Source organism: Sporocytophaga myxococcoides DSM 11118, from assembly GCF_000426725.1.
Taxonomy (GTDB): Bacteria; Bacteroidota; Bacteroidia; order Cytophagales; family Cytophagaceae; genus Sporocytophaga; species Sporocytophaga myxococcoides.
The window spans coordinates 1-57,671 of record NZ_AUFX01000009.1; the positions used below are offsets into that span (position 1 = coordinate 1).

Sequence of the window (57,671 nt, forward strand, 5' to 3'; positions counted from 1 at the left end):
ATTTCTTCGCTGAACGGTTCCCTTCTCCTTCAGGAGAAGGGTTAGGGATGAGGTTTATTGGCTTTGATACGAGAACTAAATAACTAATCCTTTATTTCTTTAATAGCATACTCCTACTCCACAAGTGAAGCAAGGTATATCAATTAGGATAAAAACAAGGAGACTTCAATAGTAGCAATCAAAAGCTTCATCATCCGGCACAAAGTTTCTTAAGTATTTTGAGTTTTTGATAACCTGAGTATTGGCGGACCGCTGAAAGATAAGTCCATTACATTCGTGCACTTTTGTAATCGGACTTATCATCTCAGGTTTTATTAATCATATTCATTTTAACGATGCTTGAAATAACAGCATTACCAGATATTTGGTCATCCCTCTTTCCTGCCTGTGGTGAACCGGGCTGAAGCTTTCCATAACCTTTTAACCAAAATATTGTCTTTAATCTTTCTTTTACAGAAGAGTGATTAAAGCAAATAAATGCTGGTGATATATAATACAAACCTTCTGAATCATTGATGGAATGCATTTATAACATAGCTAATTTTTTATTATTCTCCACATATAAAAATAGCCCCGATATTGATCGGGGCTAATATTGAAAACTTCTTGATTTTAAATTTGTCTGCCGTTCACAAACCTTTGATTGCTGCCAGGCCTTCGAGACCTTGTTAATTCTATTGGACTAAAAAAATTTACTACCAGTCTGGTATAAACAGACTGGCAGTAATTTATCAGGTTAATTATTTTTGATTAGTTTTTCTGTAACAACCTGGTTATTGAGCATCATTTTTACAATATATGTTCCCGCAGGTATTCCATCTGTTTTGAAAGAAACTGTTTCTTGTCCTGAACCAACATATTGTTGAATATCCTTTAGCAGTGTTCCTTCAATAGAATAGAGTTGCACGTGTAAATTTCCAGCTTCATTAGCAGTAATATCTACATTAAGGTAAGAGTTAAATGGATTGGGAAATGCAATAGTTTTATATGTTATTGAGTTTCCTTCTGCTAAGTTTACCTTTGCTTCTCTTGCTGCACAATTTTCATTAGATTCTGATAATTTCACAAGCCAAGGACCTGGACCAGTCGACACATCTCCATCATTAGAACCGGTATATGCCCCCAGAAGGTAACTTCCATCATTGTTATTAAATATTACATTTATACCTTCATAGCTGCTTCCACCAAGAGTGGTATTCCAAATTATATTACCAGCTTCATCAATATTATATATCCATATATCATAATCTCCTTTATTGTTATTTGGAATGTCCCCATCGGAAGATCTTGTATGTCCTCCAGCTATATAACCTCCTCCATAAGCAGGTATGACAGTAACGGGATAGTCAAAATTACTCCCTCCATAGATTTTATTCCACAATACATTTCCAAAAGCATCTGTTTTTATAATCCAATGGTCTCCATCTTGATATTGGATTGCATAAAGGAGAAATCCACCTTCTGGTGTCAGGACAAGGCTTTGAATCTGGTCCATGTAAGATATATTATATTTTTTCTCCCAAAGTAAATCCCCAGAATTATCTACTCTTACAAGCCATGCACGCTGAGAAGTATCACCATAGACATAACCACCTAAAGCATAACCACCCTCTGGAACAGCAATTGCGGAAATCAAAATTTCTTCATATGCTCCACCGTAGGTTCTGGACCAAAGCGTATTTCCGTTGTTATCCAATTTCAAAATCCAGAAATCAAATTTCATTCCCTGAGTATTGGATGTATATCCGGCCAGAAGTAAAGTACCATCGCTATTTTCTATGACGGATGAAACACCATTTTGATTACCATCCGCAGGTATATCAAGAGACCAGGATATACTTCCTGTTGAATCTATTTTATATACAAGAAGATTCAGTGTAATATTATCAGATCCGGCAAAAATATAGCCATTATCTTTAGTATTCTGGGTTACACTGTTTATAATAAGGCCATTTTTAAGTAAAGTTTGACTTGTAGCTGTAGCGTTTCCGGATGCGTCTGTTTTTGTTTTTCCCAAATAGGAGTTTCCTGAAGCATAAGAAAATCCTGCAAGTACATATGTACTATCCTGAGAACGTACAATATTATTGATGCTATGAGAAGCTGTTCTGTCCCATACTTTGGATATTTGTTTTCCAATATTCACTTGTACCGGAACCCTTTCGGAAGTACAATTTTTCAATGAAGCTTCCACATAATAGGTTTTAGAAGCATAGAGAGGAGGAGTTGAAAATGACGAGCCGGTTGCGATTACATTTCCTCCTGTAGCCTGATCAAACCAATTAAGGATAGAAGGTTGATAAACAGAAGCAATAAGCGTTGTAGATTGTCCACTACAAATCAAACTATTACTTACCGTCGGATTTTCAGGTGAAGGCTTTATTTTAATAATAACAGGAGTCCTTTTAGCAGTTGTGCAACCATTCTGTATAGCTTCAACATAGTAGGTGGTTTCTGAAGTGATAGCAGGAGTTGTAAAGTCAGCTCCCGTATAGACAGACACACCTCCATTCTGTTGAGAATACCATCTAAAGATTGCCCCAGAAGGTTTGGTAGCATGTAATACTGCAGTCTGACCTTTGCAGACAGTCACTTGTTCTTTTTGAACTACAGGTGGAGCAAGAAGTACTGTTGCGTAATGCAGGTTAACTGTTCTGACCTTATTAGTATTCTCTGCTTTAAGGTAAATTTCAACACCATTAAAATTTTCATCAGGATTAAAAATAACGATGACATCCTGTAGAGAAGACCACAACAGCTTCACATCATTGTCATTGAAATTAACCCTCTCCGTGTTGATATTATTGCCCAGCACTGTAGAGATAAATATATTTGAAATTAATTTACGATCGTAAACCGGTTCTGAAAATGACAATTTGATTTTTATCTGATCATTCTTACTCCCTTGCGACGAGAACTTGATCCTTTGAGCAACATACCCATAATAGATTTCCGGCGCCAGCTTAATAGTCGAGAATGAGTTGGTATCATCATCCACCGCAAGCAACGGTTGTATTACTGAACAATTCTGGCAATTTGTTCCTGAGATAGTTGTCTGAGAGGTTCCACTTCCACATGGTACGTTTGAATCTGCTTTAGTTGAAACTGAGACAAATGAAATAAGGCCTGTCAATAACAATTGACTCCACCATCTTCTTTTTTTCATAGTGATTTAGGTTAAAAGATTTAAATAATGATTAATTAGTCCCTTTTTAGAAAAAATATATACTGTCTGAATTTAATATTGAGTAGATTAAAAGATTTAGAAATAAAAAACTTTTGCGACCTCAACCATTGAATATGAGCGTCATAACCTCTATTTATTCAGACCGGGAAGCATAACCAATCTGGATGAAAATTGTTTAGTTTTTTGAAAAAAAATTTCTTTTTTCTGATGCAATCCAATTGGGAGTGTTTACCCTGGCCAATGTGTGCGCCGGACAGAATCTGTGATAATGATTTGCCCTCAATCACCTCTGCCCTTAATATCAAGACCTTTCGCAAGTTTGATCAACAAACAATAATACATTTATTAATTCCCTAATTATTAAACCTTCCTCAAAAATGACGAAAATTGGCTATTGTCTTCAGTTGCATTCGGAGATACTTTTGGGGTGAAAATTTCAACACCTATCTTTTCAAGGTTTCCTAAACACTTTCTTATGAAAAAAAACAACTGCTTTTATTATTTAAAAGCATTATTTTCTTTTTCCCTACTTCTATGGAGTGTAGCTGCATTTGCCCAGCCTAAAACCATAAATCTGTTGGGGACTACCCCTACTTCTGTAAACCCTAATCAAGAATATACTTTTTTAGTCGATGAAACAGGAATGAATATCTGTTATGGTACAGGCTCCTGGACTGTTGATGCTATTTCAGATCCACAGGCTTATGGAGTAGTAACCTCAATGAATAATGACAGACGAGCCAAGGTTATTTTTTACAATACTACCAACAGCCCCAAAACAGTAAGATTAAAATATACAGGACAAGCTTACAATGGATATGGGCAGTGTGGAATCCAGCTATCGGGTAGCTGGACTATCACTATTGAAACATGTGCGTCAGAAATCAATCCGACTTCGGGTCTTCTGTGTCCTAATGGTGTACTGAGTGCGAATTATACAGGAACCGGCTATACTTATGAATGGCAGGATACACAAGGTACTCCGATAACTGGTGCAACCTCCAGTACTTTCCGTCCCGCGACACCTGGCTACTATCGTCTTAAAACAACGAATAGCCTAGGTTGCTCTTCCAATAATGTTATACAGGCTGCATTTCAGGATGCAACGATATCTTCTGTTACGCCGCAGGGCAATACCAGTATTTGTGAAGGAAAAAGTGTAGTCTTGAATGCTAATACCGGGGCAGGCTTGAGTTATCAATGGTTTAATTCAAGCGGAGCTATTGCAAATGAAACTAGGTCTTCATATACAGCAACAGCATCCGGAGACTACTATGTTCAAGTTAAAAAAAATGATGCGTGCCCAGCAAACTCAGCGTCGGTCCGCGTTGTTACCAATCCTGCACCAACTGCTTCTGTTCTCTCTCCTGCAAATATTTCATTTTGTAATGGACAAACCAGTATACTTACTAGTTCTCTCCAAAATTCCACCTTTCAATATAAATGGTTAAAAAATGGTTCACCTGTTTCTACTGCCATTAATCAAACAACTTATACAATATCTGAAAGTGGAATTTACTCTGTAGAGATTAGCAGTACGAAGGGCTGCGGGGCAATTATTTCATCTACTTCAACTGCAACTGTTTCAAATGAAGCTCCGCTTGCAGTAATTACACCTCCAGAGACGACAACAATTTGTGATGGCACATCACTAACGCTAACAGCTAACACTGGGCCTGGCTATACATACCAATGGTACAGAGATGATCACATAAGTTACAAGCTATTTGATGATAAAGGGCCCACTACTACAATAACAAAAGGAGGGAAGTATTATGTTCATGTTAAAAATGCTGCTGGCTGTGTTACCCGTTCGGAGTTCGTAGGTATTAGGATGAATCTAAATCTTACTGCAAGCGCCGGCTACGCTATTAATTGTTATGATCCAATAATCAGTTCGCATCTCTATATGGAAAGAGAACAATATGGTGATCTTAGTTTTCAATGGTATAAAAATGGGGCATTAATACCCGGAGCTACTAATATTAGTTATACCCCCAGTAGAGATTACGATACCATCTACTATACCGTCACGAATAATTCTGGATGCGGTGTACCTTCCGCAACTTCATATAAATTAATAGGGATAAAAGCAGAGCCGGAAAATCCCAAAATTGTTAAATCTTTAAACAATGATTATAACTATTACTTTTGCAAAGGAGACAGCGTGCAATTAACTATAGTAAATACACCACCTCCAGGTATCGATGTGCAATGGTTTGAAAATTTAAATAGTAGTCCAATAGCACATGGTCTTACCTATACGACTAAAAAAGCTGGAACTTATTACGTCCAATTTGTTAATTTTAGCTGCAAAAGTTTTTTTATGTATGGCTCAGCGCCAGATGCTCAAGCAAATGTTTTTGAATATGACCTACCAACCGCAACAATTACCAATACAACTCCTCTTACTTTTTGCAAAGGAGGAAGCGTAACTCTTACAGCAAACGCAGGTAATGGTTTTACTTATCAATGGAAAAAAGATGAAGTTAATATTCCTGGAGCAACAGCGAGAACTTATGTAGCAACAGAAAGCGGAACCTACAAAGAAATTGTAAGCAGTAACGGACATTGCAATCCCCCAGCTACCTCCTCACCTATTGCTGTACAAGCAAATGGTCCAGCCGCTGTCATATCAATCCCATCCGGAGCAAGCACTACTTTTTGTGCAGGAGGAAGTATCACACTCCAAGCTAATACAGGAACTGGTCTAACTTACCAATGGTACAAAAACGGTGCAGCTATTACCTCAGCTACTTCATCTTCGTATACTGCAATAACCTCAGGAATTTATTCTGTCAAGGTCACTCAAAATGGTTGTTCAGCTATGGCACTTGCTGTTAAGGTTACTGTAAATGCAAACAGTCCTTCTGTATTAACTGCAAACACGCCTACCAGCAATACTGCGATCTGTGATGGCAATTCATTAAAACTTACTTCCTCTGCAATCGGAGATGGTTTTATTTATCAATGGAACAATTCAGACGGTCCTATTCTAGGAGCAAATGAATCTGAATATTCTGTTACAAAAAATGGAAGCTACTCAGTTACGGTAAGCACAACCAACTGCGGTATTACAAAAACTTCAGCAGCAGTACCGATTACTGTATATGCCAAACCGAACAGCACTATACAGGTTACCGCCACAGATGCTGATCCGACAATCAGAGCAGCCAACACCATTGCCTACAATACAGCGGTTGCTCAGGATAAAACGATTGAACTATGTAAGGGTTCTGTCATACTAAATGTACCTGCAGTTACCGGAAACACATATAGCTGGAGTATAAACGGATTTATTCAATCTGGCTCAACCTCAACTTTCAATGTAACTGGGTCAGGCACTTACAATATTGAAGTAACCGATACACATGGTTGTGTATCGAAATCATTTATCAATAGTAAACCTGTAAAGATTACAATTAATGATGCTACTATAGGCGCACGAAACCTTGCATACTGTGTAGGTTCACAAACAGGAGCAGTATTGTCTGTTCCAAGCAATGTAATATCTGGCACTACATTTCAATGGTACCAGAATGAAATACCACTGGATGGAAAAGTAGGAAGAAGTATTTCTGTTCAAGATCCCGCGAGTTATACCGTGACGTTTTCAAATTCTTGCGGAACGTTTACATCACAACCTATGATCGTAAAAAAAGCAATATCATATCCAGGTCAATTTGTAGTATCGTGTCAACAAACATTCAAACCCGGTCAAACTGCATTGATTTATTATACGGCATGTGGTGTGACAATAACGAATCCAAATCAATGGATTGTCGAATTATCAGACCCTAATGGAAGTTTTGCATGTAACGCTACTACAATAGCAACTGTTACATCTGCACAGGATGCTGGCCAACTTACAAGTAGTATTATAGTGACTATTCCAACCAATGTATTACCTGGCAATAATTACCGGATACGTGTGCGTAGTACAGTTACACCAACAATATGGGCAGAAAATGGATTTGACATTTCCATACTGGACGATAAAGGAAATCAAGTACCGGAGTCCCCTTATTACAATGACTTTCTTGTTCAATGGACAAATCACGGATCAAATATGTGGGGGCCTCGCTCAATGACCGGCCCGGAACTTTATTATGCAGGTGATTTTGACGCAGATGGAGTGGAAGAATTATTGATCGGATCTCCTTTAACTGAATCTGCTTCACTTATTATGCTAAAATACGATCCGGTTCGAAAGGATTGGACAACTATCTGGTCAAATACTAGCACAACAGGCATTATTAATTTAAGAGATCAACTGGTAGTAGGTAATTTTGACGGACTTATCGGAGATGAAATTGTAGGCTATAAGAGTGGCTATGCAACTACCTTATTTAAATTCAACACTGCTACCAAATTATTTGAATCTAAATGGAGCGACAATCCAAGCCATCCGATGCGTCCTTATATCAGTAAGATGTATGCTATTAATTTGAATGGTGATACCAAAGATGAAATTCTCGGGTGTGATTTTGGCAATGGAGGATGGACTACAACCTTCGAATGGACCGGATCTAATTTTGAGTGGCGCTGGTCTGATTATGGAGTTGTATCATCAAATCCATTCAAAGACTACAGAGACAACTTAAGGATTGCAGACTTTGACGGAGATGGCGTTACAGAAATTATGATTTTTGGTTCATCTGCAATTATGTATCAACCTAATTACATTCCTTCTACTGGTAAATATACCTGGCAACAAAAATGGAGCAGTGGTACAACCAATAGAATCGGAAACTGGACTTACCCACTGGTCTCCACAGACAAAATCAGAATTTGCAATCTGGACGGAGATGCTAAACAGGAAATTTTATTCTATTCCATTAGTAGCTCCAAAATAATGACTATGGATTACGATAATGCATTACAAAACTGGACGACACATTATCAGGTAAATTCATATATAGGCAACTGGCCTACCAATCCTAATACTGGAACAGATTCTAAATACTTACTTGTAAAAGCACAAACACCAGGCATAGACAACTTAATAGCTCTTAGGAAAAATTGTGGAAAATTTGATGTAGCTATGTACAAACCAACAACCAGTACATTCAATTTTCGCACAGCATCTTCTGCAGATCCTATGAATGAGTCAATTTCTAAAATACAGGAACTAATGGTTTATCCTAACCCTACTGCCAATTCATTTAGCATAAATTTGAAAAATGGAAATTTAAAAACTGTATATATTTATAACTCCATTGGAGATCTGGTATATACAGAGAACAACATACCAGATGGAAATCCTGGCATCCATATCAGTACGTTGGAAAACGGAATATATTTAGTGAAAGTGATTTCACAGGATAATAATGAATACAATTCTAAAGTTGTAATTACTAAATGATACAACTCAATTCTTCCATAAAAAAACTCTGCTGAAACACGGCAGAGTTTTTTTTATACTTTAACTTTCTCTGATTCAACACAAATCTCAACTGCTTTATTTTTTTAATTTGACAATCTTGCAGAAATATATAAATTGAATGTACTGATTTCAACCTCAATTAAAACAGAACTCCCAAAATGATAAACGAAGCCCAACTAACCAAACTTAAATTCCCCATCGGTCCTTTTGTAGCCCCAGAGACCTTAAGCAATGCAGAATTTGAAGCATTAGTAAAAGCAATTGAAGAGGCGCCTGCTAAATACCGTGAATTATCCAAACGTCTATCTCCTTCTGATCTGACAAAAACTTACCGTGATGGTTCCATGACTGTACAACAATTATACAATCACGTGGCCGACATGCAACTCCTGCATTTTTTCAGAATGAAAAAAGTTCTTACTGAAAATGACTACAAGGAAATTACATTGGTGAATATTGATGCATGGGCCAATACATATGATGGAGTTCAGTCATCTATTGATGATTCACTGATGATGTTCGAAGGTATAGCGAAAAGATATGCGGGGTTGATAAGATCTTTAACTCCTGAGCAACTTGAGTTATCCTATTATCATCCTGTCCGCAAGATCACGCTCAATCAGAAACAAGCTATAGCTATGTCTGCATGGCACGTAAAGCATCATTATGCACATCTTCTGATAGCTACAGGATTGGAAGGATAATTAAACCTACTAAAAAATGTTACAATAAAAAGCCCTTAAATAAGGGCTTTTTATTGTAATAGGCTATCCTCCTGAAATTGCTTACAGCTTTATTTCTCAGAATTAAATGCTTGCGAAGTATGTCCAAGTATCTTTCTGTCTTTCTTATCGTTTTCAATCCTCTGATTGATTTGTGCTGTCAATGAAGCTACAACTGCTTTTAATGCAGGATTGCCAGCCACATTTTTGTTCTCATCAGGATCAGAAGTATGGTCATAGAGTTCCAGAACGGTCTCGTTTCCTTTTTTCCACTGCACTAAACGATATCTTCCATCTGTCACGGAATAACCATAATAACCACCTTTGAGATATTGACTAAAGGCATAGGTGTTCAGTTTCTTCTTAGGATTAGTTAGCAATGGTTTGAACGATTGACCATGACCCTGAGCTGGTTTGGGCAATCCTACAATATCTGAAAGCGTTGGATACAGATCAACGAATTGAACAATAGAAGCACTCTTCTGACCTTTAGCCTTCGTTTCCGGTGTTTTCACGATGAGTGTCACACGAGCAGAGGTTTCATAATTGGTGTGTTTGTTGCTCCACATACCATGCTGACCTAGTTGGTAACCATGGTCACCAAAAATAACAATGACAGTATTTTCATATACACCATTTTTCTTAAGCCCATCTATAAGCAAACCTATCTGTGCGTCCACATAGCTGGTTGCCGCCAGATACCCATGGATCAATTCACGTTTAAAATCATCTGTCAAAGGTTTTGGAACATTATGATATCCGTTCAATTCGTCAAGACTTTGGAGTGCCCAGGCAGGTGCACCTTCCGGAGCATACTGGTTGTCGGGCAATTTGATCTGACTGCGATCATACAAATCCCAATACTTTTTAGGACTGATATAAGGAATATGCGGATTCGAAAAACCCACTGCCAGGAAGAATGTAGAATCCTTGATCTTTGCCAAAGCTTTCAGCGCGTTTTCTGTATTACCACCGTCGAGAAAATAGTTATCTGCGGCATCATAGGATTCAACAGGAGGTCCAAACACCCTGTTTTCTCTTAGTGTCAAATCTAAACCTTGCTTGATCTTTTCTTGTCTTTTGGTTTCAATGATTGCTTGACCTTCTGGTGCATAACGAGGATTCTTACCTTGATCATGAGGAACAGACCAGCTTCTTGGATCGTCTAAGCCGCCATGAAAGATCTTGCCAAAGCCTTGGGTGAAATAGCCATTGTTTTTAAAATGCTGTGGAAGCGTCACTATATTCGGTAAGCTGTCTCTAAAGTGCGGACCAATGGTAATAATGCCCGTCACATCAGGATTCAGTCCTGTGAGCAAGGAAGTACGAGATGGACTGCACAATGCCTGTTGGCAATAAGCCTTTTCAAACACTACTCCTTCCGAGGCTACTTTGTCAATGTTAGGTGATTTGACATTAGAGAAACCATAGCACCCTAATTGAGGACGAAGGTTATCAATGGCAATAAAGAGAACATTGTACTTTTTCTTCTGGCTATAGGCCGAATGACAAAGTGCAACCATCAACAGCAGTATAGCATTTTGTATAAATCTGAATTTCATGGAGAATATTTTAAGTAGAGTAATAACAACGGGCTACTCTAAGAGTAGCCCGTTCAAAAAGACATTTGGAAATATTACTTTTGATTATTTTCTGAAGTAATCGCAGGATTTAAATTAAGAACAACGTTTTTCAATTTGCCAGTAAAGGCATAAGGCGATGCATAGGTTTCAGATACAGGCGTAATGATATCCTTGCCAATACTGATCCCTTCATAGTAGGTTCCTTTGGCTTGCCTAGTTACCTTACCCTCTCCTACTTTGGTTCCGTTTACATACAAACTTCCGGTACCAGTAGGATTTTGGGCCGTGCCATCCAGTTGAAAGTCGTATCTCAGTTCTGCTTTTCCTGTAGGAAGTATTGCCTTACCGGAATTGATTACAATTTTTTCAAAGCCATAGTTATAAACCACCTGCAATTGTTTGTTTTGGATAAAAAAACTAAACCCTGTTGCACGTCCTCCTAAAGCAAACAAGGCTCCTTCTGCACCTTTTGCTGGTATATCCACATTTGCTACAAGAGAAAAAGATTTATTGGTAAAGTTTGGTACTTCGGTAATCTGAGCGATGCCAGGATAAAAGATCAATTTATCTTTCCCATCAAAAGCAGATGGCGCATTTAAAGGATTATTTTCGGTACCATCCCGAAGAGGATAGATGTTGTATTTATAGGCTTCATTATCGAAGAGTTCTTTTAGCTCTTGCAGCTTCTCAGGATTTTTGGCTGCCAGATCGATGCGTTCGTTGTAGTCCTCCTGAAGATTGTAAAGTTCCCATCTGTCTTTGTCGAAGGATTGACCTTTGGGATGATAGGCACTGGCTTTCCAACCATCCTTGTAAATGGAACGTGAGCCTGAGATTTCATAGTATTGCACTGTATGGCGAGAAGGGGCAGAAGCATTGGTTATCGAATAAGCCAAACTCGTTCCTTCAAATGGCTCTTGAGGATATCCATTGATCACAGTAGGAACCTTCGCATTAACCAATTCAATGGTTGTTGGAGTCAGGTCATTGATGTGGCTGTATTGATTACGCACACCTCTCTCCTTGATACCCTTTGGCCAGAATATAATAAGTGGATTGTGCGTACCACCTTCAGAGTTGGCATCAGCCTTAAAATAACGGAAAGGAGTATTGGTTGCCTGTGCCCATCCAAGAGGATAGTCCACATTAGAAAATTCAGTACCGATCAAATCTATGTCTTTTAGGTTTTGCTGCAGACGTTGAGCTTCGGTGGCTTTTGGATCCACTTCTCTGATTCTGCCTCCTGCCTTGCTGGCTCCATTATCGCCAATGGATACATAGATAAGTGTATTATCCAGCTGGTTGATCTCCTTTAAGTAATTGATAAAACGGCCAATCTCATAATCAGTGTGAGCAAGAAAGCCTGCATAGATTTCAAAATGGCGGATGGCCAATTTCTTTTCCTCTGCAGGAAGGTCATCCCATCTCTTCACATTTGGATCGGAAGGTGGCAATGGAAGGTTCTGAGGCACCACGCCTAGCTTTTTCTGGAGTGCCAAAGCTTCATCGCGGTAAGCGTCCCAGCCTTTGTCGAACTTGCCCTTGAACTTATCACGCCATACCTTGTCGATCTGATGAGGTGAATGGGTGGCACCAGGTGCATAATACAAAAAGAAAGGTTTATTGGGATCAATAGATTTTTGATTGTTGATGTATTCGATTGCCTTGTCAGTAATAAGTGTGGTGACGTGTGTTTTATTGTCATCAGCAAGTTCGATCTTTTTAGTATCATCCCATAACTGAGGATGGTATTGATCAGTAGCACCTGCTAAGAAGCCATAATAATGATCAAATCCTCTACCTGTAGGATAACGGTTAAAAGGTCCTATTTGTGTCAAATCGCTGGTTGGTGTAAGATGCCACTTTCCAACTGCATAGGTATTATAACCGTTTTCGCGCAGCACCTCAGCAATTGTCCCTTTTTCAAAAGGAATATAACGGTCATAGCCAGGGGTACCGGCAGGCTGGTTGCTTCCTATGTGGGCAGAATGAGAATTACGCCCTGTCAATAATGCAGTTCTGGTAGGTGAGCAAACACCAGTGGTGTGGAAATTGGTATAACGAAGTCCATTGTTGGCCAGGCTATCTAAAACGGGGGTCGGAATAAGTCCACCAAAAGCAGAGGAAGCAGCATATCCGATGTCATCGATAAGGATATAAACAACATTAGGCGCCCCGCTGGACTGCAAAGGCTTTCTCCTATCTGTATAGGATTGCTGTGTTTCACCAAGCGTCTTCCCTATTTTCCCTTGATATGGCTGCAATGGATCAGACTGCCCGTAGGCAAATTGTGTCAATGCAACAGGCACCAGAAGGCCTGCTGCCAATAGTCGGAGAAGCTTCCGACTTGTTCTGTTTTTTGTTTTCGTATTTTTCATATATGTTGGTTGTCTGGTAAATCTCATTCAGATCTGTCTATCGTAAATACCATGTCACATTATTGAACAACAGACACTTCATAGCAGATAAGATTATTGTTTGTTCTTAAATTTTGAAAGCTTGTTGTATACCTTACCACCAAAGAGCAAGGTCTATGAATTCAGCAACAACAGCAGTTGTCACAAGGGCAAGCAACCGAATAAAAAGAAAAGTTGTGTTGATCTCTTAATTCCATAAACAAGAAGCGTTGATTATTATAAAGGTTGTCATCACTTCATATAGTGAGGAGTCAGGTGGGTCCGGAACAAAATTAAGGATTAAATAAAATAATAAAATTTATTCTGAGAACGATACCCAAAAATAACTTTGTCAAATTTTATTAGGCAAAAGAAAATAAGATACTGAGGGCATTATTATTATCAACCTGAGTTTGATCAATGAAAATAAAAAAAGTATCTAAACTAGTTTAAAGAATATGATAACTACTAAAATAAGTAAACTTAGTAAATCTTTAGTTTTGTTTATCCTGAACTTGTGGAGTATCTGAGATTTCAAAAATAATGAAACATAGGAAAAACCGGCGATTAATAAGTCAAATTTATTTGCAACTTTCAGATCCTTCGCTAGCTCAGGATGACAAAGCAAAATTTAACTTTTACATTTACGCTTTTAGCTTTCAGCTTTCATATTGCTTCTGAATGCTGATGCAATCATGGTAGCCATTATTTCAGGATTATCAGAAGAGAATATAACCTGTTTTGGTTTCATCAGATGTGCTGAATACTCTGTTGACTGATCTTCTATCTTATCGGCCATGCCGACACTCATATTCCTGATCAGGTGATAATGCTGATCGCGGAAATCATATACGATAACAGGATTGATTATTTCAGGAACAAATTCAAGACAATAGATAAATATAGGATAATCAAATAAATTGTATCCATTAAAATCCGCCACCAGATTTGCATCAAAATATCTGTAGGTAAGTACCCTCGCTTCTATATCTACAGCATTAAGATGATCCACAAGATTTGACAGTTTCTCTCTCATCTCACTTATAGATCCTGCAACAGAATCAAATGTATTAATGTGCATCCATTGCTCATTGGCAGTTTCAAGATATTCCAATGCAGATCTTCCGATATCCAATTTGTAGTCAAAGGCGGGATATCCCGGAGCAAAATAACCTGGGTAAAAGTATTGCAATCCAAGATTTTTACAGTACATCATTTTACTGTAAATGATATATCTTCCAAGACTATGCTTTTTGTATTCATGATCATAAAAGCTATTGATGCCTGCAGCGCTGTCCTTACCCATGTCAAAAAATCCGCAGGCTATGAGTTTATCATTGTCATAAATACACACCTCGCGAGTATCATAAATTCTCTTTTTATCTGTCCCGAAAAGAAGAGCTTCCAGAGACTCTGAAACTTTAAATGTAATTCCCTTTTTATATGACTGGAAAAGTGCCTCTTTCTCGGGCGTTATTGAAGCTTGTTGTATTTCCACCCTGAAGGAGGCATTCAGCTTTGAAAGCTTTTTAAAAGTCTTATCATCATTAAAATCCGAAAGGACAACTCTAAGCCAGATAGCCCTGTAAAACAGGCTATTAAAATTCAGAAAACTTGTAGTAAATATGGATTGTCCCCAACGAAACCAACCATCTGCCAAATACAGATCCAGGTCTTCAGGCATTAAAATATCTGGATAATGAGCTTTAGAAAACATTGAATAATAAGCTGTCGAAGCCTACGAATATACTATATTTTCTAATAAGTTTTTAGCAAAAATAATTCAAAACTAAAACAACTGAAACTCAAACAATACCAACAATATGCTGATTTACAAAAACTTAAAAATCATTCCTTTTTTCTCTGGGCCTCTGTGATCACTCATTGCAAATCTGTGAAAAAATATTCATTACACAGAGAAACGCTGAGAAGACACAGAGAACCACAGAGCCTTAAAAGCTATTATTTCACAATACTGACTTTTTTCTGGATCTCCTTATCTCCAAAGACAAGCTTTAGCAAATATATACCTGTTGGAATAGCTAATTCTGATGCACGCAATGTAAAGGAATAATATCCTGCTTCTTTATTCTCTTTAACAATAACCTTATTAGACTCCCCATTAAGAGCCTGGATTGAAAGAATAACTTGTCCGGCATCAGGTATGGTATAATTTATAGTTGTTTTATCCTCAAATGGATTAGGGAAAACGTCTAATGCCGGAGCTAAAACTGAATCAGGTTCAAAATTAAGATCAGCTAGTCTTGCTGGAATTACTGTAACATTGAATACATCGGTCACGCAACTAAAATTATCTGTTACAGAATACGTTGTGTTTGTTGCAGGACCTACGGTGATTGCCCGTGTAGAAGCTCCTGTTGTCCAGGCATAATTACCAACCCAGGAAGCATTTAACGTTGTATTTTGTCCTGATTGAATGGTTATATTAGTTGTTTTTCTCACATCTTTAAATACTGTGAACTGATCTCTTACTACTGCATCAGCACAAATCCATTTTGCATCCAGTCTGTTCTGATCGATCTCCAGAACAAGTGATCCGCCATTGGTAGCATTAGAATAGTGCATTGCTGCATGAGGGAATGAAGATTGTGTACCACCAAGCTGTCCAGAAGATCCTGAGACTACATATATTGTACCGTTATAGGATGAGGAAATATTTTTCTCATAAGGACAAGAGCTAGCTGAACCATCATACTTTGCGCTGCTACTGCTAAGATTATGAGTGCCTGCATTAAATGATGATTCATTTCCGTAATGACCTTTAATTAGTTTTGTTCTTTCATAAGAATGGCTATGTCCACAGATAACCATATCCACCTTATACCTTTCAAGAATTCTTATAAAATTCTGTCTTACATTAATCAACTCCGTTTCTGAATCAGAATTATGAGAACCCATTGTATAAGGAGGATGATGCCAGTAAACAATTGTCCACTTTTGCGTATTCGCTGCCAGGTCTTGTTTAAGCCATGTTGCCTGAGGGCCCAGAGTATCATACAATCTATAGGAGTTTGATTCCTTTCCATAAGAGTCAAGAGAGACAAAATGAATGTTGGCATAATTGAATGAATAAAAAGCTTCAGTATTCGAAGCTACTCCACCTGCTTCTGCATTTTTAGGTAATGTAAAATTACTGTAATAAGGAACGTTATGATCATTTTGTCTTGTTGCGTTATTAGCGTAATCGTGATTTCCGGGCGCTGGCCATAGAACGGTTTGCTTCAACATTTTATCTTTGTAAATATCAAAGAAATTAGTCTGATACTCTGTTTCCAGACCGCTGCTATAGGCATTATCACCAGCTAATAACCAAACATCTGTATAATTAGATCCAAGATAAGAGATGTATTTATCACGTGAGTTTTTTTGATTGGTTGAGTTATTACCACAGTCTCCTGTAACCCAAACACGAGTTTTCTTTTCTGTACCTACTGCAGGCGCTGTGATAAAATAATTATCTGCATCACCTTGTAATGTTTGAGTTGAAGAACCTATTGAATAGTAATATTTAGTATTTGAAGACAATCCAGAAAGTTTCACTTCATGATCGGTCACAGAAGCAGGATCACTTACTGAAGAAGTTAAGCTACCGGCTGCTGTACCAAAAGATACTTTACTATTTGATGCAATATCTGTTCTCCACTTTAAAATTACACTTGAGGATGTACCTAGCTGAAGATAAGGACCTCTTTGCAGGACAGCTGCAGCTGATGCAGAATTCCCCTTCAGTTCCAGATCAAAGCTTACATCGGAACTGGTAATATCAGACTGATGCACTTCTACTGCTATTACATTTGTTCCGGTTACTAAAGCTCCGGAAGGTATTGCCCCTGTCTGAATTGTTCCACCATCATCAGAGCAGGTGGTCGATGCTAATGTATTATGTGCAATAGTACCAGTTGGCATATTATTCCTGTAGCGCTCAGTTCCATTGATGTAAACGACTATCCCGTCATCCCTTTTTACATTGATTGTATATCCAGTAAAAAGAGAAGCATCCGCCACAGTAATAGACTTCCTGAAATAAGTTGTGATATACTTTGAACTTGATGAGGAGCCATAACTCACAACAGTGGCTTCATCTCCATCACCATAACCTAACTGAGCATTTCCTGATGCCCATGAAGCATCACTAAATCCCGAACTTTTCCATGCAGTGCCCTGATTGGATCCATTATCAAGATATTTCCAGGAGGAACCTAAAGAGATAAGTGTTGTCTGCGCTGACAACCATGTCAATGTGCTTATCAATAAGCAAAATGTTGTAATGAATCTTTTCATCTGGTTTCTAATTTGATTGAGCGTCAAAAGTAGCTCTTATAACTAAACAGCATTCATTACGATTATTATAATTCAGTAAAGTTCCTGTTAAGAGAATGTTACACAAAACCAGATCCATCACAAATAAAAAGGCCAGCTATATCTAGCCGGCCTTTTTATCTTAGTAAAAAATTATATCTATTATTTAATCTTAGATACCATGTATACTCGGTTATTAATGTTGAGATAATAAACTCCACTATTCAATTCCGATAGCTCTAATTCATTCTCTTTTCCTGTGAGTGTTACATTTTTCACCAACTGCCCTTTCGTATTAATAAGAGAAGCTTGTATAGGATAACTTTCATTACCAAGATCAATGGTGAGTTGATCTGCAAAAGGATTAGGAAATACAGATATGACAAAAGCACTAGTATTACCTTTTATTGAAGAAGGATCACAATCTTTTGCTTTGATGCTTACTTTATCCAATGTAATACAACCTGTTATTTCGTCCGTAATTGTTAACGTGTAGTCTATATCATTTTCAACTAATACATCTGTTCTTCCGCTTTGAGGATGTGACAGGCCGGTAACAGGATTCCATTTATAGGTATAAGTTGAAACACTGCTTGCTCCGATACTCGTGTAATTCAACTTACATGCCTCTACATTTCTTTGGATGTCTGATACTGGTTTTTCTAAAACTCTGACTTCTTTATAAACTGTATCTTTCCCGCACTGATCTTCTACGATAAGCCTTGCTACATAAGCTCCCGGATTTTTATAAAAAACTTTTGCCGGTGTTACTCCTGAATATGCAGTTAGATTCTCTGCACCTTCAAAAGTCCACTTATACGATGCCGTTCCAGTTATATAAGATGTATTTGCAAACAGAACCGAATCACCTTTACAATAATAGCCTTTATCACTTTGAATTCCGGCCTGAGTTGAACAACAAGTCTGATCGACAGTTACAGCGATTGTCTTTGTTTTCTCTGCTCCAAAATAATCTTTAACAGAAACCTGATAACTCTGATCAGTCAATGGCCTGAATGTGATTTCATCTGAAGGCGATGCATTACCACTATTCCATTTAAAACTGAAAGGTGCTTGTCCGCAGACAATACCAGAAACGTTCAGATGTACGCTATCTCCTTTGCAAACCTTTAACTTATCTGCCGAAAGCAGAAAATCAAGATCATTGCTAACTCTGATTACTTTTGTAATAGAGTCTTTGCAGACAGGACTATTATCATTTTCTATCACAAGTTTGACCTGATAATCTCCAGGAGAAGCATAAAGATGTTTTGCAACATCAAGACCGCTTGACTTTTGTCCATCACCGAAATACCAGGTCCTGGAAGTAATAGTATTCTTTAGGTCAACGGAAATATCTTTAAAACTTGTTTCTTGTCCTATGCAAACATTGGAGGTTTCAAAGGAAGCTTTGAGACCACTGCAAAAGTCAGGGCAGTTTGGCTGAAGATTTACAATGAATACAGCTCCCCTTCCATTTCCACCATCTTTATTACCAGGATATCCGGCAGCGAAATCAGGACCTCCGTCTCTATTGATATCTCCTAAATAAGAAAGTCCTAATCCAAAATTATCGTACATAACCAATGGAGCCTGGAAGTTACCGCTATTATAACCGATCTTTTGTTTCTTCTTCACTGTCCCATCCTGATTCAGCAAAAGCACCATTAAGGATCCTCTATAATTTCCATCTCTGTACATACTTACAAGTAGATCGTCTGTTCCATCTCCGTCTATATCTCCATCTGAGGACATTGCAAAGCCAAAATTTGAGCCTAAAGTACTTGTATTAAGGTTTCCTTTCAGAGCATTTATCTTATATGATTTTTTAATAGTTCCATCTCTATTTAAAAGAGCCAGATAAACGGCACCAGCCCCATTGCCAGCTTCATAGTCATCCGGTGTACCAAAGGCCATATCAGGAATTCCATCTTTATCAAGGTCGCCAATACCTTCAACGGACATACCAAATGTACTACTGTTTTCGATGTTTAGATTTATATTAGCAGAAGCATTATCAACTAGTTGATATTTTTTAACAGACCCGTTCTTATTTAAGTACAGAATAAATACAAAATGTTTTGCCATTACCTCTCCTCCCACTGCAATATCATTAGTTCCATCTTTATCCAGATCACCCAGACAAGTAATAGATTGACCAAGTTTTATAAAATCAAGTTCCGGATCTGCAGGATAAACAAACCCTTCATCTGCGCTTGATATCACATTTGAATTTTTAACACTTCCGTCCTTGTTCAAGAAAAGCACATGCACCGCGCCTCTCGGACCTCCGCTATAATTCCAGTAAAAGTTGTCTGCTATAGCTATATCAGGAACGCCATCTTTATCCAGATCTCCCAGCCCAGCTATACCTGATCCATACATGGAGCTTAAATCTTTTACACCAGAAATTTTAGTAAATTTCCTTACTGACCCATCAGCATTTAAGAATAAAATCCAGACTGCGCCTGTCGTGCTATTATGTATAGAAGCTACAGCAACCTCGGGGATATTATCTCCATCAAGGTCTCCAATGTTTTCAATTGATTCCCCAAATCTGTTATTATCTTCCAGTTGGCCTGAAAAATTTGGACTTGTACTTGATATCAAAGTATGACTTATGACATTGTAACAAGGCAGAGGACTATTATTAACCTTTACAGATGCTGCCCCTGAAACCAAGGCACTGCAATCTTTATCTGATGCATTCACCAGAGTATAGTTCGTATTTGCAGTCGGTTTAACAGGAAAGAAATAGTTACTGGAAGTTATTCCTGAAATGGTTGTATTGACACTACCATTTGAATAAGTAAAATTAAATGGAGGAGTGCCAGAAAAATTAACTTCCAGATAAGCATTATAACCTGAATAAATTTCATGTATTCCGGAAAGTACAGCAGTTGGACTTTCTACTTTAATATAATCTACCTTAACAATAGTATCACTTCCCTCCGCATTGCTCACAATTAACTTTACCTTATAACTTCCCGACGTTGTATACTTAATTACAGGGTTTTGTAATGTAGAAGTTGATGGAGTTCCACCTTCGAATTCCCACTTCCAGTTTTTAGGATTGTTGTTTGACAGATCCTGGAAGGTTCTTGACTGACCAGGACAGACAGTTGTAAAATCAGTTTTGAAGTTAGCAGTAATAGGTCTTGCGCAAGTGAGCGTTGCGTATACATTGATACAGCCAGCGCCCAGTTTACCTTCAAAGCCGGGATTCAACTGATCAACAGAGGTTGCATTATTCAGTAGACATATCCTCACCTGTTCTGGTGTTAATGCTTGATTTTTTGAAAGCAAAAGAGCCGCCAGACTGCTGACCATCGGACAAGCCATCGATGTTCCACTCTTATATCCATATGCCGAATGATACACTGTATTATAAATATCCACTCCCGGAGCCAATATATCTATCGTTGAGCCATAATTAGAAAAAGATGCTTTCTTATTTGACTGATCTATTGCCCCTACACTTATTACGCTTTCATAAGCTGCAGGATATAAAGGTAAATCGGTATTATTGTTTCCGGCTGCTGCAACAAGAATGATACCTTTCTGAGCTGCCAGATCAATAACACGTTTTAAAGTTTTGCTTTCTCCATAACCACCAAAACTCATACTGATAATGTCTGCATTAGCAGCTATTGCATATTCTATGCCTTGAATTGCCGCATCTACAGACAAGCCTGTTGTAGTGCTCTTTTTAGTTTTTACCGCCATAATTTTAGCATTTCCAGAAATGGATGCTACTCCAATTCCATTATTACTTACAGCCGCTACGATACCTGCACAATGAGTTCCATGCGAAAAATTATTTTCATCAGCGTTGGCAGGAGGATTAGGATCATTATCAACGTCCGCTGCATCCCAACCATTGACATCATCTACATATCCGTTCTTATCATCATCAATATTATTGCCAGCAATTTCTTTGTTATTAACCCAGATATTTCCTTTCAAATCTTCATGGGTCAAATCCACAGCATCGTCAACAACTGCAACTACCACATTGCTTGTGTCACCGGACAATTGCCATCCTTCCTGTGCTTTTACATGCTGAAGATACCATTGTGATGCATGGACATCATTTGGAACTGCCGAAACTGAAAAAACAGGAACCTGCTCCACATATTCAATAAAAGGGATACTTTTCAGAAGGTTTATTAAACTCTGAGGTAAAATTGCAGGATCATATTCAATGGTATAGACCTTGTTTAAATCACTGTTTTTAATTCTAAAGGTAGAAGCAATAGTTCGCACCTTCTGACTTTTCAAAGTTTTCTCCAGGACTTCTGAATTGGGAAATGAACGTAAAAAACGATTACCCGAAAAGTCCAATGGGATATCATAGGAGGCCTTGACCTTTATAAACAACTTCCCTTTCTCATATGATTGAGCGAAGCCGACATTGAAAAAGATCAAAAAAGTAAATAGCAAGAAACAGTTTTTCATAAAAATAGAGATATGATTTTCAAATAGTTTTATATCCAAAAATAAGGATAAAACTGATTGAACAAATCTCTGAAAGTATATATTCGATGTCTGATAGTAAAAACCTACTCAAAAACCTACCTTTTTAATTCTAAAAAATGTGTTTCAATAGATTTTACGACCCTTTAAAGGTAGGGCAAGGAAGCTTTCTATATGGCTTTCTTCTTTTTGGGGGCCAATGGTACACGTATGTGATATTGAGCTCATGAGCACCTCTTGTTCCGGCTCTTGTGAGGTCAGAAACCGTGCAGTCATAGCTATATGAAATGCTTATAGGATGTACTTTGTAACCTATCAGCAGCACAACAGATTCATTGTTCTGGATGCCAGCTCTATAATGTTTTAATAAAGGAATTCCTCTGTACCAGCCACCAACAAGTAACCTATGATATAACCCATATACACCAAGATCCAACTGATCGGATTTTCCTTGCGACTTGTAATGTATAGTGGGGGTAATATATACATCTTTATCAGAAGGTGCATCTCCCTTGGTTTTTCCTTTCTCAAGCATAAACTTATACCCACCTATCAGGGCAAACTTTGCAGGCAAATCAGATCCGTTTCCGTAAAAAGACTGATTAGGAGTATTTACATGATGGGCAGAAAAACCTACCCAAAAATATTCGGAATACAGCATAGTTCCGACTCCAATATCAAAAAAACCCTTTTGAGTAGCTCCGAAAGGTTCTTTTGTTAGAGTATTAGTAAACCCGTCATCATTGAACTGGTCGGGAAATGTTAAATAGGAATAATTAAGATATCTGTTAATGTAATTTATCTCAGCACCTGCACGTGCAGAAAGTTTGGGAGACAGGTTAATCTCTTGCGCATATTGCATGCGGATTTCAGTTGAACTGATCCTTTTCGTCCCCTGCCAGTCCTTCAAAAACATAAGACCTACACCTCCACCAGTTCTGTTAAAAAAGTTATCAATTGAAACACATGAGGTGGTATATCTGGCTTCCAGACCTGGCCACTGCAACCTCTGATGTGCTATAGCTCTTACGCTGTGAGCACTTCCGGCAAAGGCAGGGTTTAGGTATAAGACATTTGCATAAAATTGGGAAAACTGAATATCCTGGGCATAGGAAAATCTTATACCTGAAAACAGGATAAGCATCCATAAAACCTTATTTAAACACCTACTGTACTTCATATTTTAATACAGATTAAATCTACCTGTATGTCTTCTGGTTGTTTTGGCAACCTTCTTAGGAGCATTCAGTTCATTGAGCTGATCCTGAATTTTCTCCTTTCTTTTATTTGTTTTTCGCTCTGTTTTATCCTTACGATCAATATTCCTTTGAGTAAAATTTACTGCCTGCTTGGCATGAAAATCACTTGCGAGATCTGCTTTGTCGGTTAAGCGATTGGCCTTATCCTTTCTGTACCTTTCTGGTGCACATGACAACAACAGTATTCCTGCAAATATGATTAAAACAAATTTACTCATAAACTATTATCTGACTACTGTTACACTACCTGTCATTGTATAAGGACCTTTGTATTCTTCTGAATCCCCTTCATAAATGATTGTCCAGGGATATACGCCTTCTACCATTGGTTCTCCTTTATATATCCCATCCCAGAATACATACCTGTCGTTGCTCTCAAATATCACCTCTCCCCATCTGTTGAATATCAGCATTCGGAATTTGCCTATATGTGCCCCGAATACATCATACAAATCGTTGACAGCATCTGCGTTAGGACTAAATGAATTTGATATAAAAAGTCTTGGAGGGCAAACTGCATCTACTTCAACTTTATCCATTCCTAGACAATTGAACTCATTCGTAATCTCCACACTATAAGTACCAGGCATGGTCACTAGTATCTTCTGTGTTGTTTCTCCAGAAGGATCCCATAAATAAGATTTCCCCATGCCTGCATTCAGCTCCAAGTCTTTTCCGGTTTCAAAACAATGTTTGATCTTATCCGGCAAGGCACCTATAGGCAAAGGATTTATATTAACCAAAGCCTGAGCAGTGCCAGAACAAGCTCCAAGACTTGCAGTTACGGAATATAGACCTGGCTCAGACACAGATAACAGAGGACTATTATTATCATTTATATTAACCCCGTCTTTGTACCACGTAAATAAAGGATTAAGAGCAACATTATTAACTATATTTAAAGGTTTTGAATCAAGCACTAAAACACTACCTAAGCACACTGAAGTATCAGCAAGACTTACTTTAGGTTCAGGAATTCCTATAACATTAATGCTGTCTGTTGCATCACAACCAAGTCTGTCTTTTCCTTTGACCACATAAGTTACTTTCCCATCTTTAACAGAAACAGATATTGTACCTGAGGTATCCGGAAGCAGAATACCAGATTCTTCCCAAATATATTTAAGTTTCATAGTATTAACAGCAGTGATAGACAATGCACTTCCATCACAGCCAACCAAATCCTTCCCCAGATCGACTGAAGGTAGTGGTTCAATTTTAATTTCCAGAGTATCAGATACAGGAAGGCAATTACCATTTTGGTCGGAGGTTAATATCAGGATAGCAATTCCTGATGCTAATTCTTTATCTGTAGGTGTATATTCCAGCGAAGAAGCACCTGCACCAAAAGTACCTTCACCAGACCATATAGCACTGCCTGTAGAAGAAACTCCACTTAACTGAACTTGAGGCAAACCTATACAGATGGTATCATTTGGGCCAGCATTCACAATAGGTTCAGGAGTAATTGAAATCTGAACTGTATCTGTCACGGGCGGACAAACTTTGGAACCTTCAGATGAAATCGCCAGCTTAATTTTACCGGATTCAATTTCTTCTTTTGTAGGCTGATAAGCTATTTCAAGATTTTTAACAGAAGGATCATAAGAACCTTTTCCTCCATTCCAGATTCCGCCAGTGGCATTTTTAACGCTTGCCTTAAGTGGGATAGTAATGTTATTTGCACATATACTGATATCCTGACCTGCATTGATTTCAGGTACTTTTTCAAAATTATAAACCACAATGCTTTGTGATTGAGGGCAAACTTTAGTTCCAGTACTGCTTAATATAAAAGCAATAGCACCATCATTGATTTCCGTCGCTGTTGGTACATAATCTGTAGTAAGGCTTAATGGTGAAACAAATCCGCTTGGTGTACCTCCTTCCCAGATTACTCCAGGACTATGGGAAGACGTCCCGGAAAGTTTGATAACAGGATTACTTTCACATAAAGTGTTTCCAGTACCTGCATTTACTTCAGGTAGCCTTTCAAAATGATAAATGACCGTATCTTTTGCGGGAGGACATAATGTATTTCCGGTACTTGTTATTAGTATCGGAAGACTGTCAAAGGTTTTGTCTTTAGAAGAAATTGTATAAACAGCATCAGTTTTTGTACGATCATCAATATGTTGACTTCCACCCGACCATATTATTCCAGTTGCATTGGTATAATTTCCGCTTAGCTTGATATTGGAAGCAGTTTCGCATATCAAACTCCCGATTCCAGCATCTACTGTTGGAAGTTTTTCGTATGTAAAAGTTACATCAGATTCACTTAGCGGACATTTATCCTGGCCTTTAGTCTTAAGCTTTAGCGTTACAGTACCTGCACTTATTTCTGATGCATGAGGAATATAAGTAGCATTCAGCGTATTTCTGTCTGGCTGGAAAGTACCAATGCCTCCTTCCCATATTCCGGAAAGAACATTGGTAACTTTTCCGCTGAGGGTTACAGAAGGTGTATTTTCACAAAAGCTTTGAGGACTTCCTGCATTAGCGACTGGCATTTTTTCAAAAGTAATAAGAACCTGATCAGTAGCAGGAGGACAAATACCTGTTGAGCTAGTTAAGGTAAATAGAACAGAACCGGCATTTCTGTCTGCATTGGTTACGGAATATGAAGAAATCAGCCCAACAGGACTAAACCCTCCACCTGCCCCACCTTTCCATGATCCACCGGTAGCATTGGTAACGGAACCGCTTAAATTAATGGTTGATGCATTTTCACACAAAACCTGAGGAGGTCCTGCTTCCGCTGTAGGCTTAGGTTCGACTATGATAGGTTTAGTCACAGAAAATTTACAAGAATTTTTGTCGGTGAATGTATATTTCAAATCAAAACTACCGACGGTATTAGGTGTAAATGTACCTGCAGCATTTATACCTGTTCCAGAAAATACGCCACCTGCACCTGCAGGCAAAACACCTGGAATTTTAAAGGCGGGACTTCCCACACAAACAGGATTTATATCAGGGAATGTAATATCAGGAAGACTGTTAACAGTGAATGTGATAGAAACAGTATCTTTTCTGGTTGGTAAAGCTGTGACTGCATAATAAACATCACCATCAGAAATGGTAATACCTGTCACTGCAGACATCAAATAGCTATTTGCCAATGTTGGCTTTTGGGTATGCCAGGACTGGACTGTCCCCCATGCTCCTGCTTCAGTGACTTTACTATTATAGAAACTCAGATCAACACCTTCAGCCTTACCTGATCCTTTCACTGTTTCACATAAACTATCCTTATAGGCCCTGGGAGTACATTTATCTTTTACTGTATAAGTCAAATTGACAACACAAGGATTATCTGAAACAGTAGTAAGTTTCAAGGTATACACACCAGCTCTATCAATAGTAATAGACTGATTGGTAGCTGACCCCTGAAAACTGCCAGCGGGGCCCCATTCATAAGATTTAAAACCTGCAGGACCGGTAAGGATTTTTGTCTCTTTGAAAGAACATATGGTTAAACTCTGAGGAGTTGTCAAAGAACTACATTCTGTATCTATGTAAGCATAACCTAAATGACCACTTGGCTGGCAATCTGAAGCTATGAATTCAACAGTAACAGTCTGCCCGATATAATCTTTTAAAGCAATAGCAACAGTAGTCCAGTTTCTGTAATACAAATCCATTCTGTTATTATCACATTCATTATTGGCATTAGGGTTTGAAATAGAATTTGCCGGAGCTGCCTTTGTATTACCACATCCTGAATTCGCTGTAATTTGCACTAATTCAGAATTTCCACTTGAGCAGATATGGGTGTAAGAGGAAAGATTTGAACCTAAAACAGATACAGTATAATCGCCACAGGTTATTTCATTACCATCCTTGTCATAAAGTTTCGTCTGAAAATGTGGGCTGGCCATCCCCTGGTGTCTTAGATCATTTTCCGGCGACTCAAGCACAACAGCATATCGATAAGTAAGAATGGAATTGCTCGAATCAACTGTAAATGATTGTGTCATTTTGGCTATATGCCCACCGGCTTCTGTATTACCAAGTCGTACCGAATAATTTCCACCAGGTGCTACCACAGAAAGATTGGGTATATAAGGATCCCTTTGTGTTTTTGTCATGATACAATGCTGGCCAAATCCTGGATTGGTGATAATAGGATCTGTACCATTAATACCACCCCTACTCTGCACCTGGCCTTTCCAGCCATTAAAATTTCCATCCTCGAAATCCATGTTAACACATTTGCCGGTAGCATCCATTACATGATTTTCAATAGCAGCAATTTCTTTTGCAAAGTCAATTTTCACTAAAGCAAATGAGGCATACAATGAAACATAGCGTGACTTTAAGTCTTTGAGGTAATGAGTAAAATTTGAGCTATTAATTTCTCCAGCTATAACTTTTCTAAAAAAGAAAACCTTGTCTTTGTCCCACTCCGGTTCGAGGTATCGAAAGAAAAGATTAACATCAGATTTACTAACCTTAGCCTCTTCAGCTATTTCATTTTTTAACTGGCCAATGTTGATAGAAGACCAGAGTCTTTCGGCTTCTAGCTTTAGCTCCTGATTGGATTCAATTGGATGCTGACCGAATGCAGGATTGAGGAATAGAATAGGGAATATCGAAATGAAAAACAAACCACCTGCTGAAGCTTTTATTGTTCTTAGTGCAATTGTAATCACTTTCATAATGACAAATTTACAAGATTACGCCACTTTACAAAATTATATTTTTTCCAATATAAATACCATTATTGCTTTAAAGTAGGATTTCTGTTTACTCAGAGACTTAAATAGGGAAAAAAATGAAGCCTGAAGAGATAATTAAATTCAAAGATGTGGATAACTTTTTCAAGCTATTAATTTCAAGTTATATACCATCAAAAAATGAATTTTACCAATAAAAAAAGCTGCTATTGGCATAGCAGCTTTGTATAAAATTGGATTATATAAATTTTATAAAGAGAATCTCTAATCTATCTCTTTATAAATTTTCTTGTCTCAACAGCACCGTCAGGCAACGTTAACAATAATAAATAATTTCCAGATCCAAAATCAGCAAGGTCCAAAATTGATTCATTAGAAAATGCTCTCATCAATTTTCCATCATTAGAATAAACCTTTCCTGTAAATTGACTTACACCTTGAGGCATATTAATCTGAAGGAAAGAACTTGCAGGATTAGGACCAATTGTAAGCTCTTCAGCAAGCCTATTTCTTGTTGAAGCAATTGCAGGGCAAGAAATTTCAGCTTCAAATCCATTATTCATAAACGAAAATGAGCTAGTAGAATTTAATTCAATGGTCAATGGCTTACCAGGCCCGGATGCAGTAAATGTCTTTTTATCCTCTTCAGTAAAATCATCAGTAATCTCTTCCAGAAGTTTTGAAGAAGATCCTCCATCACCATCATAAATCTTTAAATCATCAAAGATACCAAGGCTCACATTGTTTAAAGTAATTACAACAAGTTTATCAGGACTGCCAGGATAAATTGTCATACTTCCATCAGTAGGCACTTCATAGATAGCATCAGGACCTCCGTTATCATAAACCAGCCCGTTACATGCATGAATAACTGTATTACCGGTTACTGGTAGCAATAATGTTTTTGCTATGCTATTATCAACTTTAAAGGAATCTATTAAAATACTCTCGCCCTCCAGAGATAGCTCCCCTTTTGGGTCTAACTGAAGGAAAATATAGTATGTTCCATTTTGAGTAAAACCATGTTCAGAAGGAATAAATGACCCTACATATGGATCATACATATAGCTATCTACATCAGTGAATGTTCCTGCGTCTAGTTGTACAGAGGCATTTTTAATGTCTTTTGTAGTACCTGCTTTTACTACAAAGTCAATACTTGGAATAGTTTGTAACTCTCCGTCAGATTCAACTTTAAATTCAAAACTAAACTTATTATCTGCATTATTAGCTTCCGGGGCCAACTCCCAGTCTTCTATTGACGCAGAGATAGCAGGCTCTACAACATAAATACTATCTAAGGAAAAGTTATTAGTTTCATCTGACTCAGGGAATAGATTATCATAATCCATTACTGTGAAAAAATAATACTTCCCTACAGGAACCTCTAATGGAATTTGTAAAATTCCTTCATTGATATATGTAAATGTTCCTTTATAGATAGAAGTGTAAACATCTTCATAAACCTTTTGATCATTTGCATCAAGCACTTTATCCTTTGAAATAAAATAGCTCATTTTAAAAGGACCGGTAGGAGTTTCTGATGCATTTTGAGGAGATGATTCTGTTCCAAGATTTACTCCCTTCGGCACAGTATCTGAAATCATTCCTGATCCATCGCTAAGATAAAAATCATAAGAGGGATATTCATCTATACATTCAATTGTAAAATCCAGACCAGATGCTTCATATCCTGTTTTAAATCTTAAAGTAATGGCACCATTTACAGGTGATCCATAGAACACATCATAAGGCCCGGAGCTTGGCACCAGAAAGCTTTCAAAAGTCATCGACTTTGCGCTTGTATTATCACCGAAATAAATTTCAAGCTCAGAAAAATAAGCATTGTAATCATTTAGTGTAAGTTTAACAACCTTGCCATTTTCAGGAAGTATCGTCACTATACCTTCAGAGTCGGGAGTATAATTTCCATCAGCCCCACCATCGTCATACAAATGACCTGAGCAGGTGGTAATAGTAGTGCTCCCGGAAGTCGGGAATTTAAATGTCTGGGCGGCCGCGTCAAGATTAAAAAAAAGACAGCCAACAAGCATTATGGATGCTAATTGTTTAGATAAAAGTTTTTTCATAGAAAATATATTAATAAAAATTAAAATTTTAATAAAGATAATAGATTATTGGAATTTTGCATGATTCAGAAAATGAGCATACTATGCAAAAATGAAAAATTATTCAAAGATAAAACCTAATCAACTCTATCTTTTGGAGTTAACATTTTTTTAACATTTCCCTGAACCCCCTGTTTAAACATTATAATCTTCTCTTCGACAACGTGAAATTGATATATAAATATTTTTATTATATAACATTGTTGCTTTGGTTTTTCGGGGTACACCAAGGCATTGCACAAGAGAACCAACAGCCAAAAGGAATTCTGATTACAACTATTCCTAACAAAAATTATAAAGCAGGATTTGTAAAAAGAATACTTCTCGGTACTCACTACAGAAAAGAGTGGACGACACCTATTCAGGTAAAGGTATTCAAAGCAGACACTGCATTTGGAGGCCTTACTCCGATAAAGCAAGGCGGCAGCAGACAGACAACCAACCTGCACCTCAAAGATTCTATTGGTCGACAATATGTAATCAGATCCATCAACAAAACTCCAACACGTGTTCTTGAAGATGAATTTCAGAAAACTGTGATTGCAAAAATCCTGCAAGATCAGGCCTCTTCAGAAAACCCTTATGGCCAATTGGTGATTCCACCACTTGCGAGAGCTGCAAAAGTTTTTTATACAACACCCAGGCTTATCTATATTCCCTATGATTCTTCATTAGGAAAATTTGCCCCCACCTTTGCAAACATGCTTGCCTTTATTGAAGAACGACCTGATGAAGACATGTCTCACCTTGCCAGTTCAGGAAATTCAAAGAATGTAGTAAGCACAAGGAAAATGTTCGAGAAAAAATTCAAGGACAATGATAACATTGTTGACTATCGATTATTTGCCAGAACCAGACTTTTTGATATGCTCATTGGTGATTGGGGAAGACATGACGATCAGTGGAGATGGGCAACTTATGATTATGGCAAAGGAACATTATTCAAACCTATTCCCAGAGATAGAGACCATGTGTTTTATAAAGCCGATGGAGTAATCCCTTTTATTGCCAGCCAGAAATGGGCTATTCGTAACAATGAAAATTTCACTTATAAATACAATGATATTGTAGGGCTCAACATGAGCGCAAAATCCCTGGACAGGCCATTGCTCGCATCACTGACAAAACAAGACTGGCTTGATATAGCTGATAGTCTTAAAACTGAATTAACCGATCAAATTATAGAAGAAGCTGTTAAACATATGCCTGAAAATATTTATCCTCTCCACGGAAGTGAGATTACTGCAAAGTTAAAATCACGCAGGGATAAGCTTGGTAAGGCAGCACTAAAATACTATAAACTATTGGCAAAAGATATAGATGTAGTAGGCTCATCAAAAAAGGAAACTTTTATCGTCAACAGACTGGATGGTCATAATACAGAAGTTACAGTACTAAACAGTGACTCCGACACTATATTTCACAGATTGGTATTCGGAAAAGAAACCAGGGAAATAAGACTATATGGATTAGGCGGAGATGATGTATACAATATCACTGGAAGACACAGCAGGCACTCTCAAGTCCGGGTTATAAAAGACGAAAATGTGAGGGAGCTTAATGACAGCATCAATGAAGCAACTTTCTTTAATCAATACTCATATGTCACGGGAAACTTGGGGAACCAGTTAATGAATAATACCAAAATCATCTTCATGAGGGCAGATGCAGAAAATACGAAATCATCTGCATACGATAGATCTGATTATGATTACAATCTTACCACAATCAGACCCTCACTTCAATACAACGTTGATGACGGAATATTTTTGGGGATAGGTGTATTAAGAAAATCGTTCGGATTCCGTAAGTATCCATATGCATCATACCACTCAGGAACCATCAACTATTCGACCCGCACACAGGCTTTTTCAATCAACTATTTCGGAGATTTTAAGAAAGTAGCAGGAAAGTGGAACCTGATGCTGGATGCATTAGTATTCGGTCCCAAATATGCGCTCAATTATTTTGGAATGGGCAATGAAACCCAGATCGCATCAGACACCTCTATAGATTACTACAGAGTAAAAGCACATAATTTCAGGTTTGCACCTCTCTTTTATAAGAATTTAAATACCAAAATGATCTTGGGAATAGGTCCTCAATTTCAATATGTAGAAATTGAAGATACACCTGGTCGATTTATTTCCACTCCTCAGGCAGAAACTACACCTGCTGATTTTGACAGGAACAATTACCTTGGAGTGAAAATATTCTATCAGTTCAATACCCTTGACAATAATATCTTTCCTAAAAAAGGTATCAGATTCAATACTCAGATCACTTATTATAAAGAAATAAGCAAGACACAGCAGTTTGTAAACATAGCCCCTGATATTTCATTTTTCTACACACCCAAATTCATGAAGTTTACAACTTTCGCCACAAGAATCGGGGGAGGAACTAATCTTGGCTCGTTTAAATTCTTCCAGTCCAATACCCTGGGCGGTACTACAAACTTGAGGGGATACAGAAGAACCAGGTACTATGGACGGTCAAGTTTCTACCAAAACACTGAAGCCAGGATAAAATTAGCTGATGTCAACTTTTACCTCTTCCCGGGTAAAATCGGATTGATATTATTCTTCGACTATGGCCGTGTATGGGCTGATAACGAAAAGTCACACGAACTACACTACGGATATGGGCCTGGACTTTACCTTCAGATCCATAACCGATTAGCCTTTACCGGAACCTATGGTTTAAGTACAGACAAGAGCTACTTCAACCTCCAATTAGGATTTTTATTCTAAAAAATTGTATTATTTATAAAAATACCTATTTACGGTATTGAAAAATACTATAATAAATTAGAATATTGCAACGTTAAATTGTAAATTCAAGTAAAAGAGGCAATTAACCTTCTAAAACTTTCAATTATGGCTAAAATGTTAATGGAGCTCAAAAGTCACAAAGAAAATTATCTTATGATTAACAATGATGCTTCAGACCTCGGAATTCTAGAATTCTATGGAAATCATACCGATTTAACAAAGCCTTATTATATTCAGATAAGATCGGTTAAAAATCCGGTTATAAAAGGGGAATTTATTAAAAATGATAGTCAGGCAGAGACAGAAGCCAAGGTTTACCTTTATTTTGATGAATTTACTTTTGGAAAAATCTGGACCATTGTAAGCAGTAACTCCTCCATTTTTTTAGATCTTTCCGTAAGTGAAAGCGAACATTTCCGGTTTGACAGACATGGAGAACTTATTTATACCAAAAGATATACTTTCAAAGAAGCTTCACTAAAACTTAATTCATTTCATCAGAAGGAATGGGTGTATTAATATACGAATCCATTTTACCTGTAATAATAAAAATATTCAGGATTACTTATTTTTAAAAACTGTTTTCCAATCATCTTTAATACTTATCACATTCCAGCCATTGGCAGCGGCTGCCTGGAGAGAAACATTGTCTTTTTCCTGATAGCTGAATTCTCTTACTGCATCATTGTGGTTGATTAAAAGTTGAAATGAAGGTCCTTTTCTTTCATCTGAATAAGTAAGCATAGCAATATCTCCTCCTGACTTTTCATTACCTGCAACAAACACGGGGATCTTTCCTATATGATAGCTTATATTGACAGGCTTTTCTTCTTTATCATTAAAACTCTGCATTATAGTATCTCTCCATAATGCGTGTTTTCCGTCAACTCTTTTAAACTCCAGTTTCAATGTACTACCAATTACCTGCTGCACAGGTATTCCATAAATATCATCTGAAAAAGCTCTGATAAATTCTGCATTACCTCCGGAGCAGATCCATGTCTCAAACCCTTTATCTCTTAAGAAAGCCAAAAGTTCCAGCATAGGTTGATATCCTAGTGAAGTAAATGGGACATTGAATCTGGGATGTTTTTCATTATTCAAAAAGGTTGCAATGTCTTTTTCAAATGTTCCTTCGGTTCTATTGCCATATGCAGCTAATGCCAACTCCATAACTCCTTTGTGGTTATTCATTTCAAAGAAGGCAGTATCTTTTTCGACTACAGCTTTAAATGGTTCTTTTGTTTTCAAGGAAGGATCTTTAGCAATCATTGCTTTGATAGTCTTAAGTAAGAACACCCCCTCTATCAAAGGCTGTTCCGGCCATAAAGTTCCATCATTATCGAATACTGCTATACGTTTTTCAGACTCAATATAGTCATTGCTCCCTTCCCTCGTGACCTTCTCCACAAATTCAAGGATTGCTTTTTTATTCATCCCCTCTTTCCATGAAGGAAGAGGGTCAATGCTTTTTACATAATTAACAGAGGAAAATAAAATTGCTGTTGTTACCGAAAGAAGCAATACAGAAGCCCTTCTAAACACTACATTCATGTTGATTTAGGGTAAACCTTTTTCTTAAAACTTATAACTTATTACTTAAAACTCTTACAATGCATCTGAACCCTATATGGCAGGATCCTGAATCAATCATTTGAGGAGAGCGGGCAGCTGGCCTGAAACGGAAACAGTAATTCGGGGCACAGAGATGACTTCCTCCTTTAAGAACCTTTCGGGGTATTTTTATATCAGGCTGGTGAGGATCAAAACTTGCGTCTCTTTCTCCTCCCCGAGGATTAGATGGAATGCAACATGCTTTTGATTTATCTGCCTTATGTCTTGAGACATACCAGTCTTGGGTCCATTCCCAAACATTGCCGCACATATCGTGCAAACCATAACCATTTGCTGGGTATACTCCTACAGGAGAAGTTCCTTCATACCCGTCCAAGTTAAAGTTCTGCCAAGGGAATTCTCCCTGCCAGAAATTAGCCATCATCTTTTTGTTTGGAGTCATCTCATCTCCCCACTCAAAAACTTTACCTTCGTGTCCACCTCTCGATGCAAACTCCCATTCCGCTTCCGTAGGAAGTTCTTTACCTATCCATTTTGCATAAGCTTCCACATCTTCCCATGCTACATGTGTTACAGGATGTTCCCATCTTTCTTTCAGATCACTTCCTGGGCCTTCAGGATGTCTCCAGTTTGCACCGTGAATAAATGCCCACCAATTCATATAATTATTCAGATCAACTCTTTTAGATGGTTTTTGAAAAACAAGGGAACCGGGAAGAAGCATAGCAGGATCAGCACCCGGATAGTCTTCAGCATTTAGAGGCCTCTCCGCTATGGTAACATAGGAAGTCTCTTGTACAAATCTTTCAAATTCCTGATTGGTAACATTGAATTTATCCATCCAGAACCCTTCTACCTGCACTTCATGAGCAGGGCTTTCCTCTGGGTAATGCGTATCCGAACCCATCCTAAATTTTCCACCTGGTATCCAAACCATACATGGGTGTGGTGCTTCATTAACTATATCAGATTTATCTGGACGAATAGTAATATCTTTCATAGGTATGCATCTGTTGTAACCAATGATACAAACCTCCGGTAAAAATATATGTTTAAAAGTTACTGCTGCTCTTTAATCCACTGATATCCATCTTTGCGGGCATGCATTAATGGTCTTCCCAATTCAGAATCAAAACGATAGACATTTTCTTTTCCAATCTCTTCCAACAAATCTGTTCTGTCAAGCTGATGGTAGACTAACTGTCCCACTCCCACCAATTTTAAAATGCATTTATGTTCTTTGAGGTGTTCCAGATATTCTTTAATAACGGTAACAAATGTACTTCCAATCTCTTTTCTGCCGCGAAGTCCTATAATTACTACAGAATGTTCTGCGTTATCCGCATTCGGAAGAAGGTCTTTCAGCACATATGCTCCTGCAAAAAAGAGGCTACCTGATGGATGGAGCATGATTACTTCATTGCTTTTAATTTCCGTTGGAGGAGGTATTTCTTTCAGAAAACCATCATCTGCCACTATCACTGCTTTTAACTTAACCCTGTTAGAAGCCTCCACTATTTGCAAGATAAAAGTAAGAACCACTGAACCGAGCACGGCAAACTGAATAGGTACTGCAAGTGTAGCTATAAAAGTAAACCCCATAATACATCGGGCTTGAATGCTTGTTTCCCATATTGTAAAAATCCCTTCCCGGTTGAGGGATGAAAACCCTGAAATGATCAAAATGCCTCCTAAGGCTGCCATTGGCAATTGCTCAATGAATCCACTCATTGTGAATACAAGTATTCCAATCATAATAGCTGATATGAAACTTGCCCATCTGGAATAGGCTCCAGCTGAAGTCAAGACAGAGGTATGACTTACTGACCCACAAACCGGTATGCCTGTAAAAAAACCTGAAACTACGTTAGCAAGACCTTCACCTCTCAAGTCTTTATTTGTGTCCGGATATTTTCCGCTGGGGTTTGGTCTCATATGACTCACACCTGCACTTTGTATGAATCCTATTAGAGCAATGGCTAAAGATGATATAAAAACATCTGGAATATTTTCATATTGAGGTAATACAAATGTAGGCAACTCATCAGGGATTTTATTGTCATTCCCTACAAGTTTGAGGGTTGATATTTTTATAAAAAAAGTTGTAAGTGTCGCTACTGTTAAAGAAAAAAACATAGAAAAATTTTTGAGTTTAGTTTTTTCCAGATAGAGAATAAGAATGATTGTCAGCATTGCTATGCCTATTGCATATAGATTAAATTCTTTGTAATGTAAAATAACATCCAGTGCCTTCAGTACTTTATTACTATGCTTACTTTCATAATACCCGAATATATCTGCAAACTGACTAAGAACAATAGTTATAGCTACAGCACTCAAAAAGCCTCTCATCACAGAGTTTGAAACAAACCTCATTAGAAAACCAAGTTTAAACATACCCATAAGAATCTGGATAAGACCTGCAAGTACGGTAATCAACACCAACACAGATATCTTCTCATCCTCACTGATGCCATGCAATGCACCCCTTGTTGCCAAAGCAAGTGCCCCGGTGGTAGACACAACCATGTATACAGAACTAGTAGTCCATGATCCAATAAAAGGACCAATGATAGATGCATACAAACCATGAATAGGATTCATACCAGCCATAGCACCAAGAGCCATACCTTCAGGCAGTGCCGCAATGCTTCCGATAGCTGCCGCTATCATATCCTGGGGGAACTTCAGTTTTTTGCCACTATGTCTCTTCTTCTCACTCATTTTTAGGGTAAAAAGATTTTATATTTCTGAGCGGTATTCCTTTTATAAAATACAGGTATGTCTTTATATTATAATGTTTAAAAGCTATTGTTGCTCTTTATCCAATTATATCCGTCATTCCGAGCCTGAATCAAACTTTTTCCGATTTCAGAATCAAACCTATAAATATTCTCTCTTCCTATATCTTCTTCAAGGTCTGTCCTGTCAAGCTGTTCATGAACACCTTTGTCTACACCTACCAATTTTAATATACATTTATGTTCTTTCAGGTGTTTCTGATATTTTCTGATAACAGAAATAAATGTACTTCCGACTTCTTTTCTTCCTCTCAAAACTATTATCACTACAGAATTTTGAGCATTGTCTGCCGATGGTAAAAGATCTTCCAAGACATAGGCTCCGGCAAAAAAAAGGCTTCCGGAAGGATTGAGCACAATAACATCATTACTTTTAACTTCTTTAGGAGAAGGTATTTCCTTCAGAAAACCATCTTCAGATAACACCAAAGAATTTAAGGTTACTCTATTAGAGGACCTCACTATCTGCAGAATAAATGTAAGGACCACAGAACCCACCATGGCAAACTGAACAGGTAAAACGAGGGTTGCAATAAAAGAAAATCCCATCATGCACCTTGCCTGAATACTCGTATCCCATATAGTGGCAATGTCATCCCATTTAATAGAAGAGAATCCTGAAATAATAAGAATTCCTCCAAGAGTTGCCATTGGTATTTGCTCAATGAATTTGCCCATTGTGAATACGCTTATCGCAATGATGATAGCTGATATAAAATTAGCCCATCTTGAATAAGCTCCTGCAGATATCATTAAGGACGTTTGACCAACTGACCCACATATAGGGATTCCCGTACATATTCCTGAAGCAATATTTGCAAGCCCCTCTCCCCTAAGATCCTTATTCTCATCCGGATATTTCCCATCAGGATTTGTTTTCAAATGACTCACTCCTGCTCCTTGAATAAATCCAATCAATGCTATGGCTAAAGAGGGAATTATTAAATCGGCAATATTTCCATACTCTGGTATAACAAACTTCGGCAATTCGTTTGGTATTTGATTTTCATTCCCAACAAGCTTGAGAGATGGAAATTTCATCGCATAGCAAAGCAATGATACTACTATCAAAGAAAAAAACATTGAAAAGTTCTTCAGTTTGGTTCTATCAAGAAAAAGTACCAGTACTATTGTCAGCCCTGCTACTCCCATTGCTGCCAGGTTAAAATCTTTATAGTGTAAGGCGATATCCAGAGTCTGTAATATTTTATTACTATGCTCACTTTTATAATAACCAAAGACATCTGCAAACTGACTAAGAACAATAGATATCGCAACAGCACTTAAAAATCCTCTCATGACAGAGTTTGATACAAACCTCATTAGGAAACCCAGTTTAAAGACTCCCATCAGAAACTGGATTATTCCGGCGAGTACCGTAATCAGAATTAAAGCAGAAAGTTTATCATTTTCCTCAAAGCTGTTCAATGAACCTCTGACAGCAAGAGCCAGGGCACCGGTTGTGGATATTGCCATATATACCGAGCCTGTAGTCCAGGCACCTACGAAGGGACCAATAATTGCTGCATATAAACCATGTACCGGATTTACACCTGCCATTGCTCCGGTAGCCATCCCATCAGGAAGGGCCGCAATCCCTCCCGTAGCTGCCGCTATAATATCCTCCGGGAACTTCAGCTTTTGGCCGCTATGTTTCTTCTTCTCACTCATTTTTAGGGTAAAAAGATTTTATATTTTTCAATGTGGTATTTCTTTTATAAAACACGTATACTTTAGAAAATTCAGCCGAATACATAAGCACACAATTGCTGTAAAAGAACCAAAGTTGAAACGCTAATAAAGATGCAGTGATACTGGTATCTGTTTCTTTTCCTACGATTACAATCATAATTTCTCTCCCTATTTCCTGCAATACTCCTCCAAGAATTCCAGCAGGAAGAGCTTCCCTTATACTCACTGAATGGGGAGGCATGGATTTGAAAAAAAAAGTATAAAGAACAGATGTAAAAAATATTTGTATGGCAACTTTCAATAAGTCAATCCCAAAATCCTTATAAAGGGAAATCACTAAGGAATGGCCTAAATAAGGACGGGGTAATATGCCATTTATTATTACAAAGGCGGTAATAACAAGTAATGAAGACACAGTAGTTTTAAGATCATCATAGTTTCTTTTGATTGCTTCGACAACCCCAAATCGATCGCGGATATCTCCCCATATGAGTTCTATGGAATCTTTGAGCTGTGCAAAATAATTAACCGTCCCCAATATAAATGTTATAATAGTAACCCCTGCAAAGGTTGATTTATCAGAAGGTGGAAAGCCCTTCTCTCTTGTCAGCAAAAACTTTATTACTTCTATAAAATTGGGAGGAAAAAAATCGGCAATTAATGGAAGAATTACCTCTTTTGTTTTCTGCAGACCAAATGTCTTTAAAGAAAAGAGATATACAAATGCCACCAATGGAGCTATTGATAAAGATTGATAAAAAGCCAAACCCGTAGCAAGATTGGTACCTTTATCTTTAACCCACTCCTTGTAAGCCTCAAAAATCAGTTTCCCCAGAATGGCAAATTTCCTTGTAATTGAAAGCAATATTCTCCGGAACATTGATATCCTCCGTTTTCATGCACGATGCTTCCAACATAAAAGGCTTTTTCCTCTTTTTGTTTTTATTCTTCAGATAAAATAAAGGGATATATTCTTCAGATAAGGAAAAAAACAATTTGAATATTATAAGAATTATATTAAAATTATATCATTACATAAAAGACTGACTTTACCAAAGGCTATAATTTTAATATCACTAGGGAATTATATTTATGAAAAATATCCAGATCGTTACTAAAAGAATCGAATTAAAATTTGACACAAATGGAATTGCGATAACAGACGTAGAACCTGTTATTGAAGAACTTTCGAAGGAATATAACATTGTAGACAATTTTCCTTCCATTACCATCCAGGAAAATTATCTATATGTTACATTTAAAGCATCAAAGAAAAATGCCAATAAGTCAAATATCGGATTCAGCTTTGGCTCTAAGGGAAATATTTAATTCATATTTGTTTTGATACAAATTAAGTTAGATCAAGTTCTTTGTGTGTTGTTCTATTTGGCTGATACATGTTCTTCCACCTTATGCACAGCCAGTATAGGTAATTGTGGGTTATATATAATTTCTTTTGTCTGACTGCGGGAAAATATTTTCTTGAGAAAACTTCTTTCATGTGTAGCAAGCACCAGTACATCAGCATTCTTCTGTTTCGCATAAGAATTAATACCGGCTTCAATATCATCACCTTCATTCAGATCAAAACTCATGTTCTTATATGATTGATTGAAAAGCAATTTATCTAAAGCATATTTTATAAATTCTTCTTCCTCATTATAATTATGTTTTTTCTGAATACTGAAAAAAGAAATCTGCGCATCAAATAACTGGGCAAGGTCAATTACAAAAGAAATACCATCTGTTTCATTTCCTTTTAGATCCGTTGCATAAACTATTTGTTTAATAGGATGATATTCTACATTGGATGGTACAACTAATACAGGACATCCGGATTCTTCAGCAACCGTTGCAGTTACGGAACCCATAAATATTTTTTTCAAACCTTCTGCACCTTCAGTTCCCATTACGATCATGTCAACATTTTCTCTTCTTGCAAAATAAGGTATTTCATCTTCTGGAATTCCATATTTTACGACATAATCATAAATTACATTGTCACCTTTGGATAAACCATTGATGATATCCTGCAATCCTCGCCTTGCTTCTTCCTCAGCTTCTGTAACAATATCACTTGACAGATAGCTTGCAGTACCTGGCTCTATAGGAGTAATGTGATATAAATTAATTAAGATAAGCGACCCACCAGTAAGTTTAATCATTTCATTGGCAAAATTTACTCCTCTATAAGAGACATCAGAGAAATCTACCGGACAAAGAATCTTTTTCATAACCACCTAAACTTTAAATTCCCTCTTGTAATCACAACAATCAAACACTTACATATAGTTTTCCTTTCCGGCGTTGAAAAAACGTTGTATCAGATGCAACTGAAAGCCTGCTGTCATCTTCTGGGAAGGATTCCCGTTCATCAGAATCAAATAACTACCTAGCTCAGATATTTTATAATCAGCAAGTATCGTATGACCATCATAGCTTCTGAATATTTTTTTAAAATTAAGTTCTTCAGGAATATGAAGCGACTGAAGAATCATTTTAGCCCTGCACACGGCCTCTTCAAAGTCATCCTCATCATGACCTATAGTTCTCCATAAATGACTCAAATACTCTGATGGTTCAGGCAAAGAAGCTACCATCCTGTCTAAATTATCTTCCTCTTCAAAGGGAGCATAATTGTATAATTGAATTTCAAATACCATAAATCAAATTCAAAATGAATTAGCAATTGAAAAATCCTGTTAATCATCATAATCCATCACTTGATTATAAGGTCTAATGAGCTGATTAACACTGACTCTTTTAAAATGCTTAATCCCGGTTAAACTTTAGCATATTCTCTTAAAGTGGCCAGCTGTTTAAATAAAGCTTCCTCTTTTTCTGATAAATTTTTAGGTAACTGAACAAGTACCTTTGCATATAGATCACCATTCTTACCGGATTCATTATAAACCGGCATTCCTAGATTTTTCAATCTGAGCACTTTACCATTATCTGTTCCTTTCGGTATATCTACCTTTATCATTCCTTTTAAAGTATTTACTTCTGCTTTCCCACCCAAAACCAAGGTATAGAGATCAACAGGAACATCAACGTAAAGATTGTCACCTATGCGCTCATATTTATGATGCTTTACGACTCTTATAGTAATATACAGGTCTCCAGGTCTACCTCCACCTGTGCCCTGGCCACCTTTTTCTTTGAGCTTTATAATTTGTTCATCAGCGATTCCAGGTTTCAGTTTTATCCTTAAAGGCTGATCTTTAACATTTACAATTCTTTCTGTACCTCTGTAAGCTTCTTCCAAAGTTATTTCAAGTTCTGCCTGAAAATCATTTCCTTTGTAAGATCGGCCTGCAGTAGAGTATCCTCCTTTGCTTCTTCCGGAACGGCTGAATATACTTTCAAAAAAATCAGCAAAACTTTCCGCATCAAAGCCTCCTGAACTGCTGTATTCATAGGAACCTCCTCCACCGAAAGGATTATAAGTACCACCTCCGCCTTGGTTTTTCATTTGCTCATAATACTTCCAGTTATCTCCCATCTCATCGTACTGTTTCCTTTTTTCAGGGTCGCTAAGAACACTGTTGGCTTCATTAGCTTCCTTGAACTTAGTTTCAGCTTCCTTATCTCCGGGATTTTTATCTGGATGATATTTCACCGCCAGCTTTTTAAAGGCTTTCTTAATCTCATTCTGCGAAGCAGTTTTGGAGACACCAAGTATTTTATAATAATCTTTATACTCCATACCATATGATCCTAATAGATAAACAAGTGTTGAACAAAGCTTGTTCTTTGAAGTGCGTAACACAATGCAGAAAAAGGAGTTGCTTCGTTGCAAAATAAATGGTTCCATTGCGAGTTATTTATTTTCTGTACCTTTAATTAAATAACAGATTAGTAATGTTTGAAATATCAATATCTATTTTCCTTGTATTTATAGTATTTATTATTGTAAGAGGATTTATGAAAAATTCTAAAGAAGCAAAGGAATACCATCAACATTTAGAAGAAGGCCTTAAAGATGAATACATAACTGATCCGGAAACAGGAGCAAAATACACTTTAGAAGAAGTAGAGGCTGAACAGTGGGTTAAACTTGAACCTGAGTTAATTTCGACTGCTAAAACTGATATTAACAAGCTATTTAATGAAGAAGAAATAGAGACAGAAAAAGCACTAAATCATTTTAGAGATAATCCTCAATATCGAAAAGTTATGTTAACTGAGGATCAAATAAAAATACTTGGACTCACAAAAATTCTAAGCAAATATAAAGAATGGACATATTTCAGTCCGTTTCAAATAGAATATTGTTCTGGCATATTATTTTTCCCCACTATAACAGTATCATCAGGACCTAGATCTTTCTCTTATATGACACAATGTATGGTTTGGATAAAGCTAGATAAAAGTTATGGTCATTATTATTTAAGAGAAAAAACAACGACTGAAAGGCTTTTGGATTTAATAAGGGAGGACGATGAAATTAAACTTACTAACTACGAATCCTTTACAATCAATAAAACAGAAAGTTCTTCCCAACTAAATAAAATCATTGAAAAACTCGAAGGAATAGAAGGTTTAGAAATTGAATTGATAGAAAATAATCTCTTTATAAAAAACACCATGCAGATAGATATTAATGAAGTTACAAAAATTGAGAAAATAATAAAAAATGTAAGTCTATCATGCAAATGACATTGAATTAAGATTTTCAGAAAAAAACGATAAACCAATATAAAAAATTGTTATACTCAATTAGATGAATTGAAACAAGGAAAAACGTCAACACATTTTATTCAATTTTTTACTAATGAAATTTAAAAGATTATTTCTTTCAATTTTAATATTAGTGACTATTTTATGCTTTTTCCGAGGTTGGCTTTATAGAAATATTGTTACCTACAAATCAATCGGACAAAGGCAAAGTTACTTGCCAAGGGATAAAAACCTTATATCCTCTATTGAAGCAAATGTTGATGGTAAGAAAAAAATTGATATTAAGAGCATAATAGAACTTGGACTTTCTACTACAGCAAAACATTTGCATTATTCAGTTAACCCAACGACCAATGATCCCAACAAACTTATATACACTAAAGCAGCACATTGTGTAGGTTATTCCACCTTCTTTGCCGCAACCTGTAACTACCTTTTGAAAAAATATAATCTGGATAAAAATTGGAAGGCCCGACCACAAATTGCTCAACTTTATATATTTAAAACAAATATTCATCAATTTTTCAGTACCCCATTTTTTAAAGACCATGATATTGTTATAATAGAGAATCAAAAGACGGGTGAACTATTTGCCGTTGATCCAACATTAAATGATTATTTCTATATTGATTTCATTTCCTTCAAGAGCAACTGAAAGATAAATATCTTAAATTCAATTAACCTTTTAGATAACCCTTAAATCTTCATACTTTGAACTTTAAGCTTTGTGCTTTTTTAAAAGATCAACGATCTCATCAGACTCAAACACATGCTTTTCTCCGCTCATATTAGCGATATAAACCATTGCTTCTGCTACAGAATGAGCTTCTATAGCTCTGTATTTTTTCATTTTACCACGAAATAACGGACCCACCAGTTTCATTAAAAACTTTCCGGCTTGCTCTCCTGGTCGCGATTCGCTTCTATTCCCGAGAAGAAACGATGGACGTAAAAAATAAACTTTGTCTTTTAAAATTTCATTAAGTGCTTCTTCCATTTCACCTTTAGTCTTTAAATAAAAATTGGAAGTATGGGAACTAGCACCTATAGAAGAAATAACTATCATCTTTGAAATGTTCTTTGCAGAGGCCACCTCAGCTATAAGCTTTGGAAACCCTAGATCTACTTTTCTAAATGCTTCTTTTGTTCTCGCTTTTTTAATAGTAGTACCAAGACAGCAATAAATATCGTCTCCTGTCATTTCGGTTACCAACAAAGACTTATTGCTTAACTCAGTGATTATCTCCTTTACTTTTCCATCTGCAAAACCAGAAGAATGTCTTCCGAAAATTTTTATTTCATTATAGCGATCATCCTTGTTTAAAACTTTAACAAGTTCAGTCCCCACAAGTCCTGTTGCACCAAATACCAATGCTGTTTTTTGACTTTTCATTGTTGTCGATTGTTTTCCTGAAGCAATCTAGTAAATTTTGCTTGATTCACCGCGATCAACTATTCTTTAACTAAGACGGGGAAAGATAGTATAAAAATAGCCTGGCAGTTAATCTTGCCAGGCTTTGACACTCAATTATTATTGTACAGAAAGCTTAAATACTTTAATTCCATTCGGGTTGTGAATGTTCAATATATATAATCCGGTTTTCAATGAAGTTATATCTACTTGTCCATTCTTTAAAGGAAGCTCGCCTGCGAAAATCCCTGAAGATGAATAAGCCTCTACTTTATATACATCTTCCATTCCGAAAACAGAGATTACATTTCCTGATACTGGATTTGGATATACTCCTGCTGATAGATGCATTTCAGAGAAGATACTTTCCTCCTCAACACCTTCTCTAGCACCACCAATCTGATAGAAATACATAATATAAGCTTCTCCTGCTGTTCCATTATTGGTAACATCTCCCAAAATCACATTGTCACCATTGATTGCTACATCTATTGAATTATAGTTTACAACTCCTCCAACAGAAAATGCCCCTGTCTTGGTCCAATTGCTATATCTTTCATAGCGGTAAACTTTTCCCTCCAACGGAGATCCTACTAATAAACGTGTGCCATCTAAAGCAACATCATCTCCAAATGATAACCCGGCCGTACTTTCATTTAATACTTGCTCTGAAGCCCAGGTTTGGTTAGTTCTTTTGAATATGGTAACATAACTCTGATTGGTAGAGAATTTTTTATGAGAAACGGCAAGATAATCAGCACCCATAGAAACATATTGTCCAAAAATCTGATTTAGGCCAAAGCTTGCAGGAATTAGTTTTTGTGAATAATAAAATGACCCACTATTTAATTTATATATATAGACAGCCCCTGCGTCAGTTCCATTGGCATTATCGTCCCCTTGAGCTCCTATTGCCAGATAATCACCTTTAAGGCTAAGCGATGCTCCAAAGCCTTGATAAGAACTAAAAGATGCAGGAAGAATTTTCTGTATAAAGTTCCAATAACTACCATTCCAGTTAAAAATATATACAGCACCACTTTCACTTCCTTGTGAATCATCTCCTGTTGCGCTTACAGCCAAATAGTTTCCATCAGTTGCCACAACATCTCCAAAATAATTATTAGCAACTTCATCCGGAGCCGAAACAAATATATAAGGCGCATCTTCAATCTTAACTCCTGAAGAAGATAAAATTTGATAGGTATGAACAATACCTTTGTTGTTATTAATTCCTTTGGCTCCTATAGCAGCAAAGTTACTGCTTAAGGCTACACTGCTACCATAATATTCATTAACGTCAGAAATAGCACTATAGAATTTTTTCTCAAAATACCATTGACCGTTGATCTTTTTCAGCAAGGAAACAGCACCGGCATTAACATCTGCGTCATCTGATCCAGGATGACTAACCAAAGCATAATTGCCATGGATGGCAACTTTAGAACCTGTTTCATCTCCTAATTCAGGGAATACATTTGCAGATATTCTCGATCCGTTTGATCCATTCACAACAGGAGCGTTGAGATCATACACATACACCGCTCCGGATGCATTTTTTCTGTCGCATGGTGTTGTGCCTGAATCAAAATTGGTACGATCTGTAAAGTCTCCTATAAATATCTGAGAGCCAGAAAGTGCTACAGAACTTCCCCATGAAGACATTATATTATCATATTCAGAAGGGGACTCCAGTATATCTGTTTGTCTATATTGCCCATCAATATAGTTCAGCAAAACTACCCTTGTGCGCGTTGTCGCCTGGTAACCTTTAGAAACAGAAATGGCTATTGAGGAATTTTCCTTTATATATAAATCCTCAATATATGGGTTTTGGTCAATTACGGCAGAAGTATCTATTCTATAAGTTAAGCCTAATGGAAACCTGATATCGGAAACGCTTTCCACTGCATTATAACCTAGCTTTGCCACTCTTATGTATGCAGAGCTGGTGCCTGAGGAAAAATTTGTAGCTGCACTAAATACAATTGAATTGCCATTCACAAAAGCAAGTCCGGCCAACACCTGAGTTCCTGTTGGAATAAGTGAAGAACTATTTATCTCTGTAAACAAATTGCCATCAATTCTGAAAAGTCTTACAGCATTTCCATTCTGGATAACAACGATGTTATTATCTGTAATACCCTGAATTTCTCCAGCAGCATTGCCAATATTTAAAGCAGTTGCATAGGATACACTTGAACCGGAAACGTTATAAAGATTAAGCAGTGACTGTGCGCTATTATAAACCACTATTTTACTTCCGTTCGTAGCTACTCCAGCCCCGGTAAACTCTCCACTGTTTATAGGAGAAGGAGCAAAAACTTTTGCGATCCTCGTAAAATTGGAACTTTCATTTGGTCTGGAGTAAACATAAAATGCCCCTGATCTTGTAACAGTAGCCGAATAATCTTCTCTTTCAGCAGAAAGAACAAGGATATTATTTTTATAGGAAAATTTCCTTCCCAGTTTATTTTCAAAAGAAGTATTATAGTCCGGCAAAAGTGATTGACTCAATGTCCAGTTAGCTCCGTTTTGCTTGTATATGTGCATAGCTCCATAACCAATATTACACCCCCTGCTAACATTAGTGGTCTTATGTTCCGGATCAGACACAAACAGTGAATTTCCTGAATGAAGAGAATTCCATCCAAAAAAAGCAGCTTTCTGCAAGTCACCTGGATATATTTTTTGCTTGGGGACCAGAGCAAAAACATCTTGAAAGGTAAAGCTTAACCATAGCATGGTCAGCAAAGAAATAGTTGTTTTTTTCATTATGTGTTGTTTTTTTAGGTTGATTGATGTAGCCACTGAATATCTGCAGCTATCCGAGGGGCAACCTAAAGATTAATGAAAAATGAGTCAATTTCACAAGCAGTTTATAAACAGTCAATTTGAGTTAACCAAAACTACTTATTGATCCAGATATGAAGGCAAGTGGTAGCACCCAAAAAAATAAGGTGTTAAAATAAAAGATTTACATTCATTTATTTTAACACCAATTAAACGCACTTAAAAAAGGTCTACTCGAGTATCTCTTCAATAGATTCCATCTTCTCGTCAGTATATTTACCGCTTAAAGACAGAACAATATTACCTTCCGGATCAAGGACAAAAAAATAAGGAACGTCTTTATCCTTCAATTGCAGAGGATCTTTATAATTATCCATATCACCTTTGTAAAAAACTACGTGCTGATGAAGTCTCTTATCCAATGATTCTTTTGCCTTTTTCATGGCTGTTGCTGCAGCAGCTTTATTTAATCCGGTAAACATCGGCACAAAATACATATTCACATCATATTCAGGAATCAGAACATTCGTCTTCTTGGTTCCAGGACGAAAAGTATTCATCATAGGATCCATCCAGCTTGTAAGATCCTCTTCTGCCTTTTTGGAAAAAGCAATACCTACTAATGTATACTTACCTTTGCTGGTTGCTGGTAAGGTTACAGCTTTACCCTCTACAGTTATACCGGATAATTCAGGAAAAGCTTTATTTTTCTGAGCGAAAGAACAAAGAGCGAAACATATCGCCAATATTGTCAACAAAGGCCTATTCATATATTTATTATTTTGTATCAAATTTAGAATTTTTTGGACAAGAATAACAAGAGAACGATCATATGTTCACAGATGTTGAATTTTAAAGGTGGTATTTATTAAAAGTTGTAAGATTATGATTCGAGGAGGAGAAGGTTCAAGATTAGTTCCCGCCGGGGATTTGATAGGAACCAAAGTAAAAAATTTTGAAAATGAGGACCTGGGCCGCATTAAAGATGTTATTATTGATATGGAATATGGAGCGGCCTCTTATGCGATACTAACACACGGAGGCTTCCTCGGTATGGGCGAAAAGTTGTATGCAGTCCCTTTTCAGGCCCTTGAACTGAATTCTGAGAGAGATTCTTTAATGCTTGATGTATCGATGCAAAGATTGCATGATGCCCCAGGATTCGTGACAGAAAATTGGCCTGAAACGCCTAGTTATGAATACCTTACCGATGTCTATAACTATTTTGGTTATGAACTTTACTGGCTGGAACCCAGAGAAAAATAAAAATTTGTGAATAACCGGAGAACCAAGTTTTCCGGTTTTTTCCATTATTAATGTATCTTTGGCAAAATTTTAATTATGGCGTTAGAATTAACAGGAAAAGTTGTTAAAATCCTTCCGGAACAAACCGGTTCTGGGAAAAACGGAAATTGGGTAAAACAAGAATTTGTAATTGAGACTACCAACGAGCAATATCCTAAGAAGGTTTGCTGCTCGGCCTGGGGTGACAAAGCAGGGATTGTAAAAAATCTTAAATCCGGAGATGAAGTGAAAGTTGGCATCAACATTGAGTCCAGGGAATATAATGAGCGTTGGTATACAGATGTAAGGGCCTGGAAAATAGACACTGTAGGTGGTGGTGGTCAATCTTCAGATGAGCCATCAGGAGGTTATGCATTTGGTGCAGATTCTGGGGAATCCGCAGATGACCTACCTTTTTAAAACGATAAAATGATTACGGAAAAAATCAGTAATCTGCTTCGTGAAGTTACCTTTCATGCTAGCAGAAGCAGCGGCCCAGGAGGACAAAATGTCAATAAAGTCAACTCCAAAATCGAATTGATTTTTTCCGTAACCCATTCATCTCATTTTACAGAGGAAGAAAAACAGTTACTTTTTAAAAAACTTGGCCACAAAATTAATTCCGAAGGAGAGCTAAGAGTGGTTGCACAAGCGGAAAGAACTCAGACAGGTAACAAAAGACTGGCTGAAGTAAAATTTATTCAACTTATTGAAAATGCTTTAAAAAAGCCCAAGAAGCGAATAAACACCAAGCCTACACTCTCCTCTGTTGCTGACCGAAAGAATCTGAAGAAAAAACTTTCCGAAAAGAAATCACTCCGGAGAACAAAATTCTTTGATTAAGCTTAAATATTAACTTTTTAAACCATTAAAAATGAAACTAGTCAATGTATTTGCTGCGGCAGGATTGGGAATATTAGCCTTGTCTACTCCCTCTTTGGCGCAGAAAAAATCTAAAAAAGGAATGGAACAACAAACTTTTACATTAAAAACCAAAATCGACACTGTTAGCTATGCTCTTGGTGCCAATATCGCAGAAAATCTTAAACAACAAGGTTTTGAAAATTTAAACGTTGATGCGTTTGCTCAGGCATTCAAAGACTTAGCTGCTAAAAAACAGCCTCTTGTGACTTCAGAGCAGGCAAGAACTATTTTGAATGAATATTTTGCTCAGCTTCAGCAAGAAAAAGCAAATAAAAACTTGGTTGAAGGACAAAAATTCCTTGAAGAAAACAAGAAGAAGCCAGGTGTAGTAACATTGCCAAGCGGATTACAATATCAGGTAATCAAAGAAGGTGATGGACCAACCCCTAAAGCTACAGATAAAGTGACTACACACTATCATGGCACTTTAATAGATGGAACTGTATTTGACAGCTCTGTAGAAAGAGGTCAACCTGCAACTTTCCCTGTAAATGGCGTTATTCAAGGTTGGGTAGAAGCTCTTCAACTTATGAAAGTAGGTTCAAAATGGAGACTGTTTGTACCTTCTAACCTGGCTTACGGAGAAAGAGGTGCCGGCGAATCTATCGGACCAAACACTGCACTGATTTTTGAAGTAGAATTAATTTCTATTAGTCAATAAAAAAATTAAATCCCTGCATCCCGCAGGGATTTTTATTTTAAACTTAACTCATCATTATCTTGACATTTGAAGAACTTAACCTGGATGACGCAGTTCAACAGGCTCTAAAAGACATTGGATTTAAAACCCCCTCTCCTGTTCAGGAACTAGCCATCCCTGCCATCCTGGACAATAAAGATGTTATAGCCTGTGCTCAGACAGGTACAGGGAAAACAGCAGCTTATCTGCTTCCTATTATCCATAGAAACCATCTGAATCCACACCCCGGTATAGATACATTGATACTTGCTCCTACAAGGGAACTTGCAGTACAAATAGACCAGCAGGTAGACGGATTCAGCTTTTACACATCCGTTAGTAGCATTGCCGTCTATGGAGGTAATGACGGAAGTGTCTGGGAACAGCAAAAAAATGCACTGAAACAAGGCTCTCCTATAGTCATTGCTACACCCGGGAGACTTATAGCCCATCTTACATCTGCTCAGATCTCCTTTGCTGATCTGAAACATCTGATTCTCGATGAAGCAGATCGTATGCTTGAAATGGGTTTTTATGATGATATTGTTAAGATCATCAATTATCTTCCAAGACAAAGACAGAACATACTTTTTTCAGCCACAATGCCTTCTAAAATCAGGCAGTTGGCAGATAAAATATTATTCAGACCTGTACAGATCAATATAGCAATATCAAAACCGGCTGAAGGGATTGATCAGAGAGCATACATGACTTACGATGGTCAAAAGCTTCCATTAATCAAAGAACTACTACAAGGAAAGGAGGTTGAGCTTCCATCTATTGTAATTTTCTGCTCTACCAAGCAAAATGTAAAAATACTTGAGAAAGAACTTAAGAAACTAAACTTCTCTGTTAAAGGATTTCACTCCGACCTTGAGCAATCTGAACGCGAGCAGATCATGAACCTTTTCAGAAACAGAGAGGTGCAGATTCTGGTAGCTACAGATATTCTTTCAAGAGGTATAGATATTGAAAATATTAACCTTGTTGTGAACTACGACGTGCCTCATGATGCAGAAGATTATGTACACCGGATAGGCAGAACAGCAAGAGCTTCCAGCACAGGTATTGCAATGACCTTTATCAATGAAAAAGAGGTGAGAAAATTCAACAGAATAGAACAACTCATTGAGAAAGAAATACCCAAATTAGCGCTTCCTGATTTTTTGGGCGAAGGTCCAGCGTATGATGTAAAAGCTAAGCCCAAGTCATCTTCACCAGGCCAAAAGAAAAAGTTCTTTAAAAAGAAAAAAACAAATAATACCAACAACAAATCATGAGACAACTCTTTGTAGTTACTTTCGCAATCCTCTTAACAATTACATTTAGAGGCTATAGTCAGCAACAGATTCAGGTTGTAAACTATGATCAATTGGATAAGATAGTAAAAAGTACAAAGGACTCCGTTGTAGTGGTAAACTTTTGGGCTACATACTGCAAACCTTGCCTTGAAGAACTTCCATATTTTAGCGAAGCCGGAAAGTTGAATAAAAACGAACCTGTTAAGTTTATTTTTGTGTCGATGGATTTTACCTCCAAAAAAGATAAAGCTGCAGAAGTATTTAACAAATATAACCTGCCAGGAAAATGTGTATTGCTAAACGAGGATCCAAATATCTGGATCAATAAGTTAAATCCTCAGTGGGGAGGTGATATCCCTTACACTTTTCTGCAGGATAAAAAAGGAAATCGTACCCATTACCCAAAAACCTTTGCAACTTCTGAAGAACTTATTAATTTGATCAAAAAAGAATTAATCAAACAATAAACTTATTAGTTATGAAACACATTTTAGCGATCCTGTTTTTATTCACAGTTTCAATATCCATAGCTCAGACCTCTGGATATAAACCTGGTGATAAGGCAATCGATTTTTCATTAAAAAATATTGACGGTAAAAACGTTGCTTTAAAAAATTATACTGATGCAAAAGGCTATATAGTGGTTTTCACATGCAACCACTGTCCTTATGCAAAAGCATATGAAAGCAGAATAGAAGAATTAAATAAGAAATATGCTTCAAAAGGATATCCTGTGATAGCTATAAATCCTAACGATCCTGTTGCTTACCCTGAAGACTCTTATGAAAACATGCAAAAGAATGCTGCGGAAAAACATTTTACTTTTCCATACCTTTTTGATGAAACACAAAATATAGCAAAAACATATGGTGCTCTTAAAACTCCACATGTTTATATTCTTAAAAAGGTAAACAATGAACTTATAGTTAAGTATGTTGGTGCTATTGATGACAATTCGGAAAGTGCAAAAGACGTGAAGAAGAAATATGCTGAGAATGCCCTTAACGAATTGCTTCAGGACAAAACAGTTAAAGAGCCTGAAACAAAAGCCATAGGATGTGGCATTAAATGGAAAAAATAACTTTAATAATAAAGAGCCCCGCATTATATGCGGGGTTCTTTATTATAGGCTGACCTATACCTTTTTTTGTTTCTTTCCGGAAGCCTGATTATCTGACCAGTCTCAGTAACTGCATACTTGTTAGGAGGTGTAAGTATAAAATCGTCCTGAATTTCTTCCTCCCTTATTTTTTCCAGCCTCTTTTCAGGTTGTTCTTCGTAGTCTTTCCTCCGTTTATTATGACCATTACCAGAGTTAAAAATTCCAGATAGTCTTTCAGACAAATCATGTATTATTTGCTTCCACCCTTTCATCACAATGCTCTTTAAAAAAGAACAACGATTATTCTTGCCTGGTTTCACTTAAACTTTTTGATAAAAGTATTTTTTGTCATAGTTTTTATTCAATTAATCATAGTATCCTTTCTTATATTAGCGATATACTATATTAACCTTTACTAAATATCATTGTGGCAGATTACTTACTGGATGACTTCTTTTACCTTTCGGAAGAATGTATGTGCATTACAAGTGGCGACGGATACTTCCAAAAAGTAAATCCCGCTTTTGCAAAAACACTGGGTTATAATGAAGAAGAAATTTGTACGATGCATTTTTCCTGCTTCATATATCCTGAAGATTTAAAAATCACTTCTAAAATCTATAAAAGCTTCGGACAAGAAGTTTTCCCTAAAGACCCGCTTGAAATCAGATACCTTGCTAAAAACGGAAGTGTCAAATGGATAAAGTGGAACAAAGTAATAAAGGTCAATGATAATACAGTTTATGGTATAGGCAGGGATATCACTGAAACTAAAAAGTTTGAATCTGAAATTGAAGACAACAGAAACAAACTATATGAGATCATTGAGTTAGTTCCTCATCCCATTTTCCTCAAAGACAATCAAGGCAGGTATATTCTGGTAAACAAGGCCCAGGCTGAACTCTTCTGCACCACCATCCATAACTTACTTGGGAAAGACGACAGCCATTTCATCAAGGATGATAACGAGCTGAGAGGCATTCAGGAAAGTGATATTAAAGTAACCCTGCTTAAAGAAATAGTAACACTCCCCGAACAAAATATCACCCACCTTGATGGTACTAACAGAATTCTTCATACTACCAAAGTTCCCTTTATCAGTAATTTTGATAAGGAAGTCAATATACTTGGTGTTTCCATTGATTTAACAGAAGTAAAAAATGCAGAACAAGAGCTTAGAAAAATCAATTTTGAACTGGACAGTTTCGTTTACAGAGCATCTCATGATTTAAGAGCTCCACTATGCAGTATTACAGGATTATTAAATCTTATCAAAAGAGAAAAAGATCCTATGATCATCAATGAATGCATCGAACAAGCTAAAAGCAGCGTTAAAAGACTAGACTCTTTCATTGCAGACCTAACAAATTTCTCTAGGAACAATCGTCTCAGAATCATTTCCTCTCAAATCAACTTTACAGATATTGTTAACGAATGTCTGGAAAGTCTGAAATTTATGGACAACGCAGACAGGATTAAAATTGAGCTGAGCACTGAAGAATACTACGAATTCTATAATGACGAAAACAGATTGAAAATCATTTTTATGAACCTGATATCCAATGCTATCAAATACCATACACTGGAGCAACATAATCCCTTTCTAAAAATTCGGATATCAACTTCTAAAACTGGCGCATCGATTGAGATAGAAGATAACGGATCAGGAATAGAGCCTTCCTATCATCAGAAAATATTCGAAATGTTTTTCAGAGCTTCAGAAAAATCCTTTGGCAGTGGCCTTGGTTTATATATAGTAAAGCAAGTTGTAGATAGGCTTAATGGCAAGATATCATTAAAGTCAGAAGTAAACTCCGGAACGACATTCAGCATTATCTTACCTAATCAGGATTAAAATTTTAATCGATTATTCTTAATAGTCTTTTTAAGAGTTGAATTAAAACTACGGGCACCAGGCTTATCAGAATTATCCCTCCCCATATCTCAATTGAGAGCGGCTTCACTTGTAATATCCTTTGAGCTGCAGGAAGTATTCCAGTAATTGCCAGCATTGAAATACAAAAAAAAAGCGCCATCCATACAAATTTATTTCTTGTTATTTCATTCATAAAGAATGAACTCATAGCTGGTGATAAATTAAAGACATGCCAGAGTTGAGACAGGGCCAGTGAATAAAATACCATATCCTGTATTATTGCAGGTTCATTTGCATAGTGTTTTTCAAAAAACAATACTCCACAGAGAATAGAACCTGAAATGCATATGCAATAAGCAATAAGAGATTTCCAGTCCTTACCATCGAGCATTGGAGCTTCAGGATTTCTTGGGGGAAGTTTCATCACATTTCTGTCCCCCTTACCCAGGCCCAGAGCTAATGCGGGAAATACATCGGTAATTATATTAAGGAACAAAATCTGAAGGGGTAACAATACAATCCTTGGATCTATAAATCCTGAAGCTACCACCAGAACTATTTCACTGAGATTACATGATAAAAGGAAAATTATAAACTCCCTTATATTCTGAAAAATAACTCTTCCCTGAAAAATAGCTTCAACAATAGAAACAAATGAATCGTCTTTTAAAACCACATCAGCCGTATCTTTGGCTACCTGAGTACCTCTTGTTCCCATCGCAATTCCAATATCAGCTTTTTTTAATGCAGGAGTATCATTGATGCCATCTCCAGTCATGGCTACAATATTACCCTCATCCTGATAAAGGCTTACCAGATCAAATTTCTGGGCAGGAGTCACTCTGGCAAATACACGAGTATTCATTACACGTTCTTTGTCACGGCCATATATATCAAGTTCATGAAGTTGAGCACCTGTCATAAGTGAATTTGCTTCTTCCTCATCCTCTACGATGCCAATTTTTCGGGCTATGGTAAAACCTGTTTTAGGATGGTCACCGGTAACCATAATGACTTTTACTCCTGCAGTCTTACAACTCTCCATTGCAAAACCTATATCATGCCTGGGTGGATCCAGAAAACCAACCAAGCCGATAAAAGTAAGATCCTTAAGATACTCTTGCTCCTCCTCCGTCTGATGTTTTATTGCAAAAGCAAGTACCCTCAACCCCATCGATGAGATCCTTTCAGCCTCCTTATGCACGAGCTTGACAAAAGAACCATCCAAAGGCAACACTTCGGACTCTTTACGATATCTGCTGCATTTGGAAAGGATTGCTTCAACAGAGCCTTTTGAAGCTACGATAAACTCATCCCTGAATCTGACCATTACAGCCATCATCTTTGTATCTGAGCTAAAAGGTTTTTCATCAACTCTTATATATTCATCTTTCAGATTATGAGTATCAATTCCGCCGGAATATGCCAATTTCAGCAAAGCTATTTCTATAGGGTCACCAATAGCTTTTCCGGTAGACAAGCCAAGCGTAGCATTATTACACAGTGCTGAGATTAAATACAACTCATGCAAAGCATTTTCAACATCTGTTACATCATTATTAAGAAAAATATTTTTACGTTTATCAAAATCACTTTTCAATTCAAAAGTCTTGTGGGGAAAAGCTATTAAATTTACCTCCATCACATTCTCAGTAAGCGTACCTGTCTTGTCGGTGAATATGATATTTGTTCCACCTAACGTTTCAACTGAATAAAGTTTTTTTATTATAGCATTTCTTTTTGCCAGTCTAAGCATTCCATAGGCAAGAGCGATTGTAGAAACAATTGGAAGCCCTTCAGGAATAGCAGCAACTGCAAGAGCAATAGCAGTTTCCACAATTGTATAAATTTCCTGCTTTCTTAAAAGGCCAGCTATGATAAAGATACAAGCCATAGCTGCTGTAATCCAGATAAGAGTTTTAGTAAGTTTTCCCAGCTTCTCATCAAGTGGAGTTGATACATTTTCTGCACTCTGAGTCATCGTTGAAATTTTACCAAGCTCGGTATGCAAACCAGTAGCAGTCACTAAAAAATAACCGTTTCCTTTTATAACAGAAGTGCCTTTATAGACCATGTTAGTTCTGTCAGCCAGAGTAGTTGATTCGGGAAGAGATTCACATATCTTATCCACCGGAAGAGATTCACCGGTAAGCGGAGATTCGTTAATTTCTAAATTGTTAAGATTTACGAGTCTTCCATCGGCAGGGACCATATCCCCTGCTTTAATATAAACAAGATCACCAATCGCGAGTAAAGCTGAATCAATTTCGGTTAATTCAGCTCCCCTGATAACCTTAGCAAGAGAGATTTCAAGACTCCTCAACCCTTCCATTGATTTCCGTGCCTGCAATTCAATAAAAAAACCAATAAGAGCATTAATAAGGATCACACCACCAATGGCGATAGAGTTGGTGACATCGTGAAAAAAAAGAGAAATGATTGCAGCTCCGGCCAGAAGGTAAGTAATTGCATTCTGAAACTGTTCCAGTAAAATTTTTACGGCCGACTTTTCTTTTACATCTGCTAGCTTGTTAGGACCATATTGAACAATTCTGCTATTAGCTTCATCAGCAGTTAATCCATTCTTAGGATCAGATAATAAAAAATCCATAACCTTTTCTTCAGAAAGGGCATGG

General features: G+C 37.1%; 39 protein-coding genes (1 of these 39 running past the window's edge). 15 read left to right on the plus strand and 24 right to left on the minus strand.

Features of this window, described 5'->3' with window-relative positions:
- Positions 1–304: 304 nt before the first annotated feature.
- Complete coding sequence (locus tag K350_RS0110900; protein WP_028979946.1) at positions 305–526, minus strand: hypothetical protein; 222 nt, start codon at positions 524–526, stop codon at positions 305–307.
- Between the two features lie 210 nt (positions 527–736).
- Positions 737–3,166: an Ig-like domain-containing protein gene (locus tag K350_RS0110905; RefSeq protein WP_028979947.1), complete on the minus strand. Its 2,430-nt coding sequence runs from the start codon at positions 3,164–3,166 to the stop codon at positions 737–739.
- A gap of 496 nt (positions 3,167–3,662) precedes the next feature.
- On the opposite strand from K350_RS0110905, the gene K350_RS28300 reads away from it, so the two are divergent.
- Positions 3,663–8,552, plus strand: a complete 4,890-nt coding sequence (locus K350_RS28300; RefSeq protein WP_156026998.1) for a T9SS type A sorting domain-containing protein — start codon at positions 3,663–3,665, stop codon at positions 8,550–8,552.
- A 179-nt stretch (positions 8,553–8,731) separates the two neighbouring features.
- Positions 8,732–9,277: a DinB family protein gene (locus K350_RS0110915; RefSeq protein ID WP_028979948.1), complete on the plus strand. Its 546-nt coding sequence runs from the start codon at positions 8,732–8,734 to the stop codon at positions 9,275–9,277.
- Positions 9,278–9,366: 89 nt separating this feature from the next.
- Here the strand turns inward: K350_RS0110915 and K350_RS28305 are convergent, their stop codons facing one another.
- The 9 genes from K350_RS28305 to K350_RS0110960 form a co-directional block, all read right to left on the minus strand.
- Complete coding sequence (locus tag K350_RS28305; RefSeq protein WP_051313044.1) at positions 9,367–10,857, minus strand: sulfatase; 1,491 nt, start codon at positions 10,855–10,857, stop codon at positions 9,367–9,369.
- Between the two features lie 74 nt (positions 10,858–10,931).
- On the minus strand, positions 10,932–13,256 hold the full coding sequence (locus tag K350_RS0110925; RefSeq protein WP_028979949.1) for an arylsulfatase: 2,325 nt from the start codon (positions 13,254–13,256) through the stop codon (positions 10,932–10,934).
- Between the two features lie 670 nt (positions 13,257–13,926).
- A complete protein-coding gene (locus K350_RS0110930; protein ID WP_028979950.1) occupies positions 13,927–14,991 on the minus strand; it encodes a hypothetical protein in 1,065 nt (354 codons plus the stop codon).
- A 245-nt stretch (positions 14,992–15,236) separates the two neighbouring features.
- A complete protein-coding gene (locus K350_RS31030; protein ID WP_051313045.1) occupies positions 15,237–17,576 on the minus strand; it encodes a metallophosphoesterase in 2,340 nt (779 codons plus the stop codon).
- A gap of 180 nt (positions 17,577–17,756) precedes the next feature.
- On the minus strand, positions 17,757–22,052 hold the full coding sequence (locus tag K350_RS31035) for a S8 family serine peptidase (protein ID WP_051313046.1): 4,296 nt from the start codon (positions 22,050–22,052) through the stop codon (positions 17,757–17,759).
- 154 nt (positions 22,053–22,206) lie between these two features.
- Entirely contained in the window at positions 22,207–23,250 is a 1,044-nt protein-coding gene (locus tag K350_RS0110945; protein ID WP_028979952.1) for a PorP/SprF family type IX secretion system membrane protein, read from the minus strand.
- A 3-nt stretch (positions 23,251–23,253) separates the two neighbouring features.
- Positions 23,254–23,547: a hypothetical protein gene (locus K350_RS0110950; RefSeq protein ID WP_156026999.1), complete on the minus strand. Its 294-nt coding sequence runs from the start codon at positions 23,545–23,547 to the stop codon at positions 23,254–23,256.
- 6 nt (positions 23,548–23,553) lie between these two features.
- Positions 23,554–27,993, minus strand: a complete 4,440-nt coding sequence (locus K350_RS0110955; RefSeq protein ID WP_028979954.1) for a T9SS C-terminal target domain-containing protein — start codon at positions 27,991–27,993, stop codon at positions 23,554–23,556.
- 287 nt (positions 27,994–28,280) lie between these two features.
- Positions 28,281–30,101, minus strand: a complete 1,821-nt coding sequence (locus K350_RS0110960) for a T9SS type A sorting domain-containing protein (protein WP_028979955.1) — start codon at positions 30,099–30,101, stop codon at positions 28,281–28,283.
- Positions 30,102–30,304: 203 nt separating this feature from the next.
- On the opposite strand from K350_RS0110960, the gene K350_RS28320 reads away from it, so the two are divergent.
- Both K350_RS28320 and K350_RS0110970 read left to right on the plus strand, forming a co-directional pair.
- On the plus strand, positions 30,305–32,893 hold the full coding sequence (locus tag K350_RS28320; RefSeq protein WP_156027000.1) for a BamA/TamA family outer membrane protein: 2,589 nt from the start codon (positions 30,305–30,307) through the stop codon (positions 32,891–32,893).
- Between the two features lie 126 nt (positions 32,894–33,019).
- The gene (locus K350_RS0110970) at positions 33,020–33,433 is read left to right on the plus strand and encodes a hypothetical protein (RefSeq protein WP_028979956.1); all 414 of its coding nucleotides are present in this window, start codon (positions 33,020–33,022) and stop codon (positions 33,431–33,433) included.
- A 42-nt stretch (positions 33,434–33,475) separates the two neighbouring features.
- Here the strand turns inward: K350_RS0110970 and K350_RS0110975 are convergent, their stop codons facing one another.
- The 5 genes from K350_RS0110975 to K350_RS0110995 all read right to left on the minus strand — a co-directional run bounded on the left by K350_RS0110975 (position 33,476) and on the right by K350_RS0110995 (position 39,862).
- The gene (locus K350_RS0110975) at positions 33,476–34,468 is read right to left on the minus strand and encodes an HAD family hydrolase (RefSeq protein ID WP_081670963.1); all 993 of its coding nucleotides are present in this window, start codon (positions 34,466–34,468) and stop codon (positions 33,476–33,478) included.
- Positions 34,469–34,499: 31 nt separating this feature from the next.
- Complete coding sequence (locus K350_RS0110980) at positions 34,500–35,489, minus strand: formylglycine-generating enzyme family protein (RefSeq protein ID WP_037575257.1); 990 nt, start codon at positions 35,487–35,489, stop codon at positions 34,500–34,502.
- A 59-nt stretch (positions 35,490–35,548) separates the two neighbouring features.
- Entirely contained in the window at positions 35,549–37,213 is a 1,665-nt protein-coding gene (locus tag K350_RS0110985; protein ID WP_028979959.1) for a SulP family inorganic anion transporter, read from the minus strand.
- Positions 37,214–37,290: 77 nt separating this feature from the next.
- A complete protein-coding gene (locus K350_RS0110990; RefSeq protein WP_028979960.1) occupies positions 37,291–38,961 on the minus strand; it encodes a SulP family inorganic anion transporter in 1,671 nt (556 codons plus the stop codon).
- Entirely contained in the window at positions 38,954–39,862 is a 909-nt protein-coding gene (locus tag K350_RS0110995) for a YihY/virulence factor BrkB family protein (RefSeq protein WP_028979961.1), read from the minus strand. Before K350_RS0110995 ends, K350_RS0110990 begins: the two co-directional genes overlap by 8 nt.
- Before the next feature lie 212 nt (positions 39,863–40,074).
- On the opposite strand from K350_RS0110995, the gene K350_RS0111000 reads away from it, so the two are divergent.
- Positions 40,075–40,311 carry a hypothetical protein gene (locus tag K350_RS0111000; RefSeq protein ID WP_028979962.1) on the plus strand — a complete coding sequence of 79 codons (237 nt, stop codon included), beginning with the start codon at positions 40,075–40,077 and terminating at the stop codon, positions 40,309–40,311.
- A 53-nt stretch (positions 40,312–40,364) separates the two neighbouring features.
- Here K350_RS0111000 and K350_RS0111005 read toward each other — a convergent pair whose 3' ends face one another.
- From K350_RS0111005 to K350_RS0111015, 3 genes are all read right to left on the minus strand, one after another.
- The gene (locus tag K350_RS0111005) at positions 40,365–41,216 is read right to left on the minus strand and encodes a universal stress protein (RefSeq protein ID WP_028979963.1); all 852 of its coding nucleotides are present in this window, start codon (positions 41,214–41,216) and stop codon (positions 40,365–40,367) included.
- A 48-nt stretch (positions 41,217–41,264) separates the two neighbouring features.
- Entirely contained in the window at positions 41,265–41,645 is a 381-nt protein-coding gene (locus K350_RS0111010; protein ID WP_028979964.1) for a hypothetical protein, read from the minus strand.
- Between the two features lie 119 nt (positions 41,646–41,764).
- Positions 41,765–42,799, minus strand: a complete 1,035-nt coding sequence (locus K350_RS0111015; protein WP_281169227.1) for a DnaJ C-terminal domain-containing protein — start codon at positions 42,797–42,799, stop codon at positions 41,765–41,767.
- Positions 42,800–42,846: 47 nt separating this feature from the next.
- On the opposite strand from K350_RS0111015, the gene K350_RS0111020 reads away from it, so the two are divergent.
- Together K350_RS0111020 and K350_RS0111025 are read left to right on the plus strand one after the other, a co-directional pair.
- Positions 42,847–43,644 carry a hypothetical protein gene (locus K350_RS0111020; protein WP_028979966.1) on the plus strand — a complete coding sequence of 266 codons (798 nt, stop codon included), beginning with the start codon at positions 42,847–42,849 and terminating at the stop codon, positions 43,642–43,644.
- Between the two features lie 115 nt (positions 43,645–43,759).
- Positions 43,760–44,320 carry a hypothetical protein gene (locus K350_RS0111025; protein WP_028979967.1) on the plus strand — a complete coding sequence of 187 codons (561 nt, stop codon included), beginning with the start codon at positions 43,760–43,762 and terminating at the stop codon, positions 44,318–44,320.
- Between the two features lie 63 nt (positions 44,321–44,383).
- Here the strand turns inward: K350_RS0111025 and K350_RS0111030 are convergent, their stop codons facing one another.
- The 3 genes from K350_RS0111030 to K350_RS0111040 form a co-directional block, all read right to left on the minus strand.
- Complete coding sequence (locus tag K350_RS0111030; protein ID WP_028979968.1) at positions 44,384–45,058, minus strand: NAD(P)H-binding protein; 675 nt, start codon at positions 45,056–45,058, stop codon at positions 44,384–44,386.
- Between the two features lie 138 nt (positions 45,059–45,196).
- Positions 45,197–47,851, minus strand: coding sequence for a T9SS type A sorting domain-containing protein (locus K350_RS0111035; RefSeq protein WP_156027001.1), 2,655 nt, complete (start codon positions 47,849–47,851; stop codon positions 45,197–45,199).
- Between the two features lie 248 nt (positions 47,852–48,099).
- Positions 48,100–48,639, minus strand: a complete 540-nt coding sequence (locus K350_RS0111040; RefSeq protein WP_028979970.1) for a hypothetical protein — start codon at positions 48,637–48,639, stop codon at positions 48,100–48,102.
- Between the two features lie 115 nt (positions 48,640–48,754).
- On the opposite strand from K350_RS0111040, the gene K350_RS28325 reads away from it, so the two are divergent.
- The 7 genes from K350_RS28325 to K350_RS0111075 all read left to right on the plus strand — a co-directional run bounded on the left by K350_RS28325 (position 48,755) and on the right by K350_RS0111075 (position 53,138).
- Positions 48,755–49,135 (plus strand): PRC-barrel domain-containing protein, encoded by a 381-nt coding sequence (locus K350_RS28325; protein WP_051313048.1) that lies wholly within the window; start codon positions 48,755–48,757, stop codon positions 49,133–49,135.
- Between the two features lie 75 nt (positions 49,136–49,210).
- Positions 49,211–49,573: a DUF3127 domain-containing protein gene (locus tag K350_RS0111050; protein WP_028979971.1), complete on the plus strand. Its 363-nt coding sequence runs from the start codon at positions 49,211–49,213 to the stop codon at positions 49,571–49,573.
- A gap of 9 nt (positions 49,574–49,582) precedes the next feature.
- Positions 49,583–49,996 carry an alternative ribosome rescue aminoacyl-tRNA hydrolase ArfB gene (arfB, locus tag K350_RS0111055; RefSeq protein ID WP_028979972.1) on the plus strand — a complete coding sequence of 138 codons (414 nt, stop codon included), beginning with the start codon at positions 49,583–49,585 and terminating at the stop codon, positions 49,994–49,996.
- 31 nt (positions 49,997–50,027) lie between these two features.
- The gene (gene bamJ, locus K350_RS0111060; RefSeq protein ID WP_081670965.1) at positions 50,028–50,738 is read left to right on the plus strand and encodes a BamJ family beta-barrel-assembly machinery protein; all 711 of its coding nucleotides are present in this window, start codon (positions 50,028–50,030) and stop codon (positions 50,736–50,738) included.
- Between the two features lie 59 nt (positions 50,739–50,797).
- On the plus strand, positions 50,798–52,036 hold the full coding sequence (locus K350_RS0111065; RefSeq protein WP_028979974.1) for a DEAD/DEAH box helicase: 1,239 nt from the start codon (positions 50,798–50,800) through the stop codon (positions 52,034–52,036).
- A complete protein-coding gene (locus tag K350_RS0111070) occupies positions 52,033–52,524 on the plus strand; it encodes a TlpA family protein disulfide reductase (RefSeq protein ID WP_051313049.1) in 492 nt (163 codons plus the stop codon). Before K350_RS0111065 ends, K350_RS0111070 begins: the two co-directional genes overlap by 4 nt.
- Before the next feature lie 11 nt (positions 52,525–52,535).
- Positions 52,536–53,138, plus strand: a complete 603-nt coding sequence (locus K350_RS0111075) for a thioredoxin family protein (protein ID WP_028979976.1) — start codon at positions 52,536–52,538, stop codon at positions 53,136–53,138.
- Positions 53,139–53,161: 23 nt separating this feature from the next.
- On the opposite strand, the gene K350_RS0111080 is transcribed toward K350_RS0111075, so the two are convergent.
- Entirely contained in the window at positions 53,162–53,431 is a 270-nt protein-coding gene (locus K350_RS0111080) for a hypothetical protein (RefSeq protein WP_028979977.1), read from the minus strand.
- Between the two features lie 155 nt (positions 53,432–53,586).
- Here K350_RS0111080 and K350_RS31040 point away from each other — a divergent pair, with 155 nt between their 5' ends.
- Entirely contained in the window at positions 53,587–55,014 is a 1,428-nt protein-coding gene (locus K350_RS31040; RefSeq protein ID WP_156027002.1) for a PAS domain-containing sensor histidine kinase, read from the plus strand.
- A gap of 4 nt (positions 55,015–55,018) precedes the next feature.
- Here K350_RS31040 and K350_RS0111090 read toward each other — a convergent pair whose 3' ends face one another.
- On the minus strand, positions 55,019–57,671 hold the 3' portion of the coding sequence (locus K350_RS0111090; protein WP_028979978.1) for a cation-translocating P-type ATPase. 38 nt of this gene lie beyond the right edge of the window; the window shows 2,653 of its 2,691 coding nt (coding positions 39–2,691); the start codon falls outside the window, past its right edge; the stop codon is at positions 55,019–55,021.

Excerpts from the sequence above, each read along its gene's own strand:
- K350_RS0110930 (WP_028979950.1), bottom strand. The coding sequence starts at position 14,991 with ATGTTTTCTAAAGCTCATTATCCAGATATTTTAATGCCTGAAGACCTG.
- arfB (WP_028979972.1), top strand. The coding sequence starts at position 49,583 with ATGATTACGGAAAAAATCAGTAATCTGCTTCGTGAAGTTACCTTTCAT.
- K350_RS28325 (WP_051313048.1), top strand. The coding sequence starts at position 48,755 with ATGATTCGAGGAGGAGAAGGTTCAAGATTAGTTCCCGCCGGGGATTTG.
- K350_RS0111080 (WP_028979977.1), bottom strand. The coding sequence starts at position 53,431 with ATGAAAGGGTGGAAGCAAATAATACATGATTTGTCTGAAAGACTATCT.
- K350_RS0110915 (WP_028979948.1), top strand. The coding sequence starts at position 8,732 with ATGATAAACGAAGCCCAACTAACCAAACTTAAATTCCCCATCGGTCCT.
- K350_RS0110970 (WP_028979956.1), top strand. The coding sequence starts at position 33,020 with ATGGCTAAAATGTTAATGGAGCTCAAAAGTCACAAAGAAAATTATCTT.
- K350_RS0110985 (WP_028979959.1), bottom strand. The coding sequence starts at position 37,213 with ATGAGTGAGAAGAAGAGACATAGTGGCAAAAAACTGAAGTTCCCCCAG.
- K350_RS0111015 (WP_281169227.1), bottom strand. The coding sequence starts at position 42,799 with ATGGAACCATTTATTTTGCAACGAAGCAACTCCTTTTTCTGCATTGTG.
- K350_RS28300 (WP_156026998.1), top strand. The coding sequence starts at position 3,663 with ATGAAAAAAAACAACTGCTTTTATTATTTAAAAGCATTATTTTCTTTT.
- K350_RS0110975 (WP_081670963.1), bottom strand. The coding sequence starts at position 34,468 with ATGAATGTAGTGTTTAGAAGGGCTTCTGTATTGCTTCTTTCGGTAACA.
- K350_RS31030 (WP_051313045.1), bottom strand. The coding sequence starts at position 17,576 with ATGAAAAGATTCATTACAACATTTTGCTTATTGATAAGCACATTGACA.
- K350_RS0110950 (WP_156026999.1), bottom strand. The coding sequence starts at position 23,547 with ATGAGTAAATTTGTTTTAATCATATTTGCAGGAATACTGTTGTTGTCA.
- K350_RS0110900 (WP_028979946.1), bottom strand. The coding sequence starts at position 526 with ATGCATTCCATCAATGATTCAGAAGGTTTGTATTATATATCACCAGCA.
- K350_RS0110905 (WP_028979947.1), bottom strand. The coding sequence starts at position 3,166 with ATGAAAAAAAGAAGATGGTGGAGTCAATTGTTATTGACAGGCCTTATT.
- K350_RS0111025 (WP_028979967.1), top strand. The coding sequence starts at position 43,760 with ATGAAATTTAAAAGATTATTTCTTTCAATTTTAATATTAGTGACTATT.
- K350_RS0110980 (WP_037575257.1), bottom strand. The coding sequence starts at position 35,489 with ATGAAAGATATTACTATTCGTCCAGATAAATCTGATATAGTTAATGAA.
- K350_RS0110990 (WP_028979960.1), bottom strand. The coding sequence starts at position 38,961 with ATGAGTGAGAAGAAGAAACATAGCGGCCAAAAGCTGAAGTTCCCGGAG.
- K350_RS0111005 (WP_028979963.1), bottom strand. The coding sequence starts at position 41,216 with ATGAAAAAGATTCTTTGTCCGGTAGATTTCTCTGATGTCTCTTATAGA.
- K350_RS0111070 (WP_051313049.1), top strand. The coding sequence starts at position 52,033 with ATGAGACAACTCTTTGTAGTTACTTTCGCAATCCTCTTAACAATTACA.
- K350_RS0111030 (WP_028979968.1), bottom strand. The coding sequence starts at position 45,058 with ATGAAAAGTCAAAAAACAGCATTGGTATTTGGTGCAACAGGACTTGTG.
- K350_RS28305 (WP_051313044.1), bottom strand. The coding sequence starts at position 10,857 with ATGAAATTCAGATTTATACAAAATGCTATACTGCTGTTGATGGTTGCA.
- K350_RS0111020 (WP_028979966.1), top strand. The coding sequence starts at position 42,847 with ATGTTTGAAATATCAATATCTATTTTCCTTGTATTTATAGTATTTATT.
- K350_RS0111040 (WP_028979970.1), bottom strand. The coding sequence starts at position 48,639 with ATGAATAGGCCTTTGTTGACAATATTGGCGATATGTTTCGCTCTTTGT.
- K350_RS0111050 (WP_028979971.1), top strand. The coding sequence starts at position 49,211 with ATGGCGTTAGAATTAACAGGAAAAGTTGTTAAAATCCTTCCGGAACAA.
- bamJ (WP_081670965.1), top strand. The coding sequence starts at position 50,028 with ATGAAACTAGTCAATGTATTTGCTGCGGCAGGATTGGGAATATTAGCC.
- K350_RS0110945 (WP_028979952.1), bottom strand. The coding sequence starts at position 23,250 with ATGAAGTACAGTAGGTGTTTAAATAAGGTTTTATGGATGCTTATCCTG.
- K350_RS0111000 (WP_028979962.1), top strand. The coding sequence starts at position 40,075 with ATGAAAAATATCCAGATCGTTACTAAAAGAATCGAATTAAAATTTGAC.
- K350_RS0111010 (WP_028979964.1), bottom strand. The coding sequence starts at position 41,645 with ATGGTATTTGAAATTCAATTATACAATTATGCTCCCTTTGAAGAGGAA.
- K350_RS31035 (WP_051313046.1), bottom strand. The coding sequence starts at position 22,052 with ATGAAAAACTGTTTCTTGCTATTTACTTTTTTGATCTTTTTCAATGTC.
- K350_RS0110925 (WP_028979949.1), bottom strand. The coding sequence starts at position 13,256 with ATGAAAAATACGAAAACAAAAAACAGAACAAGTCGGAAGCTTCTCCGA.
- K350_RS0111075 (WP_028979976.1), top strand. The coding sequence starts at position 52,536 with ATGAAACACATTTTAGCGATCCTGTTTTTATTCACAGTTTCAATATCC.
- K350_RS0110995 (WP_028979961.1), bottom strand. The coding sequence starts at position 39,862 with ATGTTCCGGAGAATATTGCTTTCAATTACAAGGAAATTTGCCATTCTG.
- K350_RS0111035 (WP_156027001.1), bottom strand. The coding sequence starts at position 47,851 with ATGAAAAAAACAACTATTTCTTTGCTGACCATGCTATGGTTAAGCTTT.
- K350_RS0110960 (WP_028979955.1), bottom strand. The coding sequence starts at position 30,101 with ATGAAAAAACTTTTATCTAAACAATTAGCATCCATAATGCTTGTTGGC.
- K350_RS0110955 (WP_028979954.1), bottom strand. The coding sequence starts at position 27,993 with ATGAAAGTGATTACAATTGCACTAAGAACAATAAAAGCTTCAGCAGGT.